A 56,137-nucleotide genomic window follows, 5' to 3' on the forward strand; every position below is an offset into this window, starting at 1 on the left:
GGCATCGCTGGATTGACCGCCGCTGAGTGGGAGATCTGGAAGCCGCAGGACGACGTACTGAGCAGTGACGACAGCGCCAGCATCCTCGCGCTCGCACACCTGACCTGCGATCTGATCGGACGCCTCCGCCGCGACGGCTTCGCCGGCGACCTGTGGCCGCTGGCCGTCGCCGCCTTCGCAACGTCGCTGGACCGTGTCCGCACGGCCGCCGGAGTGCCGGCGGATGTGGCCGATTTCGTCAACCAGGTCGCGACCTACGCCGCCTGGTACGGCCAGCGGCTGCCGGGAGGCGCGGGCGGCCCGTCAACCGGCCCGGATGCGAGCCCCTCCACCTCCACCTCCACCTCCACCTCCGCCTCCGTTTCCGTCTCCGCCTCCGTCTCCGCCTCCGTCTCCGCGTCGCCGACGCCGGGGCAGACACCGTCGGCATCCCAGCCGACCACACCGCCGGCGTCCCGGCCGACCGGGATCTCCGCCGGCGGCACCGGCCGGATCCGGGGCCTGGCGACCGGGCGGTGCGTGGACAGCGACTCTGTGCCGGCGGTGTCGCTCAACGGCACCCCGATGGGCGGGCACGCCTTCGCGTCCGTTTGCGACGCCCGCTCCTCCCAGCAGTGGCGTGAGGGCCCGCTCCTGGACCGGGACGAGCCCGGCGAGCAGAGCTACCGGCTGCTGAACCAGCAGACGGGCTTCTGCCTCGACAGCAACCGCGACGGCGCGATCTATACGCTGCCGTGCCTGAACCCGGACTCGCACCAAGTGTGGCAGCGCGTGCCCGTGACCACGGCGTCGACCAGCGCGGTCGCCTACCATAACCGGGCCTCCGGGCGCTGCCTGAGCCTGGAGCCGACCGGCCCGACGCTGCGCACGCTGCCGTGCCCGACCGACGGCCGCTGGCCGAACACGATGCTGTTCCAGCGGGTACCGTAGATCCACCGACGCTGATCGAATCTCTGACGGATCGCGTTGTGGCAACAGGGTGGGTTCCATCCTCGTAGCACATGACAGGAGGTCCCTGTCCGCGCTTCCGCGGGCAGGGACCTCCGACGACCCCGATCTCGCGAGCTGCGCAACGCCGCCCTGTCCATGCAGCACATCCGGGCCGGCGTGGCCCGCCTCCGCAAAGTCACCGGCAAGGAGTACGTGCTCGCCACTCGCACCATCACAACCGACGGTGTTGACCTGCTGTTCAACGCCGCATCTGAGGTCGCTCCGGAGTGGGCGCGCGGTCGACGGCCAGGTCGGCATCCGGCAGGTCATCGAGACGGCCATCAAGTTCGTGTCGTACGCCGATGACGGCTACGCCCAGCGGGTCACCCTGAAGCCCTAACGGGGCCGCGCAGGTCATCATTGACCTGCGCTTCGGCTTCGGACAACCGGTCTTCGAGGCCAGCAAGCAGCCTCGGCAAGCGCGTCGTCACCTCACTCCGCGAGGCCGGACTTGACGTGATGGGTGAATTCCTCATTCGTCATCTCCGCATGGTGCTCGTCTCTTCGAGCGGCTGCGGCCTCCCGCGGCCGATTGTCACGGCGGCGATCGCCCAGGCGAGCAGGGTGCCCATGGTCAGGCCGGGTGGCAGGTACCAGAACGTCAGGAAGCCGGCGGGCACCGTCAGTGGCAGGGCCGCGATGAGTGCCCAGGCGGCGCCGCGTGGCAGCAGGTCGCGCCGGAGTGCCTGCACCCCGCACCAGACCGTGCCGACGAGCGCTGCCAGCAGGGCTGCGAGGTCATAGATCCAGCCGTACCCGCCGGGGAAGTTGTACTCGATCCCGATGGCGACGGCCGCCACGATGAGCCCGCCTCTGACGAGCCACCGGGGCGATGCCGACGCCGCACGTTGCGTCACCGCCCACGCGAGGGGCACCGTGAGCAGCACCGCGACGAAGAAGGGCCCGCGCCATATCCACACCGGCTCGCCGCCGTCCCGCAGCGGGAGGTTCTCGGCCATCCAGCGGGCAGGGGCCGGAAGGGACGAGGCCGCTCTGCCGCCGCCGACCTCCCACTGCACGGCCATCGCGGCTCCCAGCACCGCGGCGATCAACGGCGCGAGCACCGCCAGGACTCGGGCCCAGCGGCTGACCACGAACGAGCCACGGACAGTGGCAGGACGGGCGGCGGCGATATCGGCGGCGCCTCCGACAGCGGGATGATCCATTGCATCATGATCGCCGCCGCGTCAGGTGATCTCATCGGTGAACCGGCCAAGATATCGAGCATGTACGGGTGGCCGCAGCTCAGGAGCTTGATCAGGAGAGCCGACGGCGGGACTTGAACCCGCAACCTTCCGATTACAAGTCGGGTGCGCTACCAATTGCGCCACGTCGGCCGGCCCCACGATCCTACCGGTCCGCCCAGGGGGCGCGCCTCCGACATACCCGTCACCGGAGCGGGCCGAGTCGGCCGAAGTCGGGCAAATTCCGCCCCCGACCTTGGCAACGGAGCGTAGGCAGCCTACTGTTACCGCAACTCCTGGCTGCATCGCGGCAGCCGGTGAGCTTCTACTCGGATCGTCCGGCACGTTCCTGCCGGTGGAAGGTGGCACTCTGTCATGGCTACGGTCACGTACGCGAAAGCGTCCCGGATCTACCCGGGGACCCCGCGCCCCGCGGTCGACCAGCTGAACCTCGAGATCGGTGACGGCGAGTTCCTCGTGCTCGTCGGGCCGTCGGGTTGTGGGAAGTCGACGTCGCTGCGCATGCTTGCCGGTCTGGAAGACGTCGACGCCGGCGACATTCTGATCAACGACCGCAACGTCACGCACCTGCCGCCGAAGGCGCGGGACATCGCGATGGTGTTCCAGAACTACGCGCTGTACCCGCACATGACGGTGTACGAGAACATGGCGTTCGCCCTGAAGCTGCGCAAGACGCCGAAGCACGACATCGACCGGCGGGTGAAGGAAGCCGCGTCGATGCTGCAGCTGGAGGACTACCTGGGCCGCAAGCCGAAGGCCCTGTCCGGTGGTCAGCGGCAGCGTGTCGCCATGGGCCGCGCCATCGTGCGTGAGCCGCAGGTCTTCCTCATGGACGAGCCGCTGTCGAACCTCGACGCGAAGCTGCGGGTGCAGACCCGTTCGCAGATCGCCACGCTGCAGGCGAAGCTCGGCATCACCACCGTGTACGTCACGCACGACCAGGTCGAGGCCATGACGATGGGTCACCGCGTGGCGGTGCTCCTCGACGGTGTGCTGCAGCAGGTCGACAGCCCGCGCGCGCTGTACGACCGGCCGGCCAACGTGTTCGTCGCCGGCTTCATGGGTTCGCCGGCCATGAACATCAAGACGGTGCCGCTGAGCGACAAGGGTGGCCGCTTCGGTGACGTCACGCTGCCGCTGACCCGCGAGCAGATCGCCGCGGCGCAGGCCGACGGCGGCGGCAACCGGGTGACCGTCGGGTTCCGGCCCGAGGACACGGACCTGGTCGGCCCGAACGACGGTGGCATCCCGATCACCGTTGACCTGGTCGAGGAGCTCGGCTCCGACGCGTACGTGCACGGCACCGTCGCGCTCGACGGCCAGGACGAGCGGTTCGTCGTGCGGGCCGACCCCCGTCGCACGCCGCGCCTCACGGAGATCGTGTACGTCCGTCCGCACGTGAACACGCACCACGCGTTCAACGCCGCGACCGGCCTGCGCATCTGAACTGAGCAGTAAAGAGGGGCCCGGCGGTTCGTCCGCCGGGCCCTTTCTACGCAGCCGCGAAGCGCCACACCTGATACTTGCCCTCGCTGGCGCAAAGAATCAGCGACGCATTCCAGGAACAGCTCAACCCGATCGTCTTCGTCAGCGGCCCGAGCGCGGTCCGCTCCCCCGACGCCGCCGACACGCCGACCAGTGTCAGGTTCGTCGCCGAGGTCGCGCTCAACGTGCCGGTGAAGAACATCAGGCTGCCGGCCGCGACCCGCACGCCGTACGAGGCTTTGTCCTCGTTCTTGAGCAGCGATTTGCCGTCGTACGACAGCAGCACGCTCGCCGGGGAATCCCTGTCGGTGGCCAGGACCTGCCGGCCGACGGGCACGAGCATCGTGCTGCCGGGGGCGGGCGCCTTCCACACCTCGCGTTTGTCGGCGACGGAAATGGCGCGAACCGTGTTGTCCTTGCCGCCGTAACTGCCGTCGATCAGGCACAGGCGGTTGTCCGCGCACGGCGCCATGCCGACGATTTTGACCTCGTCGTTGGCGAAGCTGTAGATCTGGCTGGGTTCCCCGGCGCTGGCGAGATCGTAAGCATTGACGGTGTACTTGGTGCTGCCGCCGGCCACGAACAGTTTGTCGTCATGCGCGAGGTACTGGGCACCGTATTCGCCGACGTTGTTCCAGCTGCGGATCTCCTCGCCGTTGGTGGCGTTGATGAGCCGGATCTTGTCGTCGCCGTCGATGCTGATGAGGTCGTCGCGGGCCTTCATGTCGCGGCTGGTGGGCCCGCCGCTGTAATTGCCGGGGCCGCGCAGGTCGGCGCTGTTGGACTGGGCGTAGATGGCCGAGCCCTTGCCGTTGTCGGGGCGCGTCCACGCATTCTTGCCGGCCCAGGTGACCGCTTCGGTTTTCTTGCCCTCGTACCGGTGGATGGCGAGCACGGGACCGGTCGCGTACAGCACGTCGTAGTCGTCGAGCGTGCCCTGCCAGATGGTCTTGCCGTTCTTCCAGTCCAGGATGAACACGCTGCCGAGCGCTGAACCGGTGCCGGTGACGACGATGCCGCCCTGGTACGCCGCGACGCTCCACTTGCTGTAGTCGCGGTCGATGGTGACTTTCGACCACGCGGTCTTCATGTCGCCGAGGTTGATGCCCTGGACGAAGAACTGTTTGCCGACCCGCCAGCCGATGACGGCGCGGTCGTTGAGCGTGGCGGAGACCGGGTTGTTGACGGTGTCCGGCTCCGCCATGTCGAAGGTCTTCTCGGCCTTGAGCGTGGCGAAGTCGACCTTCGTGTCGCGGTCGCGGAAGAACCAGAAGTAGCCGCCGGCGGCGACGAGGGCGAGCACGACCACGGCGGCAAGGCCGGCGACGAGCAGCCCGCGGCGGGAACCAGGGCGGGGCGGGGGCGGCGGGGTCTGGGCGGGGAACGGCGCGGTGGGCGGGCCGGCGGCGCCGTACTGGCCCGGCGGGATGACCTGGGCCGCCGTCATCGGATACCCGCCGTTGGCCGGGATGCCAGACGTGTGCCCGAACCCGCCGGAGGCCGGCGGACCCCCGAACCCCCCGGACGCCGGCGGCGCACCAGCAACGCCCGACGGCGGCGGGGCACCGAATCCGCCCGACGTCGGCGCGGCGCCGAAACCGGGCGAAACCGGCGCGGAGGGAGATCCAGCAGGCGCGCCGACGAACCCCGTCGGGCTCGCCCCGTAGCCCGTCGCCGAGGTGAGGTCATGCCCGGCCAGCGGCGGCGCGGGTGGCGCCAGTTCGGCCAGCGCCCCTTCGGCGACGGGGAGTTCGGGCTGCTCCAGTACCGTCGGCGGAATCCCCAACTCGGCGTGCAGCTGGCGCGACGCGAGCGGCAGCCGCGACGACCCGCCGACCAGGAACAGCCCGGCGAGCTGGTCGCCGCGCAGCCCCGCCGACGCGATCACGGACCCGGTCTCCCACACGGCCCGGTGGACCAGCGGCCCGATGACCCGGTCGAGCTCCTCGCGGGTGAGGTGGATGGCCTGGTCGGCGCCGGGCACGGTGATCGGCGCGACGGTGGTGCGCGACAGCATCTCCTTCGCCCCGCGTACGTCGTCCCAGAACAGCCGCCGGTCGCGCCGCTGCGTCGTGGTCGCCGGGTTGCGGATCGCCTCCCAGGTCGCGGGCGCGGTGGTCGAGATCAGCTGGCCGAGGTGCTCGACGAGCGCGGCGTCGATGTCCAGGCCGCCGAGGTCCTCGACCCCGCCGGAGCCGATGACGGTGAACCGCCCGTTGTCGTTGCGCACGACCGCGATGTCCAGGGTGCCGCCGCCGAAGTCGAACACCGCCAGGGCGGAGCCGACGGGGACGGGGCGGCGCAGCACATCGGCGAAATAGCGGGCGGCGGCGACGGGTTCGGGGACCAGCATGACCGGCGGCCAGCCCGCGCGGCGGGCGGCCGTGGCCAGCACGTCCCGGCGGCGGTTTCCCCACGCGGCCGGGTAGGTCAGCACGGCGGTGGGGAGGAACCCGACGGCCTCGACCGCGGCCCGCGCGACGGCGGCGAGGATCGCGGCGAGCAGGTCGACGGTCGCGATCTCCCGGTCGCCGAGCAGGACGGTCGGCTCGTCGATGCGGCGCTTCGGGTTGGGCTCGAACCGCGACGGGTCCAGCCCCGCGAGGCGCGCCGCGTCCCGGCCGACGTGCAGCCGCCCGTGCTCGTCCATGAACACCCCGGACGGCATGATCGGCGCGCCGTCGACGAGCAGCGGCCGCGTGCGCCCATCGGGCCAGCGCACCACGGCCACCGTGTTCGACGTGCCGAGATCGACACCGATCGCGAAGCCCTGCTGCGGCTCAGTCACCGGCCCATACTAGGTGCGCCCCCAAACGATCCTTCCGGACGCGCTACAGCAGCGCCTTGAGGCGGCCGAGGGTGGTGCGGACGCAGGCGACGAAGTCCGGCTGGTCGTCGACCCACCGCTCGAACGCCACCTTGAACACCGCCACCCCCGCCTCCGCGGCCAGGCTCGCGTCCGGCTCCGGCACCCCGCGCCCGCGCAGCGCTTCGGCCGCCGCCGAGCTGAGCGCGGCGAGTTTGAGCAGCTCACGCTCCTGCAGGCTCGGGTTCGCGGCAATCGCCGCCGCCCGTTGCTGGGCGAACGGGCGCCGCTGCTCCAGCAGCTCCGCCGCGCGCTCCATCGCCGCGCCCACCACGTCGAGCGGCGGCAGGTCCGCGGGCGCGCCGGTGATCGCGGCGACGACGAGGCCCTGCAGCTCGCCCGAGCCGTCGAACAGCACCTCGCGCTTGTCGGCGAAGTGCCGGAAGAACGTGCGTTCGGTGACGCCGGCGCGCTGGGCGATGTCGGCGACGGTCGTCTGTTCGTAGCCGCGGCTGGTGTACAGCTCCAGCGCGGCGACCACGAGTCGGCCCTTGGCGTCTGGCTCCCAGCGTCCCATGAGCCAAGAGTCTAGTGATGACAGCACCTGACATCACGCGCTACGGTGATGACAGAAGCTGACATCACTGGAAGGAACCACCATGCGCGTCTTCGTCACCGGAGCCTCCGGCTGGATCGGCTCGGCGGTCGTCCCCGAGCTCGTCGCCGCCGGTCACCAGGTCGCGGGTCTCGCCCGCACCGATGCCTCGGCCGCCGCCGTCACCGCAGCCGGCGCCGAGGTGCTCCGGGGCAGCCTGGATGACCTGGGCAGCCTCCGTACCGGCGCCGCCGATGCCGACGCCGTCGTCCACCTGGCGTTCAAGCACGACTTCAGCGACCCCGCCGGGGCCAGCCGGACCGAACGTGCCGCGATCACCACGATGTGTGACGTCCTTGAGGGCAAGTCGTTCCTGTTCGCGTCCGGTGTCGCCCTGCTCACCCCGGGGCGGGTCGCCACCGAGCTCGACGAGCAGCCGATGCGCGGCCCGGACGCGCCCCGCGGCGGCGCCGAGGAGCTGGCGTCGCAGTACACGGGTCGCGGCGTGCGGACGGTCAGCCTCCGCTTTGCTCCGACCGTCCACGGCGCCGGTGACCACGGCTTCGTCGCCGAGCTGGTGCGCATCGCCCGCGAGCGCGGGGTCTCGGGGTTCGTCGGCGACGGCGCCAACCGCTGGCCTGCCGTGCACCGGGCCGATGCCGCCGCGCTGGTACGCCTGGCGCTCGACCACGCACCGGCCGGCTCCGTCGTGCACGCGGTGGCCGAGGAGGGGGTGCCGGCGCGGGAGATCGCCGCCGCCATCGGCCACGGGCTGGGGCTGCCGGTCGCTGCGGCACCCGTGGACGACTTCGGCTGGATCGGCCGCTTCTTCGCGGCCGACATCCCCGCTTCCAGTGCCCTCACGCAGAAAGAGCTGGGCTGGACCCCGACCCATCCGACGCTCCTGGAGGACCTGGCCGCGGGGCATTACTTCCTTTAGCACACCGGCCGGTTCGCCTCGACGGCCCGGATCACCGCTCGGCGCACCTGCTCGAATTCCTGCTGATCGCACGACTGGAACAGCGTGATCTCCTCGCCGGAATGCACCGCCTGCAGCGCCATCCACCGCGGGTTGTTGCGGCTGTCGACGACGTGCGCCAAGCCGAATGCGACGCCGAGCACGATGCCGGCGCAGAGCAGCGCGACCGAGCCGTACACCACCGCGAAGGGCAGCGCCAGCAGCACCTCGATGACGCCGAAGATCGTCGCCAACTTGCGGGCGGGGTGGGCGTCGAGGTGCGCCCGGTGGATCTGGGACAGGTCACGGAACAGGTAGAGACCATCATCGGTCTCAATCCCATGCCTGGTGACGGTGATGTACGGGCTGCGGTAGAAATAGAGCGGCCTTCTACCCTGGCGGGACTTCGCAACTTCGGCATTGATTGCCATCGGACCTCCTTATTGCGTCCATCGTCGGCGCCGGACCGAGGGCACAGCAATTGTTTCGATGTCAAGTTCCGTTGGACCCTGCGCCACGTTTTTCGCGCACTTGACGGCCGGCAAACGTGAACGCGACATATCGTTGCGCGGCCTATCGGGCGTTGGTGAGCTTTGTACGTTCTTCCATCACCTGAACGCTCGCTCAGTTTTCGCTGGTGAGGGGCTTGACAGCCGGCGCGTCGCCCGGTCTTTGGGTTCGGGCGGCGCGTCGGATTCTGTCAAGTTCCGTCAACAGGACTTCGCCGCGCCGCGACCGACTGCCACCGTCGTCCTGCCGCGCCGGCACTACAGCCAGCTGTACCTCATGTCCGGTGGTACGAGGTATCGGTCCAGGCTGCAGCCGTCCCTAGCATCGGGCGGCATGAGATCGAAGAGGGACCCGTCGAGATTGCGCGTCCCGCATGCCGATACCACCGCGACCGACTCGCTCTACACTGGCGCAATGCCGAGATTTGGGACATCACCCTGCGCGGTGCGCTTGGAGTCGGTGTCGAAGAAGTACGGGTCGGGCAAGAACGCGGTGCTGGCTCTCGACGCGGCGTAGCTCCGCGCCGTGTGCGTCGAGCACGTCCGCGCGGGTGCGGGTCAACACGGCGACCCGTTCGGCGAGCTGTTCGGCCGTCGAGTGCGACAGCACCACCAGGCAGATCCGGGCGTGTGCGCGGGCGATCGGCGGGAAGCCCGCGTACGCCAGCGCCGAGAGCAGAAGGATCTGCAGCGGACCCAGGGTGAGGGCGGTCGCCCAGCCGGTCACCGGAACGTCGACGAACAGCCGCGGCCGGCCCTCCAGCCTGAACGCCCACCACAGCGGTGTGGCGATCACGACATTGCCCACACACAGCAGCACAGGCAAGCCGAGCGCCACCCCGGTCACAGCATTCAGCGGCAGCCAGAGCAGAGCGCGGGATGTGCGGACCGTGACCGGATCGGCCCATGCCCGACGCCCCGCAGCGCGTCGAGCGGGGCGCGCCGCCGACGGCACACCGAGCAGCCGGCCGGCGCGGTCACAGTGCCAAGCCGCCCAGCGCCGGGCGAGCCGCGGGACGCACAGCAGCGGCAACGCGAGCACCGCGGCGACCCCGGTGAGCAGCGAACCCAGCAGGTAGACCCCGCCACGCCGCACCTGCACCCACCGTTGACCCGAAGTCGCAGGATGTCGGTTCCCTTTACCCGATGGGAAAGCCCGCCTTGCCGACACGGCGTCCAGTCTGCCCGGTGGCCACCACCCACGCCACTACTCCCAGCCGGCAGGCCCGCCAGCGACGGAACGACGACCATTTTCCAGGCCAAGTGCCGGGAGAGGACACGCGGTGGCGACCGGGCCCCCGTTCCCCCCACTTGGGGGAAGGGTCCATACCGGATCGGCGACGAGACTGGACCGTGGCGGGCTGCCTGTGCCAAGGTGCGTTGTCTTCTCTGCGTTTTGCAGAAAGCTGACGGCAGATGGCGGCGTGGTTCTAGGCTGGCGAGATGGGGAGCGTGGTCATGGCGGACACCGCGGACGCGACGAGGGCGCACGACGTGCGGGATCCGGCGCCGTTTGCCCAGCTCATGCAGCTGGAGCGGGAGGCCGCGCGGATCTTTCTCAACCAGCCGTTGTTCGTCCCGGGGCTGCTGCAGGTGCCCGGCTACGCGAAGGAGATGATCGGCCGCATCGCCGGTCTGGAGCCTGACAGCGCCGAGCTGGCGGAGCGGGTGAAGATCCGGGCCGGCCGGGCCGAGGCGTTCCACCAGCGGCTGCAGGGACCGACGCCACCGCAGATCTGGGCCGCCATCGACGAAGGGGTGATCCGGCGTACGGTCGGCGGCCCCGACGTGATGCGGGAGCAGCTGACGCACCTCGCAGCGGTGGCCAAGTTCGACACCGTGCACCTGGCGGTCATCCCGTTCGACCACGGGGCGCACGCGGGGCTCGGCGGGTCGTTCGAGGTCCACGAGCTGGCCAACGGCGACGCGACGGTGTTCTTCGAGGGGGCGCACGCCGACGACATTGTCGGCGCCGATCCCGAGGTCGCCCGGCGTTACCGGGCGGCGGTGCAGCGCATGGTGGAGTCCGGGGTGGACGCCCGGGCGCTGCTGGAGCAGCTCGCCGGCGCGTTATGACCGGCAGATCGTCGGCGCGTCATCCTTGATCGCGGCGATGAATTCACGGAATGCTTGTCGGCGAAAGCTCAGCATCGGCCCGGCGGGATCCTTCGAGTCGCGCACATGCGTCAGGTCCCCGTCGGCAGCGATCGCTATACAGTTGCCGCCGCTACTTTTGGAGCTCGTCCGCCAGGCGAGCTCACCATGGTTGTCCATAGCCCCTCCCACGAGCAGAGCAACGTCCGCATCGGCTTAGACCGATCTCACAGTACCTGAGTCCCAGGGGTGTCAGGGCACGGAAAACGTTGCCTGGGACGCCTTTGGCACGCGATACGGTAGGATTTGGCGTTTGTGCATCGGCTGTCTGCAATTCGCAGATCGTAGGAGGCGGGCGCAGAGCGTTGGCTAAGACAGATTCGCCCGATCCGTCCGTCCGATCCTCGTGGACGGACGTCGGGCCGGCCGTTGCCCGGGAACTCGTGCGGTCGCGGTTGAAGGCGCTGCGGGAGGCCAGCGAGCTGACCCCCGCGACCGTCGCCGACCACACCGGCTGGTCCATCTCCAAGCTCACCCGTATCGAAAAGGGCGAGGTCACGGTCCAGCCGCTGGAGGTACGGGCACTGCTGCAGTACTACGGCGTCGCCGACGAGGACGAGGTGGCCGCGCTCGCCAGGCTCTCTCAGGCATCGCGGGCCCGCCAGTGGTACAGCAAGCACCACCTGGCCGGCGACTTCCAGCGGTTCGTGGCGTACGAGAGCGAAGCCAGCACCATCAACATCTGGCAGGTGCTGTTCGTGCCGGGGCTGCTGCAGACGGAGGAGTACGCCCGCGCCATCACCGCGCTGTCGATGCGCCGCAGCCCCGACGACAAGGAGGTCCTCGCGCGGGTCAGGCTGCGCATGGACCGGCAGCAGGCGTTCCGGGAGCGGCTCGGCCGGCCAGACCCGCCGCGCATCGTCGCGGTCATCGACGAGTCGGTGCTGCGCCGGCCCGTCGGCGGGCGGGACGCGCAGCGCCGCCAGCTCGACCACCTGCTGGACCTGGCGGCGAACGACGCGGCGTACACGATCGCGGTGACCCCGCTCGACCTGGTGCACCATTCAGGGCTCGGCGGCACGTTCGAGCTGCTGCAGTTCGGCGAGCGGGAGCACGGCGACGTGCTGTTCGTGGAGGCCGCGGCCGGCACGGACTCCCTGACCATGGAGCCGGAGATGACCGCCCTGTTCCGCAACCTGCTCAGCGACCTGCTCACGTACGGCCGCAGCGGCGGCGACGCGCTGGACCTGATCCGGTCCATCCGCGCGTCGCTGCCGAATCCGTAACGGTTACAGCCTCGGTGTCTCGTTCGCCTCGACGGCCCTGATCACGGCCCGCCGGACCTTGCCGAACTCCAGCTGGTCCCGCGTGCTGAACAGGGTGATCTCCTGCCCGCGGTACACCGCGACCAGCGCCATCCAACGCGGGTTGCGCCGGCCGTCGACCAGCAGCGCGGTGCCGAGGCCGACGGCGCTGACCAGCCCGACGCACAGCAGCATCGCCGAGCCGTACACCGCGGCCAGAGGCACCGCGAGCACCAGCTCGATCGCGCCGAAGATCAGCGCCATGGTCCAGGCGGGATAGGCGCGGACCTCGACCCGGGTGATCGGCTGCAGGTCGCGGACGAGATAGCGACCTTGGGCATTTTCGATCCAGCGGTTGGTGACGACGATGCGCGGACCGGGGTAGAGGTAGACGACCCGTCGATCGGCACTTGAGACGTCGGCGTTGAGAGCCATGACGACCTCCTTAACTATTCTCATAGTCGGAGGCCGGACGGCTGTCAGCAACAGCCTGTCTTCCTAAATCTGTCAGATTCCGTCTATCTGCGTTTGGCAGATACGGAGAGTTGTTCTGATTGCCCGTTTTAGTCGGATTGCTGGGGGTGCTTCACCCGCTTTGCGTCTTCTTCCGGCTGCCGCACGGCCCGGCCCGATCGGACCCGGGCCGCGCGGCACACAGTCATCAGGCGGCGCGGCGCCGGTTGACCTCGGCGAGGGTCACCGCGGCCGCCACGGAGGCGTTCAGCGACTCCACGTCCGACACCATCGGGATCCCCACCCGCAGGTCACACGTCTGCCCGACGAGCCGGGACAACCCCCGCCCCTCGGACCCGACCACCACGACCAGCGGCCCGACCGCGGCCTCCAGGTCGTACAGCGACGTCGCCCCGTCGGCGTCCAGCCCGACGACCACGAAACCCTCGTCCTGGCAGGCCTTCAGCGACCGGGTCAGGTTCGTCACCTGGGACACCTTCACCCGGGCCGCGGCACCGGCGCTGGTGCGCCACGCGGTCGCGGTGATCGCCGCCGAGCGCCGCTCGGTCAGGAACACGCCCTGCGCGCCGAACGCCGCCGCCGACCGGATGATCGCGCCGAGGTTGCGCGGGTCGGTGATCCCGTCCAGCGCGATGAGCAGCGGCGCCGTGTGCTCCTTCGCCGCGGCGAGCAGGTCGTCGAACGGCTCGTACGCGTACGGCGGGACCTGCAGGCCGAGGCCCTGGTGCAGCACGCCGCCGGTCATGCGGTCGAGCTCGGCGCGGGTGATCTCCAGGATCGCCACGCCACGCTCGGCGGCCGTGCGGACCGCCTCCTTGACGCGCTCGTCCATGTCGATGCCCAGCGCCACGTACAGCGCCGTCGCCGGCACGTGCGTGCGCAGCGCCTCGACCACGGGGTTGCGGCCGACGAGCAGCTCCGGGCCGTCCTTCGGGGCCACGGCCTTGCGCCCGGGCGAGACACGGGCCGTCGAGCGGGTGCCCGGCGCCGCCTTCTTCGACGTGCCGAACGGGCCCTTGCCCGCGGTGCGCTTCGTGCCCGGCTGGCCGATCTTCGGCGCCCGCCCCTGGGCCGCGGCGGCGCGCAGCTCGTTGGCCTGCTTACGCGCGGTCTTCTGCGGGAGCTCTTCGTCGCCGCTGTACCCCTTGTGCCAGGGACGCTCGTCCGCGGGCAGGGTGCGGCCGCGACCCGCGAGGGACTGCCGGTTCTTGCCACCGGAGCCCTTAACGGCGCCCTTCTTCGACACGGCCCGCTTGCCGCGGCGTTCAGAGTTGCCTGGCATGTTTTCTCAGCTCTCCAACGTCCATCGTGGACCGGCCGGGGTGTCCTCCACCGCGATGCCGGCGTGCTTCAACTGGTCCCGCACCGCGTCGGCGGCGGCCCAGTCCTTGCGGCTTCGGGCCGCGGTGCGCTGCTCCAGTGCGAGCGCCACCAGCGCGTCGACCACCCGCGTGAGGTCACCGGCCTGCGTGGAGGCCCACTGCGGGTCCAGCGGGTCGAGCCCCAGAACATCCAGCATGGCCCGCACCGACGCCAGCGCCGCCGAGACGGCCGCCCGATCGTCGGCCGCGGCGAGGGCGCTGTTCGCGTCGCGTACCACATCGTGCAGGACAGCCAGAGCGCGCGACGTGTTCAGGTCGTCGTCCATCGCCTCCACGAACGCTCCGGGCAGCTCGCCGAGCGTCCCGGCGCCGACCAGCTCCACCGCGCGGGTCACGAAGTTCTCCACCCGCCGGAACGCGGCCGCCGCCTCTTCGATGGCCTCCTGCGAGTAGTCGATCACCGACCGGTAGTGCGGCGCGAGCAGGTAGTAGCGCACCTCGACGGGGCGCAGGCCGGACTGAACCAGCGCCTCCAGGTTGATCACGTTGCCGAGCGACTTGGCCATCTTCGACCCGCCGAGATTCAGCAGCGCGTGATGCACCCAGTACCGCGCGAACGGGTGCCCTGCCGCGTGCGACTGGGCGATCTCGTTCTCGTGGTGCGGGAACTTCAGGTCGAGCCCGCCGCCGTGGATGTCGAACTCGGTGCCGAGATACCGCCAGCACATGGCCGAGCACTCGATGTGCCAGCCCGGCCGGCCCGCCCCCCACGGCGACGGCCAGTTGGCCTCGGCCGGTTCCTCGGGCTTGGTGCCCTTCCACAGCGCGAAGTCCCGCGGGTCCTTCTTCGCCCGCTCGGGCCCGTCCGTGGCCGGCTCCATCTCGTCGGGCCGCTGCCCGGACAGCGCGCCGTACTCCGCGTGCGAGCGCACGTCGAAGTAGACGTCGCCGCTGCCGTCCGTCGCCGGATACGCGTGGCCACGGTCGATGAGCAGCTGGATCAGCTCATGCATCTCCGTCATGTGGCCGGTCGCGCGCGGCTCGTACGTCGGCGGCAGCACCCCTAGCTTCGTATACGTCTCAGACAGCAGGCGCTCGTTGGCATAGGCCACGGCCCAGAACGGCCTGCCCTGCTCGGTGGCCTTGACCAGCACCTTGTCGTCGATGTCGGTGATGTTGCGGATAAAGGTGACGGCGTAGCCGGAGCGCAGGAACCAGCGCCGCAGCACGTCATAATTCACCCCGGAGCGCAGGTGGCCGATGTGCGGCCCGCCCTGCACGGTGAGCCCACACAGGTAGATACCGACCTGCCCGGGCGTCATCGGGACGAAGTCCCGGACCGATCGGGTCGCGGTGTCATACAGGCGTAGGGTCACGGATTCAAGAGTAACGGTCGCACCGCTACGGACTCGCATGCGCATAACCTTGGTCCGTGGCTACGGAGACCGCCCAGACCCTCGATCGCGGCCTGCGCCTGCTGCACGTGGTCGCGGAGACCCCCGGCGGCCTGACCATGACCGAGGCCGCCACCCTCCTCGGTGTCGGCCGCGCCGTGGTGTACCGCTTGGTGGCGACCCTGTCCGAGCACGGCATGATCCGCCGGGACCGCTCCGGCCGCCTCCGCCTCGGCGCGGGCGTGCTGGCCCTGGCCCGGCGCGCCCAGCCCCTGGTGGCGGACGCGGCGCTACCGGCACTGCGCCGGCTCGCCGAGACCGTCGGCGCGACGGCACATCTGACGATCGCCGACGGCGGCGAGGCGTACGCGCTCGCGGTCGTGGAGCCCAGCTGGACGCAGTTCCACGTGGCGTACCGGACCGGATCCCGCCACCCGCTGGAGGTCGGCGCCGCCGGCAAGGCCATCCTGGCCGGCCGCCGCGGCGACTACGGCGTGGTGTCGACGGTCGGCGAGCTGCAGGCGGGGGCGTACGGGGTGGCGGCGGCGGTCGCGGGGGTCGAGGGGTTGGAGGCGAGCGTGGGGGTGGTGGCGCTGGCGGCGCTGGACCCGGCGTCGGTGCCGACCCACGTCACCACGGCCGCGACAACGGTGGCCAACGCGCTGACCTGACCTTCCCGGCTCAGCCTGCTGCCCGCAGATCCGAACGCCACGCCGCGAACCGCGCACGAAGATCGCCCAGCTCCTGGCCGCTCACGCCGTACTCACCGAAATCGTCGGCGTCGAGCCGCGCTGCCTGCCCGATGGCGTCGGCGAACACCCGCCGGTCGAAGCCGGCATCGGCGCGCTCCGCCAGTTGCAGCAACGTCTCTCGGTCGTAGCGCCCAGACTGCAGCGCCGCGTCGACATCAATGAAGTCACGAGCGAACGCACGGCCGTACAACGCGGCCATCTTGTTCGCGACCGCGTCATCCGGGTGCAGCACCGGTCCGACGGCCATCATGATCGGCTCGTTGGCGCGCCAATCAACGCCCAATTCGACCTTCGAGGCGTGCTGCCCGTCGGTCACCATCAGCCGGGCGAACGTGTCGTACTGCAGGTCGACCCGCACATCGAGATTGTCAGCGCGATACGCGTCGAGAACCGCGGACACCGCCGCGCCGAATTCACCCCGCCGGTCCCAGGCCGTGAACAGGTCAACGTCCTCGCTCGGGCGCTGCAGGAAACCGGCCGCCTGGACGGCGTAGCCGCCGGCGAGCGCGAAGCCGTAGCAGGCGGCGACGGACAACCCGACCCGAGCCAGCCGCTCGTGGAATACGTCCACGATCAGGCCACCGCGTCACGCGCCGCGGACAGCTCAGGGAACCTGTCCTCCCACAAGCCGCGGAGCTTCGGTGGCAGCCACAGGCTCGGCCACAGCGCGACCAGCAACGCCCCATCGAGCCAGTTGCGCAAGTCGTCCTTCGCGCCCGCCTCTACCAGCACTGCCCGGTACATCGAAGCGAGACGCGCCGGCCGATCGAGGACATACTCGGCGTTGCCTGACCAGTCGAGGTGATGCGGCAGCACGACGGTGCCGCTGGTCGGGCCATGGAGCTCGGCCAGACTGTCCGCGACGACATACGGCTTGCGGTCCCCGTATGGGACATAGTCGGCCGGTGGACGCACAACCGATGTCTTGCGACGGTTGCTGTTCACCGCGAGCCGAGTCTCGGGCCGGAGCGCCTGACGGATGGTCTCGCGGCTGTACCCGGTGACCCGCTGCAGATCGACCGCCCGCCACCCGGCCGCGTGGAAGGCGCGCAGTCGAGCATCCCGCCTGGCGATGGCGGCGTTCTTGGTCGCCTCGTACTCAGCGACGACTCCACGCAGTTCGTCCTCGGTATGGCCGTCCACACTCACAGTCTAGCGCGTTAGGCCCAGCACGCTTGGCCTCAGTCCACGCCCGTAGCGGCGGAGAGGTCGATACGAGGCGGCTGTGCAGGCAGCACAGACGGACGGACGTCACTCGGGCAACCCGGCCGGCAGCAGCGCCGGCGGGCGGGTCAGCAGGTGGCTGATCCAGGCGAACACCGGCAGGTGTGAACGGTCAGGTCGCCACCGGCGCCGACGGGTGTTGCGCCTTGCGGGTGAACCAGGAGCGGAACCAGCCACCCCGCCCGGCGACGGCCGGGATGGTCGCGGGTGCCGGGTCGGGGGCGACGGCCGGCGGCGTGCGCTCGTACTCCAGGCCGAGTTCGGCGAGTGCCTTGTCGATCGCCCACTCCTGGCCGTTGACCGTGTCGGTGACGAACTGTTGCCAGGTCTCGCGGTCGCTCTTCCAGTCGGCGATGAAGTTGACCATCCGCCGTGGATTGATCATCTTGTGGCAGGCGGCGGCGGCGTCCAGGGAGACGAGCATCTTCGCGGTTTTCGGGTCCGCGTCCCGCGTCGAGAGGTACCGGTGGATCTCGGCGATGAAGCGTCGCCGCCGGGCGAGAAAATCGCTCCAGAACGCGTGGTCGGCGGCGTCCCGGCTGTCGCCTTCCTGGTCGTGCAGCAGCCAGAACAGGCCCTCGCCGAGGCAGTCGCCGAATTCCTCCTGCATCGCCCTTCGCCGGTCCGCGAACGGGTCGTACGTGTGCTGGGCCATCTCCCCGACGACGGCCACCCTGCGCTCGGCAACGGCTTCATAGAGGAACAGCCAGTCCTCGTTGTACACATCCGGAAAGAACGCCTGCATCTTGGACACCGCCACGGCCAGCGCGCCGGCGCCGATGAATGCGCCCTGCTTTCCTCCGGCGCGGCGATAGGCGTGACAGACGACGCTGTTGTCGGGGTAGCCGTGGTTTCCCAGGCCCACCGCGTGCCATTCGTCGCCGAGCAGGCAGACCGCTTCTCTGACGGCTTCGGCGTCGATCGCGATGTCGTCGTCGACGAAGACGATGCGCTCCCAGCCGGCCATCCGGGCCAGTAACAGACCGATGTTGCGCTTGGCGCTGGTGTCGGGAATCGCGTCCGAACGGGTCGCCGACGGCTCGAACCGGGTGCCGGCGAGCGCCTGCGTGGTGCGGAACCTGGGCAGCAGCGAGCGCGACGGATTGTCGATCGCGATGATCTCGACGCCGAACTGCTTCGCCTCGGCCACCGCGTCGGCGGCCCGGGCCGCGTGGCTGCAGATGACCACCAGCACGGTGTGCAGGACGTTCGCGACGGCGAACACCGCGTGCAGCGCGGTTACCTCGCGGGCTGCCGGGACGATGATGGCGTCGACCGGCATGCGGTCCCGCCCGGCCGTCGACGGGTGCCGCAGGAGGTCCGTGTGGGTGTCCTTGTGCAGCGCGGCGGTCTCAGGCCGGGGAGAGCCGGGGGTCTTCACCGGCGTCTCGGCATGCAACGTCATCTGTCCGTGGCTTCTTCTCGGCGTAGGGAACGAACGCTCAACGTCGGGTGACGGCGGCGGTTGCGGGCCGAGCCGAGACCCGACACGGCGAGCGCTGCCTTCCGGCAAGGGGCGAAGCCAGACGGCCGCGCCGGGAGGCAGATTTTTCCAAGATTCACCCGCAGCGTACGCGGCAACCGTGTCGCCGAGGTTTCAATCGGCGAACTCCGCCCACTCGTGCAGGCGGGTTGAGCCGACCGACCAATCCGGCGTCACTGCTTTGCCATCGACCATGCGCGCGCGGGCCAGAATACTGAATGCCTCGCTTCCGGCAAACCTGCGCCGGACATAGGCACCGTTGCGCATGCGGAACCTTGAGTCGGTCAATGTTCGCACAGCGGCATAGGTGCCCCGCCCGTGCGTGCCGCTGCAGATGGTCACGGTGCGTCCGCGATTGTAGGGATTTGGTCCGCGGTAGAAGTGCGCCACGTCCTCGATCAAAGTCTTGTCTTTGCCGTTGACGCGAAGGTCCGGCCGGAACGTCCGCCGGCCGCTGTCGTCCTCCACCACGAACCCGGCGCCCTGCGGGTCGTCGGACGGCAGCGGCACCACCGGCACGTTGATGACCGCCAGAAGGTTGCGCGTCAAGACGTTCCAGTCGACGCCGCCGAGCACGACGAGATGCGCCGTGTAGTCGTCATCCTGAAGCTCCGATGCGAGCCGCAGGTTGACCTGGGTGTATGGATTGACCGCGCGGATGTGTCCGTACAGCTCGAACAGCAGCTGCTGCCTCGCCGAACCGTCACACCACGTGGTGGAACGTCGAGCGGATCGTTAACATCGAACGGCATCATTGAGCGGGGGGTGACGGCTCATGAGGATCGACCTCGCCACGGAGGCGGACCTGCCGGCGCTCGTCGCCGCGATGCCGCAGCAGGAGCTGATCGCCGAACGGCTCGCGCGCCAGGTTCGCGGCGACGGCCAGCTGCTGGTCGTGCGCCACAACGACGGCCGGCCGATCGGGATGGTGTACCTCTGGCGGGAGCCCGCGGACGAACCGGAGCTCCGCGAGCACCTGCCGGAGGTACCGCTGCTCATGCACTTCGAGGTGCTCGAGGAGTACCGCGGCCAGGGCATCGGCACGCGGCTGCTCCGCGACGCCGAGCGGCGGCTGCAGGACGCCGGCCACGACCGGGTGGCGCTCGGCGTCCATCCGGACAACCATGACGCGATCCGGCTCTACCTGCGCAGCGGCTACCGGCCGTGGCCGCACGGGCTCGTCACGACGGACGGCGACAAGTACCGCATCTACGTCAAAGACCTCGGTCGGCGGTAAGGGCCGGTCGTCACGCGTGGCACCATCTACCGGGTGCGGATCACGCTGCTCGGGCCGTTCGAGGTGCGCACGGGCGACGGCGCCGGCGTCGATGTGCCGGGCGCTCGGCTGCGCGGGCTGCTGATCGCGCTCGCTCTGGAGACCGGCCGGGTGGTCCCGAAAGGGACGCTGGTCGACTGGATCTGGGGCGAGCAGCCGCCCGCCGACGCGACGAACGCCCTGCACCGGCTCGTGTCCCGGCTACGCAAGGTGCTGCCCGACGGGGCGGTCGAGGGGCACACCGACGGCTACCGGCTGACGGTGCCGGCCGACGACGTCGACGCGGTGCGGTTCGAGCGGCTGGTCACCGCGAGCCAGGCCCGCGGCGGGGACGACCCGCAGCGGGTGCGGCTGCTGCGCGACGCGCTCGGGCTGTGGCGCGGCGCGGCCATGCAGGACGCGGGCCTGCCCGACAGCGCGGCGAGCAGCGCGGCCGTCACCCGCCTGGAGCAGCTACGGCTGCGGGCGCTGGAGGACCGGTTCGACGCCGAGCCGAGCCGGGCCGAGCTGATCACCGAGCTCACCGATCTGGTGGCGGCGCATCCGGTACGGGAGCGCCTGACCGCGGCGTTGATGCGGGCGTTCGTCGCGGCCGGGCGGGACACCGAGGCGCTGCTCGCCTACGAGCGCACGAAGGAGGCCCTCGCCGACGCGCTCGGCGTCGACCCGTCGCCGGAGCTGTCCGCTCTGCACGTCGCCCTGCTGCGCGGCGAGCTGCGCCGGCGCGAGGAGCGCCGGACCAACCTGCGGGCCGAGCTGACCAGCTTCGTCGGCAAGGACGCCGACGTCACCGCGGTCACCGAACTTGTCGCCGGGCACCGGCTCACCACGCTCATCGGGCCGGGCGGCTCGGGCAAGACCCGGCTGGCCACGGAGACCGCCCGTGCGATGCTCGCCGACCTGCCCGACGGGGCGTGGCTGGTGGAGCTCGCCGCGATCGGGGGCGACGGTGACGTGGCCCAGGCGACGCTCACCGGCCTCGGCCTCCGTGACGCGCTGCACGGCGGGTCGCCGAACGCCGAGCTGACGGATCGGATCATCGCCGCGGTACGCGACCGCGACGCGCTACTGATCCTCGACAACTGCGAGCACGTGATCGAGTCGGCGGCGACGTTCGCGCACCGGGTGCTCGGCGAGTGCCGGCGGATGCGGATCCTCGCCACCAGCCGGGAGCCGCTCGGCATCACCGGCGAGGCGCTGTGGCTGGTCGAGCCGCTGACCCTGCCGGACCGGGACGCCACCCCGGCCGAGACGGCGGCGGCGCCCGCGGTCCGGCTGCTGCGGGACCGGGCCGGCGCGATGCGCAAGGATCTCGGCGCCGACGCGCACACCCTGGCGACGATGGCGCGGGTCTGCCGGGCGCTGGACGGCATGCCGCTGGCGATCGAGTTGGCCGCGGCCAGGCTGCGCACCATGTCCCTGGACCAGCTCGCCACCCGGCTCGACGACCGGTTCCGGCTGCTGACCGGCGGCAGCCGCACCGCGCTGCCGCGGCACCGGACGCTGCGCGCGATGGTCGACTGGAGCTGGGAGCTGCTCAGCGACGCCGAACGCGCGGTGCTGCGCCGGCTGTCGGTGTTCTCCGGCGGGGCGAGCCTGGACGCGGCGGAGCGGGTCTGCGCCGGTGACGCCGTCCACCGGGACGAGGTGCTGGAGCTGCTCACCGCCCTGGCGGACAAGTCGCTGCTGGTCGCCGGCGGGGACGGGGCACCCCGGTACCGGATGATCGGCACCATCAAGGAGTATGCCGGGCACCGCCTCGCCGAGGCCGGTGAGACGGACCTCGCGCGGCGGGCGCACCTGGCCTACTGCACCGACCTGGCCGAGACCGCCGAGCCGCGGCTGCGCCGGGCCGACCAGCTGGCCTGGCTCGCCAGCCTCGAAGCCGAGCACGACAACATCAGCGCCGCCATGCGGGGCGCGCTGGCCGCCGGTGAGGCGCAGGCGGCGATGCGGCTGGCCGCGGCGGCCGGCTGGTACTGGTGGCTCGGCGGGCACAAGACCGAGGGCATCGAGCTGATCATGGCGGCGACGGACCTGCCCGGCGAGGTGACCGACGAGACGCGGGCCAACGTGTACGCGCTCATCGTACTGTTCGAGGGCGCCGGGCGCAGCGACGAGCACGTGGTCGCCGAGTGGATCCACAAGGCGTACGAGTACCGGCGGCGCAGCGGGTCGAGCAGCCCGCTGCTGGAGCTGGTCGAGCCGCTGGAGCGCATGCTGCAGGGGCCGGACGCGCTGCTGCCGGCGTGGGAGCCGCTGCTGGACAGCGCGGATCCGTGGGTCCGCGCGCTGGCCCGCTTCCACCTCGGCAAGATGCGCATCGCGCTCGGCCGCGACGCTGCGGAGGCGGACCGGCACCTGGAGGCGGCGCTGGCGCAGTTCCGGGCGCTCGGCGAACGCTTCGGCATCTCGCTGGCGCTGACTGAGCTGGCCGACCACGTCGCCGCCCGCAGTGGGTTCGCCGCCGCCGGCGAGCTGTTCGAGCAGGCGATCACGGTCGTCACCGAGGTCGGCGCCGTCGAGGACGCGATCCGGATGCGGGCCCGGCAGGCGCAGCTGTACTGGTTGCTCGGCGACGAGCCGGCGAGCGCGGCCGCGATGGCCGACGCGCAGCGCCGCGCGGAGCGCGTCACCTGGCCCGACGCGCTGGTCGAGCTGGCGCTGGTGAAGGCGGAGCTGGCCCGGTGGCGCGGCGACGCGGCCGAGGCCCGCCACCAGCTCGGCGCGGCGACCGCCATCCTGGGCGAGGAGGCGGAGCGGCCGTACATGCTCGCCACGACCCACGACCTGCTCGGCTACCTGGCCGAGGACCTCGCCGCGGCCCGGGCGCACCGCGCGGCGGCCTACGAGGCGGCGACCGGGACCGGTCACGCGCCGCTGGTCGCGCAGGTCCTCGTCGGCGTCGCGGACCTCGCCCTGCGCGCCGGGCAGGACGCCCAGGCGGCCCGGCTGCTCGCGGCGAGCATCGCCGTGCGCGGGATGCGGGACCACGCGTGCCCCGATCCGGCGCGGATCGAGCGGGCGGCGCGCAGCCGCCTCGGCGACGCACGGTTCGCCGAGGCGGCTGCGGAAGGAGCCCGGACGAGCTGGTCCCAGCTGGTCGCGGACACGCTCGCCGGCGGTCAGGCGCGCTTCTTGAAGGTGGACGACGCCCACAGGTAGCCGGCGAGCGCGATGCCGGCGCACCAGGCGACCGCGACGACCGCGTCACCGGCGGACGGGGCGCCGTTGAGCAGGCCGCGGAGCGTCTCGATGATCGGCGTGAACGGCTGGTACTCGGCGAACTGCCGCACGCCGGGGCCCATCTTGTCGGCCGGAACGATCGCGCTGCTGAAGAACGGCAGCATGACCAGCGGCACGGTGGCCAGGCCGGCCGTCTCCGGCGACTTCGCGGCCAGGCCGAGCGCCACGGTGAACCAGCCGGCGGCGACGCCGAGCAGCACCACCAGGCCGGCCACGCCGAGCCAGTCCAGCGGGCCCGCCGACGGGTCGAAGCCCAGCAGGAACGCCACCCCGAGCAGGGCCGCGATGGCGACCAGGTTGGTCAGGACGCTGGCCACGACGGGCCCGGTGAGCACCGCGCCCCGGGACACGTCCATGACCTTGAACCGGTTGATGATGCCCTTGGTCATGTCGGCGTTGACCGAGGTCGCCGTCGCGCCCAGCCCGTAGCAGACGGCCAGCAGCATCAGCCCCGGCGTGGCGTAGTCGATGTAGTCGACCCCGACGCTGAACGCGTCGCCGAAGACGTAGACGAACATCAGCATCAGCACGATCGGCATCAGCACCGCGTTGAACACCGACGTGGGGTTGCGGGCGATGTGCTTGAAGTCGCGGCGCAGCATGACCAGCGACTGGGACCTGGTGCTCATTTGGCGGCCTCCGTGGTGTGGCCCGTCAGGGCGAGGAAAACGTCGTCGAGATCCGGGGTGTGCACGGAGAACCCCTCGGCACTGAGGGAGTGCTCGTCGAGCCGGTCCAGCACGGCCCGCAGCGAGGCCGTCCCGCCGTCGCTGAGCACGCGCAGGGTGAGCGTGTCGTCGTCGCGGGCGGCGGCGGGGAAGACCCGTGCGGCCGCGTCGAGCTCGGCCGCGGTGGTGAAGCGCAGCCGCACGTGGGTGCCGGGCAGCTGCCGCTTGAGCTCGTCGGCGGTGCCCTGGGCGACGATGCGGCCCTGGTCGAGCACGGCGATCCGGTCGGCGAGCTGGTCGGCTTCCTCGAGGTACTGGGTGGTGAGGAAGATGGTCACGCCGCCGGCGACCAGGTCACGCACGATCGACCACATGGTGCGGCGGCTGCGCGGGTCCAGGCCCGTCGTCGGCTCGTCCAGGAAGATGATCCTGGGGCTGCCGACGAGCGTCATCGCCAGGTCGAGCTTGCGGCGCATGCCGCCGGAGTAGGTCGACGCCGGCTTGCCCGCCGACTCGGTGAGGTCGAAGCGCTCCAGCAGCCCGGCGACGGTGCGCCGGCCGTCGCCGGGGGCCGACCGGTGCAGGTCGACCATCAGCTGCAGGTTCTCCTGCCCGGTCAGCAGCTCGTCGACCGCGGCGAACTGGCCGGTGACGCCGATCGCCGCGCGCACCGCCCGGGCCTCGGTGGCCAGGTCGTGGCCGGCGACGCGGATCGTGCCGGCGTCGGCCCGCATGAGCGTGGTGAGGACGTTGACCGTCGTCGTCTTGCCCGCCCCGTTCGGGCCGAGCAGCGAGAACACCGTCCCCGCCGGGACGTCCAGGTCGATGCCGTCGAGCACCACCTTGTCCTTGAAGGCCTTCCGCAGGCCCGTGACCTCGATCGCTGTGCTTGTCATGGGCACGACGATCGAGGCCCCGGCTGTCACGACCCTGTCACGGCCCTGACACGGCCGCTGACACGGTTACGGGTGGGTCATCGACAGCAGGTCGAGGGCCTCGTCGAGCTGCGCCTCCGTCAGGGTGCCCCGGTCGAGGTGGCCCCGGGACACGACCACCTCCCGGATGGTCCGGCCGCTGGCCAGGGCCTCCTTGGCGATGGCGGCGGCCTCGTCGTAGCCGAGGTACCGGTTCAGCGGCGTGACGATCGACGGGGAGCCCGCCGCGTACGACAGCAGCACCTCCTCGTTGGCCGCCAGCCCGTCCACGCAGCGCGCGGCGAACAGCCGGGACACGTTGGCGAGCAGCCGGATCGACTCCAGCAGGTTGCGGGCGATCACCGGCAGCATCACGTTGAGCTCGAAGTCGCCCTGCGAGCCGGCGAACGCGACCGCCGCGTCGTTGCCGATGACCTGGGCGACGACCTGCCGCACCGCCTCGGGCACCACCGGGTTGACCTTCCCCGGCATGATCGACGAGCCCGGCTGCAGGTCCGGCAGGCGCAGCTCGCGCAGCCCGGCCCGCGGCCCGGAACCCATCCACCGGATGTCGTTGGCGATCTTGTACAGGCCGACCGCGATCGTGCGCAGCTGCCCGGACGCCTCCACGAGCGCGTCGCGGGCGCCCTGGGCCTCGAAGTGGTTGCGCGCCTCGGTGAGCGGCAGCCCGGTGGTCGAGGCCAGTTCGGCGATCACCGCGGCGGAGAACGACGGCGGGGTGTTGATGCCGGTGCCGACCGCGGTCCCGCCCAGCGGCAGCTCGCACACCCGGGGCAGCACGGACGCGACGCGGTCGACGCCGTAGCGGACCTGCGCGGCGTAGCCGGAGAACTCCTGCCCGAGCGTCACCGGGGTCGCGTCCATGAGGTGCGTCCGGCCGGCCTTGACCACGGTCGCGAACTCCTCGGACTTCGACGACAGCGCCGCGGCCAGGGCCTCCAGCGCGGGGATCAGCTCGAACGTCAGCGCGGTCGCGGCCGCGATGTGGATCGAGGTGGGGAACACGTCGTTGGACGACTGCGACGCGTTCACGTGGTCGTTCGGGTGTACGGCCCGTCCCAGCAACCGCGACGCGAGGGTGGCGAGGACCTCGTTGACGTTCATGTTGGACGAGGTGCCGGACCCCGTCTGGAACACGTCGATGGGGAACTGCGCGTCGTGCAGCCCGCTGATCACGTCGTCGGCGGCGGCCGCGATCGCGGTGGCCACGTCGGCGCTCAGCACGCCCAGCGACGCGTTCACCGTCGCCGCGGCGGCCTTGATCTGCGCCAGCGCCTTGATGTGCGCCGGCTCGAGGCGGCCACCGGAGATCGGGAAGTTCTCCACCGCCCGCTGCGTCTGCGCCCGCCACAACGCGTCGGCCGGGACGCGGACCTCACCCATCGTGTCGTGCTCCACGCGGAATTCCATACGTTCTACAGTGCCCCGCGCGGGCCTTCGTCAACGAGAAAGTGCGCTCAGATCACAGACGCCGAGCTCCTCGAACAGCATGACCGCCTGTTCGTACCGGCCGAGGCCGGCCAGGGCGCGGGCCTGCTCGTACCGGTCGCCGATCCGGATCGTCTTGGCCAGCGCCTCCTCGTTGAGCTGCCGGGCCTCCTCGTGCATGCCGAGCTCGCGCAGCGTGATCGCCAGGTCGTTGGCGGTGAGGCACTGCCCTGAGACGTCGGCGACCTGCTCCATGAGCGAGCGCGCGGCCCGCTGGCAGGCCACGGCGTCGGCGAGCCGGCCCTGCAGGCGGTGGGCGGTGCCGAGCTTGCTCAGCGTCTCCGCGGAGCCGTACTGGTTGACCGAGTGCTGCTTGAGCACCAGCGCCCGGCGCAGCATCGCCGTCGCCACGGTGAGGTGCCCCAGGTGCAGGTGCACCAGGCCGATCTCGCCGAGCATGATCCCGAACGCGCGCAGGCCGCCCATCCGCCGGGCGACGGCCAGCCCCCGCCGGTTCGCGCTCAGCGCCTGCTGGTAGTTGCCGGCCTGGGTGTGCACGAGCCCGATCGTGCTGTTGATTTTGAACTGCAGGCTCGCCGGCGCCTCGTCCATCTCCAGGGCGGCGGCGGCTTCGGCGGCGGCGATCGCGTCGGCGTACCGGCCGAGCTTGCTGTGCAGCATCGCGGTGTTCGTCAGGGCGGTGCCGACCAGCCGCGGGATGCCCTCCCGTTCGGCGATCCTGGTGACCAGCCGCAGCGTCGACAGCGCCTCCGCCATGCGCCCCATCCGGAAGTACACCGCGGCCAGGTAGTTGCGCGACTCCGCCTCCAGCTCGGGGCTGGGCAGCGTCTTCGCCGCGGCGATGGCGCGCTCGTACAGGTCGAGCTGGGTCTCGCCGTAGCCGAACCCGAACAGGAACGGCGACACCGCCCGAGTCATCAGGCAGATCTGCAGGTGCCGGCCGAGGTCGGAGGCGAGCCGGGCGGCGCCGAGCACGTTGGGCAGCTCCCGCTCCAGCCAGCGCCGGGCCTCCGCGACCCCGCCGAACTCCCGGGCGGTCGCCGGCGGCACGTCCAGCCGCAGCACCGCCCGCGTGTCGGCCAGCTCCAGGAACCTGTTCGCGCCGGCCACGCTGTGCAGGTAGTGATCGAGCAGCCGGTCGACGGCCGCGTCGCCGTCGACCGCGAGCTGCGCCGCGTAGTCTCGCAGCAGGTCGTGCAGCCGGTACCGGCCGGCCGCCGGCGCCTCGACCAGGTGCACGTCGACCAGCTCTTCCAGCAGGTCCTCGGCCTCGGCGACGGGCAGCTGCGCCATCGCGGCCGCCGCGGCCGGCTCGAAGTCCCCCGCCGGGTGCAGGCCGAGCAGCCCGAAGAACCGTTGCAGGTGTACCGGCAGCTGCTGGTACGACAGCGCGAACGCCGCGGCGAGGGTCCGCCCGTCGACGGCCAGCTCCGGCAGCCGCCGGTCCGCGCCGCGCAGCCGCCGGGCCAGGTCCGCGACCGTCCAGCTGGGCCGGTGCTGCAGCCGGGCACCGGCCAGGCGCACCGCCAGCGGCAGCCGCCCGCACAGCTCCACGACCTCCGTCGTGCAGGCCCGGTCGACGAGGGCCCGCGCGCCCACGGTGCGCTCCAGCAGCTCGATGCCCTCCTCCAGCGGCAGCACGTCCAGCGACACGGGCTGCACGCCGTCGAGCCCGCCGAGCCGCCGCCGGCTGGTGATGATCACGCCGGTGTGCGCGGTGCCCGGCAGCAGCGGCAGCACCTGCGCGGAGTCCAGGGCGTTGTCGAGCAGCACGAAGACCCGCCGGTCGGCCAGCTCGGTGCGCCACAGCACCGCGCGGTCGTCCAGCACCGCCGGTACGCGCTCCGCCGGTACCCCCAACTGCCGCAACAGTGCGCCGAGCGCCTCGCCCGGGTCCAGCGGCGCACGGTCGCTGTGCCCGCGCAGGTCCAGGTACAGCTGCCCGTCGGGGAACTGCGGCGACACCGCGTGCGCGGCCCGCACCGCCAGGGTGGTCTTGCCGGTGCCGGCCATCCCGTCGATGGCGAGCACGGCGTGCCGCTCGTCGCTGAGCGCCGCGACGATCCGGCCGAACGCGTCGGCCCGGCCGGCGAAGTCGGCGATGTCGCGGGGCAGGCAGCGGGCGGCGCGGCGCGGCTCGTCGCGCGCCTCGACCGGCCCGAGCAGCAGCGCCACGTCGCCGTTGAGGATCCGCCGGTGCAGCTCCACCAGCTCGGCGCCCGGCTCGATGCCCAGCTCCTCGGCCAGCATGGTCCGGCCGCGGCGGAACACGGCGAGCGCGTCGGCGCGCCTGCCGGTGCGGGCGAGCGCGGTCATCAGGTGGCCGCGGAACTGCTCGTGGTGCGGGTACCGCTCGACCAGGTCGGCGACCTCGGCCAGGATCTCCTCGGCGGCGCCGAGCTTGAGCTCCAGGTCGAGGCAGAGCGACATCGCCGCGGTCCACTGCTCCTCGAGGTGCGCCGCGGACGCCCGGACCGCGTCGGAGTCGACGTCCGCAAGGGGCCGGCCGCGCCACAGCGCGAGCGCGGCCCGCAGCGCGTCCCGCGCGACGGCGAGGTCCCCGTCGGCCGCGGCGGCCCGCCCCCGCTCGACCCGCGCGGCGAACACGGCGGCGTCCAGCTCGTCGGTGCCGACCTTCAGCCGGTACCCGGACGGCTCGGTGATGACGAGCTCCTCGGGCAGCCCGACCCGGCGCAGCAGCTGCCGGAGCCGGGAGACGCAGCTGTGCACCTGCGCCCGCGCGGTCGTCGGCGGGTTGGTGTCCCAGAGCGCCGCGATGACCTGCTGGACCGGCACCAGCTGCCCTTCGCGCAGCAGCAGCAGGGCCAGAAGGATGCGTTCCCGCGGCGCCGCAACCGTGATCTCGGTAACCGGTGTGCGGATCTGCACCGGCCCCAAGATCGAAAACCTGGTCGAATTGCGCATAACCACCCTCTGTGCGGCGCCTGCCTCCCCTCGAAGCTGCACGCGGTAATGCCCGATGGTAGTCAAATGAGAGCGACGAAAGAGCAGCGCCGTGGAGTCTTTTTCATGCAACGCCATGCGCATGCCGGAATGCGTCCAGGTCTTGCAGGGGCTTACTCAACACCCGACCGCGAGCTACTCGGGTCCCGCCCTGCACCGGTCTGGACGAACGGGGATATTTCGGCTATGCGGGGCGCAACCATTTGGTGAGGGGTCGCGCCCAATGACGTGTGCGGCCCCCATTTGCTGTTTCGGCGCCCGGCCGGGGGCGGCACCGCGCCAGCCTTCGCGCACTGCCCTGACCCGCGGCGCGGCTCACTGCCGGCCGACGGTCAGAACGGGCTTCGTCACCTCGGCGGGAGAGGGTGACCACTGGCGGGTGAAATATCCGCGACACGGGCTTATCGGGCGATCCACCGCAGTATCCTCCTGCGCCGTTACCGTGGGCGGGTGGCACGACGAGGAGCGGTCCGCAACTTCGAGACGGCGCTTGGCGCGATCGGTGTGCTGGCGCTCATCATCACGGGCATCCTGGTCACCGGGTGGAACCCGATTCCGAAGGTGTCCGGGGACGTCACCGACTGGTGGGAGAAGGTCGCGTCCAGCAGCGGGAAGCTGTCGGAGCCGCAGACGCTGTGGACGGACCGGGTCGGGGGGCAGCCGTCGGCGGCGGTGATCGCCGGGGACGCGGTCGTCGTGCAGATGCGCGGGACGATCGAGGCGCGGGGGCTGCGCAGCGGTACTGAGCTGTGGACCAAGGAGGCCGACTGGGCCGCGGTCGCCGGCGACGAGGCGAACGTGGTCATGATCGTCGGGCGGCGCGGGAAAGGGCTCGAGGCGCTCAATCCGAGCTCGGGCACGGTGAAGTGGAAGGACGGCGCCGCGGTCGGGGCATGGACGTACCGGGACTCCGTGCTGGTGCTGAGCTGTGACGGCCTGACGGACTGCGCGCTCACGGCGCGGGCGCCGAAGGACGGGGCGCAGATCTGGAAGCTGGCGCTGCCCGGGATCGGCAGGGTGCTGGCCGGGGCCAACAACGACCTGCTCGGCACGCGCCTGCTGTCGGGCACGTACGACGACGCGGTCGAGGCGATGCCCGGGGGCATCCCGGCGATGCTGGGGTTCCCGATCGACCAGCGCGTACAGGTGGTGGACACGCTGACCGGGAAGCGGCTGCGTACCGAGGAGCCGACGACGAGCAGCCGGATCGTGGTGGTCGGCGGGCGGGTGCTGGTCTCGACCGCGGCGCCGAAGGACGGCAACTGCCGCTTCAGCCTGGAGGCGCGCGACCCCGCCACCGGCAAGGCGGTGTGGCGCAAGGACGGCTACGACCTGCGCACCTCGTCGGGGGCGGGCTGCGAGCAGCGCCGGGACCCGGCCGGCGCGGACACGGTGATCGCGGCGACGCGGGGCGACAACCGGGAGGTGTTCCTGTCGCCGCGGGACGGGCGCGAGCTGTTCGTGGGCGCGCCCGGTGACACGCTCGTCGCGGCCGACAGCCAGTACGGGCTGATCCGCGGCGCCGACAAGAAGACGCTGCAGGTGATCAACCTGACCACCGGCAAGACCGCGTGGACGCAGCAGATCGGGGAGAAGGCCGACGTGGCGATCACCCGCTACGCGGTGCTGGTCAACGACACGGGGGCGGGGACGTTGAAGGCGTACAAGCCGGACAGCGGCAGCCTGCGCCTGGACGCGAAGACCACGTCCGACGTGCTCGGCGTCGGCCCCGACGGGCTGATGATCTCCCGCGGCCGCAATCTCGGGTTCCTGCCGTTCAGCTAGAACGCGACTTGGATCACCACGGCGGGCCGGCCCGCGCTAGCGGTGCTCCATGACCAGCGTGAAGGACGTGCCGGGGGCCAGCGCCTCGTACACGTGCGGCACGTCGCCAGGGAACGAGCAGTAGTCGTGCACGTCCAGGTCGACGGTGGCGTCGGCCGGGCCGACCCGGAGCCGGCCACTCATCAGGATCACGTGCTCGACGGTGCCGGGCAGGTGCGCGTCGGCCTTGCGCGGGCCGCCCATGCCGATCCGCATCAGGTAGATGTCGCGGCGGGCGCCCGGCGGGCAGGTGGCCAGCAGCGTGCCGGCGAAGTCGGCCTGTTCGGCCTGGACCGACGAGCCCTCGCCGGCCCGGATCACCCGCGGGGCGGGCGGCTCGGGCGGCTCGACCAGCCGGCTGAACGGCACGTTGAGCGCCACCGCCAGGGCCCACAGCGTCTCGATGTTGGGGTTGCCCGAGCCGGACTCCAGCTGGTGGAGGGTCGACTTGGCGATGCCGGCCCGCTTGGCGACCTCGCTCAAAGACAGCTGCGCGCGGTCCCGCTCGCGGCGCAGTGCGGCGGCGATGAACTCCAGCGGCGCGCCCATCGGACTCCCGTTCGGTGTAGCAAACGATGCATTCGGCTTGACGAACACGTGGTACTGCGTCCAGCATAACGAACCATGCGTTCGATGCTCCGAACAGATCCCATGGTGCGTGACGTGGGGGCACTGTGCGCGGCCGCGGTGGTGGTCGGGCTGTCGTTCGGCGCCATCGCCACCGCCGCGGGCCTGCCGCTCAGCCAGATCGTGGTGATGTCCGCGTTCGTGTACGCCGGTGGCGCCCAGTTCCTCGCCGTCGGCCTGGTCTCCGCGGGCGGGACGGCGCTGGCGATCATCCTCGCCGGCCTGTTGCTCAACGCCCGGCACCTGCCGTTCGGGCTGGCGGTCGGCAACGAGACCCTCGGCGGGTCCCGCTGGCGGCGGGTGGTCGGCAGCCACATCCTGACCGACGAGTCGGTGGCGTTCGCGCTGGCGCAGGACGACCCGGCCCGGCGCCGCCGCGCGTACTGGCTCACCGGCACCGCGCTGTTCGTCACGTGGAACATCTCGTCCACCGTCGGCGCGATCGTCGGCAGTACCCTCGGCGACCCCAACCGCTACGGCATCGACGCGGCCTTCCCGGCGGCGCTGCTGGCGCTGACCCTGCCGTCGCTGAAGGACAAGATCGCCGTGCGGGTCGCGGTCACCGGGGCGGCCGTCGCGCTGGTCGCCACGCCGTTCCTGCCGGCCGGGCTGCCGGTGCTGCTGGCCCTGCTCGGGCTCGCGTTCGCCCTTCCCGTGCCGTCCTCGCGCACCCGTACCACCGCTGCCTCTGGAGAAGAATCGTGAGCTGGATCGCGATCGTCGCGCTGGCCGCCGGCACCTACGCGCTGCGCTTCGCCGGACCGGCCCTGCGCAGCAGGATCACCGTCTCCGAGGCCGTCAAGCGCTACCTGACCCTCGCCGCCGTGGCGCTGCTCGCCGCGCTCATCGGCACCGCCGCGCTGCTGGACGGCACCGAGTTCGTCGGCGTCGCGCGCCCCGCCGGTGTCGCCGTCGGCGCCGTCCTCGCCTGGCGGAAACTGCCGTTCGTCGTCGTGGTGGTCGCCGCCGCGGTCACCGCCGCCCTGCTCAGGCTGGCCGGAATCCAGTAACTACAGTCGAGGGCATGCCAGAGTTCGCGTTCTCGCCGCTGCTGCCGATCGGACCCGACACCACCGAATACCGGCTGGTCACCAGCGACGGGATCGGCCGCGACGGGCGGTTCCTCACCGTCACCCCGGAGGCGCTGACCCGTCTCACCGACGAGGCGATGCACGACATCGCGCACTTCCTGCGCCCCGCCCACCTCGCCCAGCTCCGCTCGATCATCGACGACCCCCTGGCCTCGCCCAACGACCGGTTCGTCGCGCTCGACCTGCTGCGCAACGCCAACATCGCGGCCGGCGGCGTGCTGCCCATGTGCCAGGACACCGGCACCGCGATCGTCATGGGCAAGCGCGGCCGGTTCGTCCTCACCGACGGCAACGACGAAGAGGCCATCGCCCGCGGCGTCTACGACGCCTACACCCGTCTCAACCTGCGCTACTCGCAGCTCGCCCCGCTCACCATGTGGGACGAGAAGAACACCGGGTCCAACCTGCCCGCCCAGATCGAGCTGTACGCCGAAGGCGACAACGCGTACAAGTTCCTGTTCATGGCCAAGGGCGGCGGCTCGGCCAACAAGAGCTACCTCTACCAGGAGACGAAGGCCCTGCTCAATCCGACGCGGATGATGCAGTTCCTGGAGGAGAAGCTGCGGCTGATCGGCACCGCCGCGTGCCCGCCGTATCACTTGGCGGTCGTCATCGGCGGTACGTCCGGCGAACATGCCCTCAAGACGGCGAAGCTGGCCTCCGCGAAGTACCTCGACACGCTGCCGACGGCGGGCTCGCCCACCGGCCACGGGTTCCGCGACCTGGAGCTGGAGGCCGAGGTGCTGCAGCTGACCCGCGAGTTCGGCATCGGCGCGCAGTTCGGCGGCCGGTACTTCTGCCACGACGTGCGCGTCGTGCGCCTCCCGCGCCACGGCGCCTCCTGCCCCGTCGCGATCGCCGTCTCCTGCTCCGCCGACCGCCAGGCCGTCGGGAAGATCACCGAGTCCGGGATCTGGCTGGAGCAGCTGGAGCGCGACCCGGCCCGCTTCCTGCCCGACGTCACCGACGAGCACCTCGACGACGACGTGGTCGCCGTCGACCTGACCCGCCCCATGGCCGAGATCCGCGCCCAGCTCGCGACGCTGCCGGTCAAGACCCGCCTGTCGCTGACCGGCCCGCTGGTCGTGGCCCGCGACATCGCCCACGCCAAGATCGCCGAGCGCCTGGACGCGGGCGAGCCGATGCCCGCGTACCTGCGCGACCACGCCGTCTACTACGCCGGCCCGGCGAAGACCCCGTCCGGCTACGCGTCCGGCTCGTTCGGCCCGACGACCGCCGGCCGCATGGACGCGTACGTCGCGAAGTTCCAGGCCGCGGGCGGCTCCCTGGTGATGCTCGCCAAGGGCAACCGGTCCAAGCAGGTCACCGAGGCCTGCCAGCAGTTCGGCGGCTTCTACCTCGGCTCGATCGGCGGCCCTGCCGCCCGGCTCGCCCAGGACTGCATCAAGCACGTCGAGGTCATCGAGTACCCCGAGCTGGGCATGGAAGCGGTCTGGAAGATCGACGTGGTGGACTTCCCGGCCTTCATCGTGGTCGACGACAAGGGCAACGACTTCTTCGCCGAGGTGACCAAGCCCACGCTGACCCTGCAGATCGGCCGGTAGCAGCCACAGGTTGGCGGCGACCCGAATGACCTCTTCGAGGTCGCCGCCGGAGAGGTTGGCGACACGGCACGCGACAGCTGGAGTCGCAGATCATACCGGCAGGTCACGGCCGCTCGCGGGCGATCTTGTCCGGTTGATCGAAGTCGCGACGTGGTCGTCCAGATGGCCAGGACGCGACTTGGATCACCACGGCGGCCCGGCCGGGCGAAACGGTGGCTGGGGCTGATTGGCCCGCTGAGGGCCGCCCCACGGAGGGGAGTCGCTCGCCGCACCCGCACGGCGGGAACCACACCACCCACCCGGTGAACGTTCGTGGTCACAGTCCTAGCCGGCGAGCCGGGCGGCGGCGGTCACGAGGGGGAGGGTGCGGTGTGGGATCTGCTCGGCCAGGGCGATGATCGTCGAGGAGCGTTCGATGCCGTCGAACCCCATCACCCGGTCGATCACCCGCTGCAGGTCCGAGTTCGACCGGGCCACGATGCGGCACATCAGGTCGCCCGAGCCGGTGATGGTGTGGGCCTCGAGGACCTCAGGGATCTCGGCCAGGTGGGCGGCGACCGGGTCGTGGCCGAAGCGCTGGCGGATCTCCAGGGTGACGAAGGCCGTGACGCCGTAGCCCAGGGCCGCCGGGTCGATGTCGGGGCCGTAGCCGCGGATCACGCCGCGCTCGGTGAGGCGGTCGAGCCGGGCCTGGACCGTGCCGCGGGCGACGTGCAGCCGGCGGGAGCACTCCAGCACCCCGATGCGGGGTTCGGCGGCCAGCAGGCCGATCAGCCGCGCGTCCAGCGCGTCGATCGGGTTAGGCATTTTGTCCACCCGTACCCCCGGAGTCTCCGACAACATGAGCAACTTGACCATGCAGAATAGCGTTCCTTGCCCAGCTGATGGTGCGGAGCCAGGCTTGGGCGTATGACCCGCGCTATCGAGGACATCAACGAGCTCATCGGTGCTGTCGAGCGTGACGTGTCGCATGACCCGTTCCCGCTGACCGGGCTCGATCACGTCAGGTTCTACGTCGGCAACGCCAAGCAGGCCGCGCACTACTATTCGACGGCGTTCGGGATGACCCTGGTCGCGTACCGGGGGCCCGAGCAGGGGTACCGCGACCATGCGGAGTACGTGCTGAAGTCCGGCTCGGCGGTGTTCGTGCTGGCCGGCGGCGTGCACCGGCAGGCGGCCGCGACGCAGCACTACGAGCGGCACGGCGACGGCATCGCCGACATCGCGCTGGAGGTCCCGGACGTCGACACCGCCTATGCGCACGCGCTGCGGCAGGGCGCGACGGGCCTGGAGGCCCCGCACGACGAGGAGGACGAGCACGGCACCGTCCGGGTCGCGGCGATCGCGGCGTACGGCGAGACCCGCCACACCCTGATCGACCGGTCGCGTTACAGCGGCCCGTGGCGGCCGGGGTTCGTGGCGAGGCAGCCGATCGTGACGCCGCCGGCGAGGCGGTTCTTCCAGGCCGTGGACCACGTGGTCGGCAACGTCGAGCTGGGCCGCATGGACGAGTGGGTCGAGTTCTACAACCGGGTCATGGGCTTCACCAACATGGCCGAGTTCGTCGGCGACGACATCGCCACCGAGTACTCCGCGCTGATGAGCAAGGTCGTGGCCAGCGGCACCCGCAAGGTGAAGTTCCCGCTCAACGAGCCCGCCGTGTCGCGCAAGAAGTCACAGATCGACGAGTACCTGGAGTTCTACGGCGGGCCGGGCGCCCAGCACATCGCGCTGGCCACCGGCGACATCCTGCGTACCGTCGACGTGATGCGGGCCGCCGGGGTGGAGTTCCTGGCCACGCCCGACTCGTACTACGACGACCCCGAGCTGCGGGCGCGCATCGGCCGGGTCCGGGTGCCGATCGAGGATCTGAAGGCCCGCGGCATCCTGGTCGACCGGGACGAGGACGGCTACCTGCTGCAGATCTTCACCAAGCCCGTGCAGGACCGCCCGACGGTGTTCTTCGAGCTGATCGAGCGGCACGGGTCACTGGGCTTCGGCAAGGGCAACTTCAAGGCGCTGTTCGAGGCAATCGAGCGGGAACAGGAACGTCGCGGGAACCTGTAACACTATCGGGGTGAGCTACCCGCAACCGCCGCAGCACAACCCATATGCACAGGGTCCACCTCCTGGTTACCCGCAGGGCGCCTACGGCGTGCCGGCGCAGGCCTACTACGGCCCTGCGCCGGTGCCGCTGGCGCCGACCGGCCAGCCGCTCGCCGGGTTCGGCGCGCGGCTCGGCGCGTACCTGATCGACGCCATCGTGTTCGTCGCACTGTCGATGCTGGTGATCGTCCCGGCGATCATCGCGATGATCGCCTGGATCGGCACGCAGGCCTCCCAGCTGGAGACCGACCCGGTCACCGGCGAGCTGCTCGGCGAGCCCGACCCGGCGCTGTTCGTCGGCCCGATCATTCTCGGCTACGTCGCGATCTTCGCGGTGATGTTCGGCCTGAGCTACGTGTACTACGTCGAGCTGTTCCCGAGCCGCCGCGGTGTCACACTGGGCAAGCGGGCGCTCGGCCTGATGCTCATCCGGCTCGACGACCCGTCGGCGCCGATCACCCGGGGCGTGGCCGCGAAGCGGTGGCTGATGCAGTACGTCGTCGCGATGTTCGTCCCGTTCTTCTCCTGGATCGACGGGCTGTGGCAGCTGTGGGACAAGCCGTTCCAGCAGTGCCTGCACGACAAGGTCGCACAGACGGTTGTGGTAAAGGTCAACAGGTGACAGCTCCAGGTTGGTACAAGGACCCCGTCGACCAGACCGTCCAGCGGTACTGGGACGGTGAGGGCTGGCTCGGTGACCCCATCCCCGCGGATGCGGTCCCACCGGCGGGGCCACCAGCCGTCGCCCCGCCGCCGCCGCCACCACCGACGCCCACGCCCGCGCCGCAGATGGGCGCGGTCATCCTGCCGCCGGGCACGCCCGTGCCACCCGGCGGCTTCCCACCGGGCCAGCTGCCGCCCGGCGCCGTCGTGCTGCCACCCGGCACGCCGCTGCCGCCGGGCGTGCAGCCGCAGGGCACGCTGCCGCCGGGCGGGTATCCGTCCGGCGCCGTCCAGGTGCTCCTGCCGCCGCAGTCCGCCGCGGTCATGCAGGGCGCGGCGGCGATGCCGCACGGCCGACAGGTCGCCGGGCTCGGTGCGCGGCTGCTCGCCCGGCTCGTCGACATCGCCGTGCTGCTGCTGATCAACACTGCGGTCACCGGCTGGTTCGTCTACCAGTACCTGCGCGAGTCGTGGCCGGTCTACCGCGAGATGTACCAGCGGATCCTGGCCAACGAGTCGACCGGCGACATCGTGCAGTCCGAGCGCTCCGGCACGCTGCAGGTGGTGATCCTGATCCTCATCGCGGCCCTCTGGTTCGCCTACGAGGTGCCCGCGATCGCCAACAACGGCCAGACCTTCGGCAAGCGGCTGCTGAAGATCAAGGTCATGCGCATGGAGAGCGAGGACCGCATCGGCTACGGCCGCGCCATCCGCCGGTGGAACCCATTGGGCCTGTCGGTGCTGCTGTGGACCTGCGGCGTCGGGTTCGTGCTGCAGTTCCTCGACAGCCTCTCCCCGGTGATCGACTGGCCGCTGCACCGCGCCTTCCACGACCGTTCGGCCGGCACCGTCGTGGTGCGGGACGTCCAGCCGCCATCACAGCCCACCGGAGATTCGTCATGACCCGCCTCACCCGCCCAGACCTCGACGCCCTGCCCGCCTACGTCGCCGGCCGCACCGTGCCCGGAGCGATCAAGCTGGCCAGCAACGAGGTCCCCTATGGCCCGCTGCCCGGTGTCGTCGAGGCGGTCACCGCGTCGATCGCCGGCGCCCACCGGTACCCGGACCCGGGCGCCACCGCGCTGCGCGCCGCGCTCAGCGAGCGCCTCGGCGTCGACGCGGACCGCATCGCCACCGGCTGCGGGTCGGTCGCCCTCACCGAGCACCTCTTCCGGGTCACCTGCCTGCCCGGCGACGAGGCCGTCTACGCCTGGCGGTCCTTCGAGGCGTACCCGATCATCGCCGCCACGACCGCCGCCACCAGCGTCCGGGTGCCCAACACCGCCTCGCACGCGCACGACCTGCCGGCCATGGCCGCCGCGATCACCGACCAGACCCGGCTCGTCGTCGTCTGCAACCCGAACAACCCGACCGGCACCGCCTGCCGCCGCGCGGAGCTCGACGCGTTCCTGGACGCCGTGCCGCCGACGGTGCTCGTGGCCCTCGACGAGGCGTACCGCGAGTTCGTCACCGACCCCGACGTGCCCGACGGCCTCGAGGTGTACGGCGACCGGCCCAACGTCGTCGTCCTGCGCACGCTGTCCAAGGCGTGGGGCCTCGCCGGCCTGCGGATCGGGTACCTGGTCGGCTCGCCGGAGGTCGCCGCCGCCGTCCGCAAGGTCGTCACGCCGTTCTCGACCTCGGCGACGGCGCAGGCCGCGGCGCTCGCCGCGCTGCAGGCCTCCGATGAGATGCAGCGCCGGGTCGACCTGATCACCGCCGAGCGCGAACGGGTCGTCGACGCCGTCCGCAAGGTGTACCCCGACGTGCCCGACACGCAGTCGAACTTCTTCTGGCTGCCCCTGGGCGACGCCGCGCTGGACTTCGCCGCGAAGTGCGAGGAGTCGGGCGTGATCGTGCGGGCCTTCGCGGGCGACGGGGTGAGGGTGACGATCAGCTCGCCGGGCGAGAACGACGCCTTCCTCGACTGCCTCTGAGGCTGCCCTCATCGCGTCCGTGCCCGGGCGCGGGGTGACCGGGTGCGGGGTGCCCGGGTGCGGAATGTACCGATCGGGGTGCGGTGGGTAGGGGATTGGTGACCGCAAGGCACATCGATTGAAGGAGCGGCCATGCCAACCGCCAGAGAGATCATGACCGCGGGTGTCACCTGCGCGCAGGAGAACGAGACGCTGATGGACGCGGCCCGGAAGATGGCTGAGCTGGATGTGGGGTCGCTGCCGATCTGTGGCAGCGACAACCAGCTGAAGGGGATGCTGACCGACCGGGACATCGTGGTGAAGGTGCTCGCCGCCGGCAACGACCCGACCAGTGTGACCGTCGCCCAGCTCGCGCAGGGCAAGCCGGTCACCATCGGGGCCGATGACGACTCGACGGAGATCCTGGCCACGATGGCGAAGCACAAGGTACGGCGGCTGCCGGTCATCGACGGGCACGACCTCGTCGGGATCGTGGCCCTCGCCGACGTCGCCAGGGCGCTGCCGGACCGGCCCGTCGGGGACCTGCTCGACACCCTGTCCGAACGATGACCACGCCGGGAGCGCCGAGATTCACGGCAGCTTGTCGAGCAACGCCTTCATCTCGGTGATCTCGGCGGTCTGACCGGTCACGACGGCGCCGGCGAGCTGTTTCACCGCGGGGCTGGAGCCCTGGGCCTGCGCCGTCGTGGCCGTCTCGACCGCACCAGCAGCACCGCCCCGAGCGCGGCCAGGCGCCTCACCCGATACCGACCAGCACGACGGTGTTCATGCTGAAGTAGTACTTGTCGTCGATCTCCGACGCGTTCGTGGTGTGCAGGCGCTCGATCACCAGGTAGCCGCCGTGCACGTACAGCTCGCTGTAGACGAACCGGTCCTCCGGACGGATCCGCAGCTCGGTGCTCGACGTGACCGCACCGGTGACCATGTTGAGGACCAGGAGCTGGTAGTCCTTGTTGATCAGGTACACGTTGCGCTGGTCGGCGCCGATCAGCGTGCCGGACACCTCCGACATCCACAGGCGCTGGCCGGTGGTGCGCGAGAAGGCCCAGATGTAGCCGCCGACGACCTGCTCGGCCAGGGTGTCGCCGACCACGACGACCTTGTCCTTGTCGGGGACCGGCTCGGGCTTGACGATGTGGTCGGCGCCGAGCGACCAGTACGTCGGGGTGATGCTGCCGAGGCCCGACGCCGCGTCGGCGAAGCTGACCACGTCACCGGTCGGGGCGGCCTTGAACAGCATGCACCCGGAGCGGCCGAGCTGGCAGGAGGTCGGCTCCAGGTACCAGTTGGTGACGTTGTCCGGGCCGATCGACGCGCCCGGCGGGCGCCAGGTGGTGAGCAGGGTGCCGGTGCCGGCGTCGTACACCTCGAGCGTGGCGGGCTTCGCGCAGGTGTCCTTCACGAAGTACGCGTCGAGGCTGGTCCAGTCCACGGAGTGGCAGCCGGGCGTGGCGGCGAACGAGTGCGTCCAGCGGATCTTGCCGTCGGTGGGGTCGATGGCCTGCACGACGTCCTTGCCGGTGGCGATCACGATCTGCTGGTGGTCCAGGGAGGAGGTGGTGACGAAGAGGTCCTCGGGCGCGTACATGGTCTTGGCGCCGGTGCGGCGGCCCTTGAACGTCTCACCGTCGGCGGGGTCGATGCGCACCTGCCAGACGATGTCACCCTTCTCCGCATCGAGGGCGACGATCTCGCCGTCGGACCACTTGGTGATCACGACGGAGAGGCCGACGCCGCTGGCCGGTTTCTCGACCGCGACGATGGAGACGACCTCCGCGGGCCAGCGCCGGTACGCCCAGTGCGGCGTCATCTCCCGCTGCGCGGTCACGGGCGTGTCGGCGAAGACGCGCCGCTGCTCGGTGTAGACGCGCAGCCGGCCCTCGACGATCAGCGGGGCGGAGGGCAGCTCCGCGTACTGGATCGACTTGATCGGCTCGGGTGACGGCACCGGCTTGTTGGCGCGGCTGACGGTCTCGGCGGGCTTCAGGGTCCGGTACGCGGTGACGCCCATCGCGGCGATGACCAAGATCGCCAACAGCGCGGTGAGGACCCGGCGCAGCGACCGGGGCCAGTTTCGTGGGCGCACGCTGAATCGCCGCCCCGCACGACCGGTCCCCATAACCACCTCCGCCGGGCACCATACCCGGCGATCGTCGCATTCTGCTCACGGTGACCGTCGATCGCAGGGCTTCTCACACCCGCGTCACCACCGTGCCCCTCACCTCACCGAAGCCAATCATGGTGCCATCGGCCGGGCCACCTGCACACCGCGCGGCAGCCGAAATCGTGACCGTGTCGCCATCCTCCAGAAAGCTACGGGTCGAGCCGTCGTCGAGGCGGACGGGGTGTGCGCCGTTCCAGGTCCGTTCGATGAACGACCCGGTCTCCTCGGGCGTGGCGCCGGAGATGGTGCCGGAGGCGTACAGGTCGCCGGTGCGCGCCCACGCGCCGTTCGCGGTGAGATGGGCGAGTTGCTGCGCCGGTGTCCAGTAGATGCCGGCATACGGCGGGCGCGACACGAGCGTGCCGTTCCAGAAAACCTCGAAGCGGATGTCGTACGAGTAGCGCTCCGCCTCCCGCAGGTAGTCCAGCACCGGCGGGTCCTGGACGGGCGCGGCCGCCCGGGCCGGCTCGAGCGCGTCGAGGGACACCACCCACGGCGAGACCGAGGTGGCGAACGACTTGCCCAGGAACGGGCCGAGCGGCTGGTACTCCCAGGCCTGGATGTCGCGGGCGGACCAGTCGTTGACCAGGACGGCGCCGTACACGTGCGCGCGGAAGTCGTCGACGCCGACCGGGCCGGTCGAGGGCGCGCCGACGACGAAGCCGAGCTCCGCCTCGATGTCCAGGCGCCGGGACGGGCCGAAGCTGGGCCGCTCCTCGTCGGGCGCCTTGCGCTGCCCGTGCGGGCGCGGCACGTCGGTGCCCGAGACCACGACGGTGCCGGCGCGGCCGTGGTACCCGATGGGCAGCGACTTCCAGTTGGGCAGCAGCGACGGCGAGTCGGGGCGGAACAGCCGGCTCAGGTTCTTCGCGTGCTCCTCGGAGGAGTAGAAGTCGACGTAGTCGGCGACCTCGAACGGCAGCGCGAGCGCGGTGCCGGCCACGGGGTGCAGCATCGCCTCGACCGCGGCCCGGTGCGGCGCGCCGGCCGTGCCAGTGGACAGGCCGGTGAACAGGTCGGTGAGCTGCTCGCGGACCCGGGTCCAGGTGGGCCGGCCGGTGGCGAGGAACCGGTTGAGGGTGCCCGCGCGGGTGAACGCGCCGCCGGCGTCGAGCAGGCCGGCCTCCTCGGCGGCGCCCAGGTTGAGGATCAGCTCGCCGGCGCGGACGCCGACCCAGCCGTCCCGGGTCGCGCACAGCGGCAGGTTGTGCAGCCCGAACGGATCATCGGCGGCGGGCTCGGTCCACTCGGTCATGACGTCACCTCCGCTGCGCTCCGGCGCCGCCCTGACCGCGAAACTGCGCCCATGATGCCCGGCCCTCCGCTGCGCTCCGGTCCGGTCATGCGGGAACCTTACGGGGCAGCAGGCCGAGGTTGGTCAGGTCGGTGACCGGCTCCTCGACGCTGCAACTGCCGAAGCCGACCCACAGCGGCCGCGGCTGGTCGAGCCGGTCGCGGATCGCGACGGTGAGCGGCAGCGCGTCGGAGCCGGCGAGGATGCCGGCGAGGTCGGCGGGCTCGGCGCCGCCCGCCGCGGCGAGGGTCGCGGCGAGCACGTTGAGGAACCCGTGGTGGACCAGGCCGGTGTCGGGGTCGGTGTGCCGGACCGCGTGGTGCAGCCCGGCGGTCAGCTTGAACGGCAGCTCGCGGTCGCGGCAGGCGCAGATCACCGCGGCGAGCTCGACCGGGGTCGGGAACAGCTCGGCGGCGAGTCCCCCGGTGCGGAACTTCGCCGCCGCCGGCAGCCCCTCGGCGCGCAGCCGCGCCAGCTGGTCGAGGGCGCGCATCAGACCCCAGGCGAGCGGCACCTCGAAGTACCAGACCCAAGGCTTTTCGCTGTTCTTGCGCAGCAGGCCGGCGAGCTGCTCGATGCCGGGCGCCGGGTCCTCGCCGCGCTTGGCGACGGGCGACTCGACCTGCCGGACGGTGAGGTGGCCGGGGGCGGTCTCGAGGGCCCGCTCGACCGCGCCCGGCTCGCCGACGACCCCGACATCGACGGCGGCGCCGATCTCGGGCAGGTCGGCGGCGGGGACCAGCAGCGGGCCGATCATCGCCGCCCACGGGCCGTCGCGGTGGCGGAGGTGGGCCGGGACGGCGTCGGGCAGCGGCATGCTCCCCGGCGGGAAGACGGCGGCGTCGTCTACCAGGGTGGTCAGCAGAGGCGGAACTGCGTTTGACACGGCTTCCGAATCTAATGGACGCTGTAAGAGGCGGACAACTTTGTCCGCTATCCGGACGACTTCTTTCTTCCGGGAGGCAGCGGATGCCGTACTACCGTCGCGTGGGCGAGGTTCCACCGAAGCGACACACCCAGTTTCGCCAGCCGGACGGCTCGCTGTTCGCGGAAGAGCTGATGGGGCAGGAGGGTTTTTCGAGCGACTCGTCCCTGCTGTACCACAAGCATCGACCGACAGCGATCCTATCCGCGACCGCGGTCACCCCGTTCGCGACCACCCGCATGCCGAACCTGCCGCTCAAGCCGCGCCACTTCCAGACCCACAAGCTCGGCGGCGGCCCCACCGACGCCGTGCTCGGCCGGCAGCACCTGCTGGCCAACGACGACGTGCGGCTGTCCTACGCGCTCGCCACGACGCCGTCGCCGCTGTACCGCAACGCGATCGGCGACGAGTGCGTGTACGTCGAGGCCGGCGGGCTGCGGCTGGAGTCCGCGTTCGGCGCGCTCGAGCTGCACGCGGGCGACTACGCGATCATCCCCACGTCGGTCATCCACCGCCTGGTGCCCACCTCGGACGAGGTGCGGGTCCTGGTGATCGAGGCGTCCGGGCACATCGGGCCGCCGCACCGGTACCTGTCCAAGCGCGGGCAGTTCCTGGAGCACTCCCCGTACTGCGAGCGCGACCTGCGCGGGCCCGGCGAGCCGCTGCTGGAAGAGGGCGCCGAGGTGCCGGTGCTGGTCCAGCACCGCCGCGGCTGGACCGAACACGTCTACGCCACCCACCCGTTCGACGTCGTCGGCTGGGACGGCTGCCTCTATCCGTGGGCGTTCTCGATCCACGACTTCGAGCCGATCACCGGCCGGCTGCACCAGCCGCCGCCGGTCCACCAGACCTTCGAGGGGCCGAACTTCGTCATCTGCTCGTTCGTGCCCCGCAAGGTCGACTACCACCCGCTGGCGATCCCGGTGCCGTACAACCACCACAACGTCGACTCCGACGAGGTGCTGTTCTACACCGGCGGCAACTACGAGGCCCGGCGCGGCTCCGGCATCATCCAGGGGTCGATCTCGCTGCACCCGAGCGGCTTCACCCACGGCCCCCAGCCCGGCGCCGTCGAGCGCGCCCTGGGCGTGGAGGCGTTCGACGAGCTGGCGGTCATGGTCGACACGTTCCGCCCGCTCGACCTGTGCGAGCCCGCACTGTCGGTCGAGGACACCGCGTACGCGTGGACCTGGGCGCGCACCGTCTAGCAGGTCCAGCGCACCCAGGTGCTGTCGAAGGCGGAAAAGCCGTACATCTGCCGGCCGTCGTCGCGTACGCCCTTGAAATACACCTTGTGGCCGTCGAAGGACTGCGCGACCGGTACCAGGATGCCGTTGATCCACACCACCCCGTGCTGGTCGGCGGTGTCCGAGAGGCCGAAGATCCGCCCGTACATGTCGACGACACCGGCGCCGTCGATGCCCTTGACGGCGTCGGCCCGGCCGGTGCGGATGTTCCACCGCACGCCGGTGCCGACCGCCCAGTCGCCGGTCAGGTCGCCGACCGCGACCTTCTCACCGTGGTGGCCGGCGGGCAGGGGCAGGGGCTCGCCGGTGCCGTCGGGATGCCACAGGAACGGCGTGATCACGTCACCCCGGATCACGTCGCCGACGACGGTGCCGTCCCAGGCGATCCCGGACGCCCGCGAGGACGCCCCGTCCGGGGTGTCCAGCACCCGCGGCCGCCCGGGCCGGCCACCGGGCCACACGACCACCTTGAACCTGGAGGGCTGCTTCGTCGCCACCGTCCCGAGCAGGTCGCCGGCGTCGTTGATGTCGGTCAGCGAGACGTCCGTTGCACCGTCGGGCAGGACGAGGCGGGTGAACCGCCGGTCGCGGTACACCCAGGCCCGATCGTTCGCCCCGTTGACCCCGGCGAAGTCACCGGCCCGGTTCACGTTGGTCAGCCGGAAGTCGCTCGGCACGCCCTTGATGCGCTCCACGCGACCGTCCGTGTAGCGCACCGCCTCGACCGGCTGCGTGCCCGGCGCGTCGAGGTGCACCGCGACCCGCCACGACCTGTCAAGCTCCACCCAGGGGTGGCGGCTCACGTACGGCGCGGTGTCCTTGCTCATCGAGCACTCGCCCAGCGGCGGCGCGACGGTCGACGTCGGCAGCGGCACCGGCGTGCGCTCGGCGGGCATCGACTGCGGCCGGCCGGTCACGGCGCTGACCGCGACGGTCGTCGCCAGCACGGCCGCGGCGGTCAGGCCGGCGACCGCGGCGTGCCGCATCCTGCGCCGGCGCCGACCCACCCGGATCGCCTGCCGCAGGTCGACGCGGGGCGGGCGCACGCCGGCGTCCCGCAGCGGGCTCAACAGGTCCTCGTGCATCACGCCCCACCCCCGGCCGGCGCCAGCACGCCGAGCTTCTTGCGCAGTTTGGCCAGCCCGTCGGAGGTCTGGCTCTTCACCGTCCCCGGGGAGCAGTCGAGCAGCTCGGCGACCTCGTCCACCGGCAGATCACACAGGAACCGCAGCACCAGCACCGCCTGCTGCTTCGGCGGCAGCGCCCGCAGGGCGGCCCGGATCACCATCCGCTCGTCGGCCGGCTGCCCGGCGGCGGCCGCGCGGTCCGGCAGCGCCTCGGTCAGCAGGACCCGTGACCAGCGGCCGCGGCGCTCGGTGAGGAACGTGTTGACCACGCTGCGGCGCACGTACGCGTCGAGGTTGTCCACTTGGCGCACGTGCCGCCACCGCGTGTACAGCGTGGTCACCGCCGCCTGGACGATGTCGTCGGCGCGGTCAGCGTCGCCGCACAGCATCACCGCCAGCCGGTGCAGCTGCGGCAGTCGTGGCTGGAAGTACTCCACGTACTGCCGTTCGAGTTCGTCGCGCACATCGCCTCCCGCCGCATTGACGCGCGCTGCCCCTGCGGCGGTTGGGTGGTGTTTCCTAGTGCTCGATCACCTTCGTCGCGGTCACCCGGCAGACCACCCGGGTGACGCCCGGCACCGCCTCGACGAACGGTTTGCCGTCGTACAGGCGGCTGAGCTCGTCGATCAGCTCCGGGCCGCCCTCCTCGACCAGTTTGACGGTGCCGCGGACCTCGACGTAGCGGTACGGGTTCGCCGGGTCGTACACGCAGATCGACACCCGCGGGTCGCGCTCCATGTTGCGGGTCTTGCGCCGCCCCCGGATGGTCGAGAAGACGACGTCGCCGCCGTCGTGCTTGGCCCAGATCACGCTGGACTGCGGCGCGCCGTCCGGGTTGATCGTGCTGAGCACCAGGAACGCCCGGCGGTCGAGCAGGTCACGCAGCATCTCGTTCAAGGCATTTACCCTTTCGGTACCGGATAGATCAACGCAACGGCGGTGGCCGCGAGGCCCTCGCCCCGGCCCGTGAAGCCGAGCCCGTCGGTGGTGGTGCCCGACAACCGGACGATGGCGCCGATCGCCTTGCGCAGCGTCTCCTCCGCCTGGGCGCGGCGCCGGCCGACCTTCGGCGCGACCCCGATCACCTGCACGGAGACGTTCCCGATCTCATACCCCGCGTCACGGACCAGCCGCGCGGCCTCACGCAGCAGGGTCACCCCCGACGCGCCGGCCCACTCCGGCCGGCTGGTGCCGAAGTTCGCCCCGAGATCACCCAGACCGGCCGCGGACAGCAGCGCGTCGCAGATCGCGTGCGCCACGACGTCGCCGTCGGAGTGCCCGGCGAGCCCGTCGACGCCTTCCCACTTGAGCCCCGCGACCCAGCACTCCCGCCCTTTTTCGAACGCGTGCACGTCGGTCCCGTTGCCGATCAACATCATCGCTGCATCACTTCCGGAGGGTACGACGATCGGTGCACGATCGTGAACTTCTAGTTGCCGAGCCATCATCGGACTCGGCATCCTGGCGATCCGGGCCTAGGCTGGGTCAGGTGCGCAACGACCTGACGACCCCGAAAGCCCCACGGCAGTGGTGGCGCACCGGAGCCGCCTTGCGCTTCGGACTGCTTGCCCTGCTGGTCGCGACGCTGTCCGTGGTGATGCTGATCATTCACCCGGACAAATCGTCGCTCACCCATGCCGTGGGCCCCGACCATCCGTTCGGCCCGGCGATCGCCGTCTTCGGCTCCGCCCTGTTGACCACCGCCCTGGTCCCCCGGACCCTGCTCGCCGGCGTCGGCGGCGTCCTCTTCGGCTTCGCTGGCGGCGTCCTCTACATCCTCGCCGGGGTCACCCTCGGCGCCCTGCTCGCCTACACGATCGGGCACTTCCTGGGCCGCGACTTCATGGCCCGCCACCTCAGCGGCCGCTTCCTCGCCGTCGAGCAGGCCGTCGCCAACCGCGGCATCGTGGCCGTCATCATATCCCGCATGATCCCATTCGTGCCGTTCTGCGTGGCCAACTACGCCTTCGGCACCACCCGGGTCCGCCGGGCCACCTTCGTCCTCGGCACCATGCTCGGCGCCCTGCCCGCCACGATCGCGTACGCCGCCCTCGGCTCGGCCACCGCCCGCGGCGACACCCTCGGCATGTCCCTGGCCGGCGCGATGATCGCGACCCTGGGCGTCGGCGGCTCGATCGGCACGTACCTCGTGTGGCGCCGCCGCCCGCGCAAGCAGCACGTCGCGCCGGTGTCGGCCGCTCCCGCCTGACACTGCATGTATTTCTTGTACGTCGTTCGCGTCGGCCCCGTGGTGCTCCCCGCCACGGGGCCACCTCGTGTGGTGGGCCCGTTCCGGCTCGGAACCACCCGGCGTGGCGGTCCGCGCTTCGAGATCAGCTGGCGAAGCGGACCTGGCGGGCGAACGCCTCGATCCTTGCCAGGTCGCTCGGGCGCAGGCCGCGGCGCGGGTTTGGCTTGATCAGCAGCCCGCGACCGCCAGCGGTCAGCGCGGCGGACTCCGGTCCGGGATCCGGCACGGCGGTGTCGTCCGTCCACACCAGCCGGCGCCGGTCGGCGAGGACCCCACGGGCCGCGGCCAGCTTCAGCGGGTCGGTGTCGTCCACCCGGTCCAGGTCGGCCGCGGTCAGGGCACGGCCGAACGGTGGCAGGTCGAACAGGTGCTCCAGCGCATCGGCGTCCGGGCACCAGGTCGTACACCAGCGGACCTCGACGAGACCGGCAAGCGCCAGGTGGCGGATCCGGGTGATCAGCAGAGGTGCCCAGCGGATCGGCCAGTCGACGCCGGCGGAGTGGGCGGTGCCGCGGCACAACGACGGTCCCCACAGCGGGCGGCGGACGTTGAGGACGCCGTCGACGTCGAGGAGCCAGACGGGCGGGCGGCGCACGGTCAGAAGAGCAGCTCGGCGACGGCCAGGTCGAACGGGCGGGTGATCTTCATCGCGGCCTCGGAGCCGGGGACGGTGTGCACCGGGATGCCGAGCTTCTCGGCCATGCCGGCGTCGTCGGTGTGTTCGTCGACGGCGGCGGCGTGGGCGCTGGTCAGCACATCGCGGCGGAAGCCCTGGGGGGTCTGGACGGCGCGGAGGACGGAGCGGTCGACGGTGCCGACGACGACGCCGGAATTGTCCACCTGCTTGATGGTGTCGACCACGGCCAGAACGGGTATGACGGCGCCGTGCCCCCCTCGCACCGCGTCCGCGACCGTCTCCACCAGCTCAGGTGGGGTCAGTGCACGCGCCGCGTCATGGACCAGCACGATGCCGAACTCTTCGGGGACGGCGGCCAGCGCGGCAGCCACCGACGCCTGCCTGCTCGCCCCGCCCGCGACCACCAGCAGCCGGACCGCAGGGGAGGAGAGCGGCCGCAGCATCGCGGCGACGTCGTCGACAGCGTCCGCGGGCGCGGCGACCACGATGCAGCCGACGCTGGGCGCGGCAGCCACCCGGCGAACAGCGTGCATGAGCAGCGGCTCCCCTCGCAGGAGCCGCAGTGCCTTCGGAGCACCGGGGCCGAGTCGGACCCCCATGCCCGCAGCAGGCACGAGGACCGCGACGTCACCACGCACACTGGGGTGCGCCGTCACGTCGCGGTCCTCGGTCTAAGGGATAGCCGGGCTGAAATGTCAGGCCTCGGTCAGCACCTTGTCCAGCAGCGTCTCGGCCTCATCCTTGGTGCTCTTCTCGGCGAGCGCCACCTCACCGACCAGGATGTCCCGAGCCTTGGCCAGCATGCGCTTCTCGCCGGCCGACAAACCACGCTCCCGGTCACGGCGCCACAGGTCACGCACGACCTCTGCGACCTTGAGCGGATTGCCGGAGGCCAACTTCTCCAGATTCGCCTTGTAACGCCTCGACCAGTTGGTCGGCTCCTCGGTGTGCGGAGCGCGGAGGACGTCGAAGACCTTCGTCAGGCCTTCCTCGCCAACCACCTCGCGCACGCCGACGATCTCGGCGTTTTCGGCGGGCACCCGCACCGTCAGGTCACCCTGAGCGACCCTGAGGACGAGATACTGCTTCTCCTCGCCCCTGACGACCCGAGTCTCGATTGCCTCGATGAGTGCGGCCCCGTGGTGGGGGTAGACAACGGTCTCGCCGACACTGAAAACCATAGGTTCGAAACCCCTTTCGCTGTGTCTAGGGTAACACGGTCACGCGCCGTCGTCCCACCCAAGAGAGCAGCATTCGCGCAGGTCAGAACACATGTGAGTCCCCTTTCTCCCGCTTGACATGAATCGTGGAACCTGCTGCGTAACGGATCAACAACCCAGGGCACACGCAAATGTGCAGGCTGTAGGACATTTCCGATTGATTACCGCGAGTGCCTACGGAACCGACAGCGGGCCTCCACAACGCCACGCTGTGTGACGTAACCAGCGGCGGAGCGTGGGAAAATCTTCACGCATCTCGATGGCTGGCCCCACTGGCGCGCAGCAGCCGGGTGAGGGAAAGTTAAGGCAGGTGCGAGGAGAACAGCGATGGGCACGCTGCGCGGCGACAACGGTGGTGGTGACCGACCACAAGACGGTGGTGGCCTGCCCGACCTGCCCCCTGAGTGGGGCACGATCATCATTCCCGACGATCCCGGCGCACTCGACGATGAAGGCACGTCGATCCGTCGACAATTCCGCCGTGCCGCAATCCGCCGTCGCTGGCGCCGCCGGCTGCATCTGAAGCCGGAGCCGCTCGGCCGGACCACCGACGATTCTCCCGGCCTCGCCGTGCCACTGCTCATCATGTCGATCGCCGTCATCGCGACGCTGGTGAGTCTGTTCGCGGTGGCCTGGCCGCGGCGTAACCCCTACGGCACGCCGCAGCTCACCCCGCCGTCCCCCGCCGCCGTGGTCAGCCTCACCGGGCTCACCCTGGTCGACTCCGAAGGCTCGACGGTACGGATCCGCGACCTCACCCCCGCGGTGATCCTGCTCATCGACGGCTGCAGCTGCGAGCAGCTCATCACCGGCACCGTGAACGCCGTCGCGGCCAGCAAGGCCCCGTCCGCGCAGGTGCTGGTGGTCGCCACGCGGCCCCCGACGCTGCCCGAGGCGCTCAACGTCAAGGTGAAGGTCGGCGCGTTCGCGGATCCGAACGGCTCGGTCCGCGCGGCGGTGCCGTTCCTCGCGCCCAGCCGCACCACCGCGGCCATCCTGGTCGGCGCGGACGGCCGGGTGCTGCGGTCGGTCAGCTCCGTGACCAGCGCCGCCGCGTTCGACAGCGAGCTGGGCAACCTCGCGGTGACCCCCTCGTCAACCGCGTAGCAGCGTCCCGTACAGCGTCAGGCCAGGACCGAACGCGAGCACCACCGTGTGCTTCGGCGGGCCTGACGGGCGGCGGCGCAGCGCGTCGAGGATCAGCAGGACCGTCGGCGACGAGCAGTTGCCGTGCTCGGCGAGGGTGCCACGCGACTCGGCCAGCGCCGATTCCGGCAGCGCCAGCTGGTCGCGGACCACGTCGAGGATGCGCGGCCCGCCCGGGTGCACGGCCCAGCCGTCCACGTCGGCCAATGTCAGCCCGTGCCGCCCCAGAAGGTCACCCACCAGGTCCGCGACGTAGATCGACAGCACGTCGGGCACCTTCGGCGACAGCCCCATCCGGAACCCGAGGTCTGTGACGTCCCAGGTCATGTGGTCCGCGGTCGCCGTGTCCGTGACCGCGGCGATGTCCGTGACCTGCTGGCCTGAACCGTGCGGCACCAGTACCACTGCCGCCGCCGCATCCGAGAAGAGCGCATGCGCCACGATCTGCTGCGGATCCTCACTCGGCGGCTGCACGTGCAGGCTGGTCAGCTCGAGGCACAGCAGCACCGCCGGGCGTCCGCGGGCCGACACGAAGTCCGTCGCGGCGCCCAGCCCGGGCAGCGCGGCGTAGCAGCCCATGTGCCCGATGAACAGCCGCTGCGTGGTCGGCGCCATGCCCAGGTCGCGGGCGAGCAGGATGTCGAGGCCGGGGGTGGCGTACCCGGTGCAGGAACACACCACGAACAGCCCGATCTCGTCCGGTCGCAGGCCGGCCGCGTCGAGTGCGCCGCTGACCGCGTCCTTGCCCAGCGGCAGCGCCTCGGTCAGGTAGCGGCCCATGCGCTTCGCAGTCGACCAGCCCGACGCGTCCTCGACGAGCGGGTTCACCGCCCCGTGCCGGCTGACCACGCCCGAGTTGCTGAAGATCCGCTTGGCCAGCCCCCTCCGGGAACCGTTGTAGTGCCGCTCGAAAAAGCCCGACCACACCTCGTCCTGGCGCATCGGGCCCGGGAATGTCACACCCATGCCCGCGATCGCGGCACCTGTCACTGGGTCCCCTTTCTGCCGCGCCCCTGGTAGAGGATCGCGGTGGTGAACGTCGGCACGATCGGCACAGCGTTACGGCGGGTCACCAGCCAGCGGGCGAGCGCGGGCAGCGTCGGTCGGACGCCCCGCACGTCTAGCGGCACGCCGTTGCGCGCGCATTCGACCCGCAGGTCCTGCGGATCGACGAACAGGGCGGGGTCGTGGATGCCGCGCACCGCCGGCAGGACCGCCTCGGCGAGCCGAACCGCGACCAGCCGCGACACGGCGGTGTCCGCCAGGGTGTCCAGCACCAGCCACCCCCCGGGTCGCAGAATGCGGCACGCCTCGGCGACCACGGCCGGCCAGTCGGGCACATGCTCCAGCAGTTCACCCGCGCTCACCACGTCAGCGGTGCCGTCAGCGAACGGCAACCTGCACGCATCCGCCCGGACGGGCGCGACGCCGTGCGCGGCGGCCTGCTCCAGCCCGGACGTCATCAGGTCGACGCCGACGTGCCGGTACCCCTTGCCGGCGACGTGCGGAGCGAGCAGCCCGCCGCCGCAGCCCAGGTCGACCAGCACGGCGCCGTCGCGCGACGCGGGCGGGATGAGCCGGGCCCGGGCGCGGGCCAGCCAGTACAGCATGGACAGTGGCGATCCGGGACGCCACCACTCGCCGGCCAGGTCGTCATACTGAACTGGGTCGTTACGCGCCCGGCGCGTCGATCGCATGGATCGAGACTGACACGGAACCCTTCCGACAGCCACACTTGCCGGATGTCCGTTGCGAGCGCGATCGTCCGCGCCAGTCACCCGGAGCCGGCGGTCGCGGTCACCGCCGTGGCGGCGCTGCTGTCGTTCGGACTCGGAAGATCCTGGCCAGGTGTGCTGGCCGCGGCGGCTACGGTACTGGCGAGCCAGCTCTCGATCGGTTGGGTCAACGACGCGCTGGACGCTTCGCGGGACGCGGCGGTGGGGCGTACCGACAAACCCGTCGCGACCGGGGTGATCTCCCGGCGGCTCGTTTTCACCCTCGGCATCGCCGCCGCCGTCGCGATGGTGCCGCTCGGTTTCCTGTCGGGGGCCGGCGCCGGGCTCGTCGCGCTGCTGGCGCTGGTCTCGGCGCTGCTCTACGACTGGCCGCTGAAGTCCACGCCGGTGTCGGTGCTGCCGTACGCGGTCTCGTTCGCCTGCCTGCCCGCGTTCGTGGTCATCGGTGCCGGGCTGGATCCGCCGCTGTGGCTGCTCGCGGCCGGTGCCCTGCTCGGCGCGGGCGCGCACTTCGTCAACGCGCTGCCCGACCTCGACGACGACGTCCGCACCGGCGTGCGGGGACTGCCGCACCTCCTCGGCCGGAGCGGCTCGCTCGGCGCCGCCGCCGTGCTGCTGCTCGGCGCCACCGCCGCCCTGGCGTTCGGGCCGCCGGGGCCACCCGCGCCGCTGTTCTGGCCGACCCTGGCGGTGGCCCTGGTCGTGCTCGCTTTCGGGGTGTACGCCATGCGCCGCAACCCCAGCTCACGCGTCCCCTTCCTGTCGGTGATCGCCGTCACGCTGATCGATGTGGTATTTCTGCTGGTCAGCGGCTTGAACCTGGGTTGACCGGCGTGGTGTCAGGGTGCGCGTCATCGGCCGATCAACGGCATCTAGGCTGTACTTCGGCCGCCCGATCCCAGATGGAGGACCCAAGGTGACGCGTACGATTCCGGCTGCCCGCCGCCGCACGATGCTGGGCGCCGCGCTGCTGGCTTCCGCCGCGCTCGGCGTCGGCCTGCTCTCCGGGTGCAGCGCCGGCCAGATCACCCAGACCGACACCCAGGTCGCCGCGGTGCCGGGCATCGGCGCGCAGAGCGCCGACGGGCAGATCGTGCTGCGCGAGGGTGTCGTGGCGTATGCGGACGCGTACAAGGCCGGCAGCACGGTGCCGATCGAGGTGCGGCTGTTCAACAACGCCAAGCAGTCGGTGAAGCTGACGGGCGTCACGGCTGGGTCCGCCGGCACCGTGGTGCTGGTGGGTGGGCCTTCCGCCGCGGCCGCCCCTTCTTCTCCGCCTTCTTCGGCTCCGGCCTCCGCCTCTGGCTCTGCGTCTGCGTCTGCATCTGCGTCGAAGTCGCCCTCGGCGCCGCCGGCCCCGGCCCCCGTCGGCTCGTCCAAGATCGGCGTGGAGATCCCGGTCGGCGGGTTCGTGTCGCTGAGCCAGAGCACCAAGACCTACCTCGCGGTGGAGAAGCTCACCGGCGAGGAGCTGCGGGCCGGTATGGCGCTGCCGAACGTGACGTTCACGTTCACGTATGCCGACGGCAGCACCACCACGATCACCGTGCCCGAGCTGCCGATGACCGTGCCGCTGAGCCCGCTGCCGAAGCCGAGCCCGGTCGTGGGGCACGAGGGCGAGTAGTTTTGTCATACCCGTGGGCTAGCTTTCGGGTGTGACGAAGTCGAGGGGCGCGACCTACCAGTGCGACGTGTGTGGGCACCGGCCGGCCAAGTGGATGGGGCGGTGCCCCGAGTGCGGTGAGTGGGGCTCGGTCATCGAGGCCGCCGCCCCCGCCACCGGGCTCGGCCCGACCGCCCTGCGCGCCGTGCCGAGCCGGGCCCCGCTGGAGCCGGCCCGCCCGATCGCCGAGATCAGCGCCGCTCCGGCCCAGGCCCGCCCGACCGGCGTGGCCGAGTTCGACCGGGTCCTCGGCGGCGGCATCGTCCCCGGCGGGGTCGTGCTGCTCGCGGGTGAGCCCGGCGTCGGCAAGTCCACCCTCCTGCTCGACGTCGCGCAGCAGTGGGCCAAGCACAGCGACACGCCGTCCCTCGTGGTCAGCGGCGAGGAGTCGGTCAGTCAGGTCCGCCTGCGCGCCGAGCGCATCGGCGCCCTGCACGAGCGGCTCTATCTGGCCGCCGAGAGCGACCTGTCCGCCGTCCTCGGCCACCTTGACGCGGTCAAGCCGGGGCTGCTCATCCTCGACTCGGTGCAGACCATCTCCGCTCCCGGCACCGACGGCGTCGCGGGCGGCGTCACCCAGGTCCGCGCCGTCACCGCCGCCCTGGTCGCCATCGCCAAGGAGCGCGGCCTCGCCACCGTCCTCGTCGGCCACGTCACCAAGGACGGCAACGTCGCCGGCCCCCGCGTCCTTGAGCACCTCGTCGACGTGGTGCTCAACTTCGAGGGCGACAAGCACTCCTCGCTGCGCATGGTCCGCGGCCTGAAGAACCGCTTCGGCGCCGCCGACGAGGTGGGCTGCTTCGAGATGCACGAGGGCGGCATCACCAGCCTCCCCGACCCGAGCGGTCTGTTCCTCACCCGCTATGCCGACGCCGTCTCCGGCACCTGCGTCTCGGTCGCCATGGAGGGCCGCCGCGCCCTCGTCGTCGAGGTGCAGGCTCTGATCGGTGCCCAGACCCCCGGTTCCCCCCGCCGCACCGTCAGCGGCCTCGACTCGGCCCGCCTAGCCATGATCATCGCCGTGCTGCAGCAGCGGGCCCAGATCCAGCTCCACGACCGCGAGGTCTATGCCGCCACCGTCGGCGGCCTGCGCGTCACCGAACCCGCCGTCGACCTGGCCCTGGCGCTGGCCGCCGCCTCGGCCGCCCACGACCTGCCGATGCCCCCGGACCTCGTGGTCGTGGGCGAGGTCGGCCTGACCGGCGAGGTCCGCCGCGTCGGCGCCGTGCCCCGCCGGCTCGCCGAGGCTGCTCGGCTGGGGTTCCGGTTCGCCCTGGTCCCGCCGGGCTGCGGCCCCGCCGCGACGGGCGTGACGCCGCCGGGGATGCGGGTGCTGGAGGTGGGCGACGTGAGGACAGCGCTGCATTACGCGGTGAAGGCCTCCGCCGAGGCCGACCCGCGCTGACGCTTCCAGCCTGGCACCGCGGTGGGCGGCGGCCTGGGCCGTGAGGGGTGCGCGGGCCGGCGGACCTGCGCGGGCCGGCGGCCGCGCCGACCGGCCCGGCCCCGGCGCCTGGCTCGGGCGGATCGGGATTGCGCCGTGCCCGAGCTTGGCGTTTGCCTGAGCCGGGCGGGTTTGGGCGCCTGGCCCGCCCCCGCCTGGCCCGCCCCGCGTCCGGCCCGCCCCGCGTCCACCCCACGTTCACCCCGCGCCTGGCCCGCGCCTGGCCCGCGCCTGGCCCGCGCCTGGCCCACGCCTGGCCCACGCCTGGCCCAGCCCGCGCCTGGCCCGCCCCGCGCCCGGCCCGCGATCACCCCGCGCCCAGCCCGCGCCCAGCCCG

The 56,137-nt window shown here is 71.4% G+C and carries 53 protein-coding genes, 1 tRNA gene and 2 pseudogenes; 23 read left to right on the top strand and 33 right to left on the bottom strand.

The window, feature by feature from the left end:
• Positions 1-930: pseudogene (locus tag AB0H83_RS41445) on the top strand (hypothetical protein); the annotation flags it as partial.
• Positions 931-1,469: 539 nt separating this feature from the next.
• Here the strand turns inward: AB0H83_RS41445 and AB0H83_RS41450 are convergent.
• Both AB0H83_RS41450 and AB0H83_RS41455 read right to left on the bottom strand, forming a co-directional pair.
• Positions 1,470-2,156 carry a hypothetical protein gene (locus AB0H83_RS41450; protein WP_360105746.1) on the bottom strand — a complete coding sequence of 229 codons (687 nt, stop codon included), beginning with the start codon at positions 2,154-2,156 and terminating at the stop codon, positions 1,470-1,472.
• Positions 2,157-2,254: 98 nt separating this feature from the next.
• Positions 2,255-2,327, bottom strand: a tRNA-Thr gene (locus AB0H83_RS41455).
• Positions 2,328-2,549: 222 nt separating this feature from the next.
• Here AB0H83_RS41455 and ugpC point away from each other — a divergent pair.
• Positions 2,550-3,641: a sn-glycerol-3-phosphate ABC transporter ATP-binding protein UgpC gene (gene ugpC / locus AB0H83_RS41460; protein WP_360105749.1), complete on the top strand. Its 1,092-nt coding sequence runs from the start codon at positions 2,550-2,552 to the stop codon at positions 3,639-3,641.
• A gap of 46 nt (positions 3,642-3,687) precedes the next feature.
• On the opposite strand, the gene AB0H83_RS41465 is transcribed toward ugpC, so the two are convergent.
• Positions 3,688-6,468, bottom strand: a complete 2,781-nt coding sequence (locus AB0H83_RS41465; protein WP_360105752.1) for an Hsp70 family protein — start codon at positions 6,466-6,468, stop codon at positions 3,688-3,690.
• Between the two features lie 43 nt (positions 6,469-6,511).
• Positions 6,512-7,063, bottom strand: a complete 552-nt coding sequence (locus AB0H83_RS41470) for a helix-turn-helix domain-containing protein (protein WP_360105755.1) — start codon at positions 7,061-7,063, stop codon at positions 6,512-6,514.
• An 82-nt stretch (positions 7,064-7,145) separates the two neighbouring features.
• Here AB0H83_RS41470 and AB0H83_RS41475 point away from each other — a divergent pair, with 82 nt between their 5' ends.
• Positions 7,146-8,021, top strand: coding sequence for an SDR family oxidoreductase (locus AB0H83_RS41475; RefSeq protein WP_360105758.1), 876 nt, complete (start codon positions 7,146-7,148; stop codon positions 8,019-8,021).
• Here AB0H83_RS41475 and AB0H83_RS41480 read toward each other — a convergent pair.
• Together AB0H83_RS41480 and AB0H83_RS41485 are read right to left on the bottom strand one after the other, a co-directional pair.
• Positions 8,018-8,470, bottom strand: a complete 453-nt coding sequence (locus tag AB0H83_RS41480; protein WP_360105761.1) for a DUF6232 family protein — start codon at positions 8,468-8,470, stop codon at positions 8,018-8,020. The two genes, AB0H83_RS41475 and AB0H83_RS41480, sit on opposite strands and share 4 nt — an antisense overlap.
• A 511-nt stretch (positions 8,471-8,981) precedes the next feature.
• Positions 8,982-9,650 (bottom strand): hypothetical protein, encoded by a 669-nt coding sequence (locus tag AB0H83_RS41485; protein WP_360105763.1) that lies wholly within the window; start codon positions 9,648-9,650, stop codon positions 8,982-8,984.
• Between the two features lie 341 nt (positions 9,651-9,991).
• On the opposite strand from AB0H83_RS41485, the gene AB0H83_RS41490 reads away from it, so the two are divergent.
• The gene (locus AB0H83_RS41490; protein ID WP_360105766.1) at positions 9,992-10,624 is read left to right on the top strand and encodes a DUF5753 domain-containing protein; all 633 of its coding nucleotides are present in this window, start codon (positions 9,992-9,994) and stop codon (positions 10,622-10,624) included.
• Here the strand turns inward: AB0H83_RS41490 and AB0H83_RS41495 are convergent.
• Positions 10,619-10,822 (bottom strand): DUF397 domain-containing protein, encoded by a 204-nt coding sequence (locus AB0H83_RS41495; RefSeq protein ID WP_360105769.1) that lies wholly within the window; start codon positions 10,820-10,822, stop codon positions 10,619-10,621. The two genes, AB0H83_RS41490 and AB0H83_RS41495, sit on opposite strands and share 6 nt — an antisense overlap.
• 263 nt (positions 10,823-11,085) lie before the next feature.
• Between AB0H83_RS41495 and AB0H83_RS41500 the strand changes: the two genes are divergently transcribed.
• Entirely contained in the window at positions 11,086-11,928 is an 843-nt protein-coding gene (locus AB0H83_RS41500) for a helix-turn-helix transcriptional regulator (RefSeq protein WP_360105771.1), read from the top strand.
• Between the two features lie 3 nt (positions 11,929-11,931).
• Here the strand turns inward: AB0H83_RS41500 and AB0H83_RS41505 are convergent, their stop codons facing one another.
• The 3 genes from AB0H83_RS41505 to cysS form a co-directional block, all read right to left on the bottom strand.
• On the bottom strand, positions 11,932-12,381 hold the full coding sequence (locus AB0H83_RS41505; RefSeq protein WP_360105774.1) for a DUF6232 family protein: 450 nt from the start codon (positions 12,379-12,381) through the stop codon (positions 11,932-11,934).
• 226 nt (positions 12,382-12,607) lie between these two features.
• Positions 12,608-13,702, bottom strand: coding sequence for a 23S rRNA (guanosine(2251)-2'-O)-methyltransferase RlmB (gene rlmB, locus AB0H83_RS41510; RefSeq protein WP_360105777.1), 1,095 nt, complete (start codon positions 13,700-13,702; stop codon positions 12,608-12,610).
• A 6-nt stretch (positions 13,703-13,708) separates the two neighbouring features.
• Positions 13,709-15,118: a cysteine--tRNA ligase gene (gene cysS, locus AB0H83_RS41515; protein ID WP_360105780.1), complete on the bottom strand. Its 1,410-nt coding sequence runs from the start codon at positions 15,116-15,118 to the stop codon at positions 13,709-13,711.
• Positions 15,119-15,174: 56 nt separating this feature from the next.
• Here cysS and AB0H83_RS41520 point away from each other — a divergent pair, with 56 nt between their 5' ends.
• Positions 15,175-15,807: a helix-turn-helix domain-containing protein gene (locus tag AB0H83_RS41520; protein WP_360105783.1), complete on the top strand. Its 633-nt coding sequence runs from the start codon at positions 15,175-15,177 to the stop codon at positions 15,805-15,807.
• Between the two features lie 10 nt (positions 15,808-15,817).
• Here the strand turns inward: AB0H83_RS41520 and AB0H83_RS41525 are convergent, their stop codons facing one another.
• The 4 genes from AB0H83_RS41525 to AB0H83_RS41540 form a co-directional block, all read right to left on the bottom strand.
• Positions 15,818-16,459, bottom strand: a complete 642-nt coding sequence (locus AB0H83_RS41525) for a nucleotidyl transferase AbiEii/AbiGii toxin family protein (RefSeq protein WP_360105785.1) — start codon at positions 16,457-16,459, stop codon at positions 15,818-15,820.
• Positions 16,460-16,461: 2 nt separating this feature from the next.
• Positions 16,462-17,031, bottom strand: a complete 570-nt coding sequence (locus AB0H83_RS41530; protein ID WP_360105787.1) for a hypothetical protein — start codon at positions 17,029-17,031, stop codon at positions 16,462-16,464.
• 193 nt (positions 17,032-17,224) lie between these two features.
• The gene (locus tag AB0H83_RS41535) at positions 17,225-18,517 is read right to left on the bottom strand and encodes a hypothetical protein (protein ID WP_360105789.1); all 1,293 of its coding nucleotides are present in this window, start codon (positions 18,515-18,517) and stop codon (positions 17,225-17,227) included.
• 192 nt (positions 18,518-18,709) lie between these two features.
• On the bottom strand, positions 18,710-19,171 hold the full coding sequence (locus tag AB0H83_RS41540; RefSeq protein WP_360105792.1) for a hypothetical protein: 462 nt from the start codon (positions 19,169-19,171) through the stop codon (positions 18,710-18,712).
• A gap of 199 nt (positions 19,172-19,370) precedes the next feature.
• On the opposite strand from AB0H83_RS41540, the gene AB0H83_RS41545 reads away from it, so the two are divergent.
• The gene (locus tag AB0H83_RS41545; RefSeq protein WP_360105794.1) at positions 19,371-19,832 is read left to right on the top strand and encodes a GNAT family N-acetyltransferase; all 462 of its coding nucleotides are present in this window, start codon (positions 19,371-19,373) and stop codon (positions 19,830-19,832) included.
• A 33-nt stretch (positions 19,833-19,865) separates the two neighbouring features.
• Entirely contained in the window at positions 19,866-23,036 is a 3,171-nt protein-coding gene (locus tag AB0H83_RS41550; RefSeq protein WP_360105797.1) for a BTAD domain-containing putative transcriptional regulator, read from the top strand.
• Here the strand turns inward: AB0H83_RS41550 and AB0H83_RS41555 are convergent.
• From AB0H83_RS41555 to AB0H83_RS41570, 4 genes are all read right to left on the bottom strand, one after another.
• Entirely contained in the window at positions 22,997-23,746 is a 750-nt protein-coding gene (locus tag AB0H83_RS41555) for an ABC transporter permease (protein ID WP_360105800.1), read from the bottom strand. The genes AB0H83_RS41550 and AB0H83_RS41555 overlap by 40 nt on opposite strands.
• Positions 23,743-24,681: an ATP-binding cassette domain-containing protein gene (locus AB0H83_RS41560; RefSeq protein ID WP_360105803.1), complete on the bottom strand. Its 939-nt coding sequence runs from the start codon at positions 24,679-24,681 to the stop codon at positions 23,743-23,745. The genes AB0H83_RS41555 and AB0H83_RS41560 overlap by 4 nt, the downstream gene beginning before the upstream one ends.
• A 66-nt stretch (positions 24,682-24,747) precedes the next feature.
• Positions 24,748-26,130 (bottom strand): class II fumarate hydratase, encoded by a 1,383-nt coding sequence (locus AB0H83_RS41565; RefSeq protein WP_360105806.1) that lies wholly within the window; start codon positions 26,128-26,130, stop codon positions 24,748-24,750.
• Positions 26,131-26,160: 30 nt separating this feature from the next.
• Positions 26,161-29,058 (bottom strand): BTAD domain-containing putative transcriptional regulator, encoded by a 2,898-nt coding sequence (locus AB0H83_RS41570; RefSeq protein ID WP_360105809.1) that lies wholly within the window; start codon positions 29,056-29,058, stop codon positions 26,161-26,163.
• A 525-nt stretch (positions 29,059-29,583) separates the two neighbouring features.
• Here AB0H83_RS41570 and AB0H83_RS41575 point away from each other — a divergent pair.
• Positions 29,584-30,918, top strand: a complete 1,335-nt coding sequence (locus tag AB0H83_RS41575; RefSeq protein WP_360105812.1) for a PQQ-binding-like beta-propeller repeat protein — start codon at positions 29,584-29,586, stop codon at positions 30,916-30,918.
• A gap of 36 nt (positions 30,919-30,954) precedes the next feature.
• On the opposite strand, the gene AB0H83_RS41580 is transcribed toward AB0H83_RS41575, so the two are convergent.
• Positions 30,955-31,506 carry a helix-turn-helix domain-containing protein gene (locus AB0H83_RS41580; RefSeq protein ID WP_360105815.1) on the bottom strand — a complete coding sequence of 184 codons (552 nt, stop codon included), beginning with the start codon at positions 31,504-31,506 and terminating at the stop codon, positions 30,955-30,957.
• An 84-nt stretch (positions 31,507-31,590) separates the two neighbouring features.
• Here AB0H83_RS41580 and AB0H83_RS41585 point away from each other — a divergent pair, with 84 nt between their 5' ends.
• Genes AB0H83_RS41585 through AB0H83_RS41595 form a run of 3 tightly spaced genes read left to right on the top strand, consistent with a single transcriptional unit; the run spans position 31,591 to position 34,240 of the window.
• Complete coding sequence (locus AB0H83_RS41585; protein ID WP_360105819.1) at positions 31,591-32,289, top strand: AzlC family ABC transporter permease; 699 nt, start codon at positions 31,591-31,593, stop codon at positions 32,287-32,289.
• Positions 32,286-32,594 carry an AzlD domain-containing protein gene (locus AB0H83_RS41590; RefSeq protein WP_360105822.1) on the top strand — a complete coding sequence of 103 codons (309 nt, stop codon included), beginning with the start codon at positions 32,286-32,288 and terminating at the stop codon, positions 32,592-32,594. Before AB0H83_RS41585 ends, AB0H83_RS41590 begins: the two co-directional genes overlap by 4 nt.
• 14 nt (positions 32,595-32,608) lie before the next feature.
• Positions 32,609-34,240: a fumarate hydratase gene (locus tag AB0H83_RS41595; RefSeq protein WP_360105825.1), complete on the top strand. Its 1,632-nt coding sequence runs from the start codon at positions 32,609-32,611 to the stop codon at positions 34,238-34,240.
• Positions 34,241-34,564: 324 nt separating this feature from the next.
• Here AB0H83_RS41595 and AB0H83_RS41600 read toward each other — a convergent pair whose 3' ends face one another.
• On the bottom strand, positions 34,565-35,047 hold the full coding sequence (locus tag AB0H83_RS41600) for an Lrp/AsnC family transcriptional regulator (RefSeq protein ID WP_360105827.1): 483 nt from the start codon (positions 35,045-35,047) through the stop codon (positions 34,565-34,567).
• Between the two features lie 102 nt (positions 35,048-35,149).
• On the opposite strand from AB0H83_RS41600, the gene hppD reads away from it, so the two are divergent.
• The 5 genes from hppD to AB0H83_RS41625 all read left to right on the top strand — a co-directional run bounded on the left by hppD (position 35,150) and on the right by AB0H83_RS41625 (position 39,495).
• A complete protein-coding gene (gene hppD, locus AB0H83_RS41605) occupies positions 35,150-36,307 on the top strand; it encodes a 4-hydroxyphenylpyruvate dioxygenase (protein WP_360105829.1) in 1,158 nt (385 codons plus the stop codon).
• A gap of 10 nt (positions 36,308-36,317) precedes the next feature.
• Complete coding sequence (locus AB0H83_RS41610; RefSeq protein ID WP_360105832.1) at positions 36,318-36,968, top strand: RDD family protein; 651 nt, start codon at positions 36,318-36,320, stop codon at positions 36,966-36,968.
• The gene (locus AB0H83_RS41615; protein WP_360105835.1) at positions 36,965-37,912 is read left to right on the top strand and encodes an RDD family protein; all 948 of its coding nucleotides are present in this window, start codon (positions 36,965-36,967) and stop codon (positions 37,910-37,912) included. Before AB0H83_RS41610 ends, AB0H83_RS41615 begins: the two co-directional genes overlap by 4 nt.
• The gene (gene hisC / locus AB0H83_RS41620; protein WP_360105838.1) at positions 37,909-38,946 is read left to right on the top strand and encodes a histidinol-phosphate transaminase; all 1,038 of its coding nucleotides are present in this window, start codon (positions 37,909-37,911) and stop codon (positions 38,944-38,946) included. Before AB0H83_RS41615 ends, hisC begins: the two co-directional genes overlap by 4 nt.
• Before the next feature lie 132 nt (positions 38,947-39,078).
• The gene (locus tag AB0H83_RS41625) at positions 39,079-39,495 is read left to right on the top strand and encodes a CBS domain-containing protein (RefSeq protein WP_360105841.1); all 417 of its coding nucleotides are present in this window, start codon (positions 39,079-39,081) and stop codon (positions 39,493-39,495) included.
• 21 nt (positions 39,496-39,516) lie between these two features.
• Here AB0H83_RS41625 and AB0H83_RS41630 read toward each other — a convergent pair.
• From AB0H83_RS41630 to AB0H83_RS41645, 4 genes and pseudogenes are all read right to left on the bottom strand, one after another.
• Positions 39,517-39,639, bottom strand: a pseudogene (locus AB0H83_RS41630) (hypothetical protein); the annotation flags it as partial.
• Between the two features lie 43 nt (positions 39,640-39,682).
• Positions 39,683-41,032 carry a PQQ-binding-like beta-propeller repeat protein gene (locus tag AB0H83_RS41635; RefSeq protein WP_360105844.1) on the bottom strand — a complete coding sequence of 450 codons (1,350 nt, stop codon included), beginning with the start codon at positions 41,030-41,032 and terminating at the stop codon, positions 39,683-39,685.
• A gap of 106 nt (positions 41,033-41,138) precedes the next feature.
• Positions 41,139-42,365, bottom strand: coding sequence for a fumarylacetoacetase (gene fahA, locus AB0H83_RS41640; protein WP_360105847.1), 1,227 nt, complete (start codon positions 42,363-42,365; stop codon positions 41,139-41,141).
• Between the two features lie 85 nt (positions 42,366-42,450).
• Positions 42,451-43,290, bottom strand: a complete 840-nt coding sequence (locus AB0H83_RS41645; protein ID WP_360105850.1) for a hypothetical protein — start codon at positions 43,288-43,290, stop codon at positions 42,451-42,453.
• Between the two features lie 83 nt (positions 43,291-43,373).
• On the opposite strand from AB0H83_RS41645, the gene AB0H83_RS41650 reads away from it, so the two are divergent.
• Positions 43,374-44,537 (top strand): homogentisate 1,2-dioxygenase, encoded by a 1,164-nt coding sequence (locus AB0H83_RS41650; protein ID WP_360105852.1) that lies wholly within the window; start codon positions 43,374-43,376, stop codon positions 44,535-44,537.
• On the opposite strand, the gene AB0H83_RS41655 is transcribed toward AB0H83_RS41650, so the two are convergent.
• Genes AB0H83_RS41655 through ispF form a run of 4 tightly spaced genes read right to left on the bottom strand, consistent with a single transcriptional unit; the run spans position 44,534 to position 47,082 of the window.
• Positions 44,534-45,661 (bottom strand): hypothetical protein, encoded by a 1,128-nt coding sequence (locus AB0H83_RS41655; protein ID WP_360105855.1) that lies wholly within the window; start codon positions 45,659-45,661, stop codon positions 44,534-44,536. The genes AB0H83_RS41650 and AB0H83_RS41655 overlap by 4 nt on opposite strands.
• The gene (locus AB0H83_RS41660) at positions 45,661-46,167 is read right to left on the bottom strand and encodes a SigE family RNA polymerase sigma factor (RefSeq protein ID WP_360105858.1); all 507 of its coding nucleotides are present in this window, start codon (positions 46,165-46,167) and stop codon (positions 45,661-45,663) included. Before AB0H83_RS41660 ends, AB0H83_RS41655 begins: the two co-directional genes overlap by 1 nt.
• 55 nt (positions 46,168-46,222) lie before the next feature.
• The gene (locus AB0H83_RS41665) at positions 46,223-46,591 is read right to left on the bottom strand and encodes a PPOX class F420-dependent oxidoreductase (RefSeq protein WP_360105908.1); all 369 of its coding nucleotides are present in this window, start codon (positions 46,589-46,591) and stop codon (positions 46,223-46,225) included.
• 14 nt (positions 46,592-46,605) lie between these two features.
• Entirely contained in the window at positions 46,606-47,082 is a 477-nt protein-coding gene (ispF, locus tag AB0H83_RS41670; RefSeq protein WP_360105861.1) for a 2-C-methyl-D-erythritol 2,4-cyclodiphosphate synthase, read from the bottom strand.
• A 110-nt stretch (positions 47,083-47,192) separates the two neighbouring features.
• Here ispF and AB0H83_RS41675 point away from each other — a divergent pair, with 110 nt between their 5' ends.
• The gene (locus AB0H83_RS41675; protein ID WP_360105864.1) at positions 47,193-47,912 is read left to right on the top strand and encodes a TVP38/TMEM64 family protein; all 720 of its coding nucleotides are present in this window, start codon (positions 47,193-47,195) and stop codon (positions 47,910-47,912) included.
• A gap of 124 nt (positions 47,913-48,036) precedes the next feature.
• On the opposite strand, the gene AB0H83_RS41680 is transcribed toward AB0H83_RS41675, so the two are convergent.
• The 3 genes from AB0H83_RS41680 to AB0H83_RS41690 are packed head-to-tail and all read right to left on the bottom strand — an operon-like array spanning position 48,037 to position 49,772.
• The gene (locus AB0H83_RS41680; protein WP_360105867.1) at positions 48,037-48,549 is read right to left on the bottom strand and encodes a hypothetical protein; all 513 of its coding nucleotides are present in this window, start codon (positions 48,547-48,549) and stop codon (positions 48,037-48,039) included.
• Positions 48,550-48,551: 2 nt separating this feature from the next.
• A complete protein-coding gene (gene ispD, locus AB0H83_RS41685) occupies positions 48,552-49,247 on the bottom strand; it encodes a 2-C-methyl-D-erythritol 4-phosphate cytidylyltransferase (RefSeq protein WP_360105869.1) in 696 nt (231 codons plus the stop codon).
• A gap of 39 nt (positions 49,248-49,286) precedes the next feature.
• Positions 49,287-49,772, bottom strand: a complete 486-nt coding sequence (locus AB0H83_RS41690; RefSeq protein ID WP_033363204.1) for a CarD family transcriptional regulator — start codon at positions 49,770-49,772, stop codon at positions 49,287-49,289.
• Between the two features lie 366 nt (positions 49,773-50,138).
• Here AB0H83_RS41690 and AB0H83_RS41695 point away from each other — a divergent pair, with 366 nt between their 5' ends.
• Positions 50,139-50,918, top strand: a complete 780-nt coding sequence (locus tag AB0H83_RS41695; RefSeq protein ID WP_360105873.1) for a hypothetical protein — start codon at positions 50,139-50,141, stop codon at positions 50,916-50,918.
• Here AB0H83_RS41695 and AB0H83_RS41700 read toward each other — a convergent pair.
• Positions 50,907-51,923: a type III polyketide synthase gene (locus AB0H83_RS41700; protein ID WP_360105876.1), complete on the bottom strand. Its 1,017-nt coding sequence runs from the start codon at positions 51,921-51,923 to the stop codon at positions 50,907-50,909. The two genes, AB0H83_RS41695 and AB0H83_RS41700, sit on opposite strands and share 12 nt — an antisense overlap.
• Before the next feature lie 20 nt (positions 51,924-51,943).
• The gene (locus AB0H83_RS41705; RefSeq protein ID WP_360105879.1) at positions 51,944-52,654 is read right to left on the bottom strand and encodes a methyltransferase domain-containing protein; all 711 of its coding nucleotides are present in this window, start codon (positions 52,652-52,654) and stop codon (positions 51,944-51,946) included.
• Positions 52,655-52,699: 45 nt separating this feature from the next.
• On the opposite strand from AB0H83_RS41705, the gene AB0H83_RS41710 reads away from it, so the two are divergent.
• The 3 genes from AB0H83_RS41710 (at position 52,700) to radA (ending at position 55,761) form a co-directional block, all read left to right on the top strand.
• Positions 52,700-53,521 carry a UbiA family prenyltransferase gene (locus AB0H83_RS41710; protein WP_360105882.1) on the top strand — a complete coding sequence of 274 codons (822 nt, stop codon included), beginning with the start codon at positions 52,700-52,702 and terminating at the stop codon, positions 53,519-53,521.
• Between the two features lie 88 nt (positions 53,522-53,609).
• The gene (locus AB0H83_RS41715; RefSeq protein WP_360105885.1) at positions 53,610-54,317 is read left to right on the top strand and encodes a hypothetical protein; all 708 of its coding nucleotides are present in this window, start codon (positions 53,610-53,612) and stop codon (positions 54,315-54,317) included.
• A 31-nt stretch (positions 54,318-54,348) separates the two neighbouring features.
• Positions 54,349-55,761, top strand: coding sequence for a DNA repair protein RadA (radA, locus tag AB0H83_RS41720; RefSeq protein WP_360105888.1), 1,413 nt, complete (start codon positions 54,349-54,351; stop codon positions 55,759-55,761).
• The last annotated feature ends 376 nt before the right edge of the window (positions 55,762-56,137 follow it).

It is taken from the genome of Dactylosporangium sp. NPDC050688, from assembly GCF_040654515.1.
In the GTDB taxonomy this organism is placed as follows: Bacteria; Actinomycetota; Actinomycetes; order Mycobacteriales; family Micromonosporaceae; genus Dactylosporangium.

Coding starts and splice junctions, on each gene's coding strand:
- AB0H83_RS41505 (WP_360105774.1), bottom strand. CDS start 12,381: ATGGCTCTCAACGCCGACGTCTCAAGTGCCGATCGACGGGTCGTCTAC.
- ugpC (WP_360105749.1), top strand. CDS start 2,550: ATGGCTACGGTCACGTACGCGAAAGCGTCCCGGATCTACCCGGGGACC.
- AB0H83_RS41490 (WP_360105766.1), top strand. CDS start 9,992: ATGGGGAGCGTGGTCATGGCGGACACCGCGGACGCGACGAGGGCGCAC.
- AB0H83_RS41600 (WP_360105827.1), bottom strand. CDS start 35,047: ATGCCTAACCCGATCGACGCGCTGGACGCGCGGCTGATCGGCCTGCTG.
- AB0H83_RS41565 (WP_360105806.1), bottom strand. CDS start 26,130: ATGGAATTCCGCGTGGAGCACGACACGATGGGTGAGGTCCGCGTCCCG.
- hppD (WP_360105829.1), top strand. CDS start 35,150: ATGACCCGCGCTATCGAGGACATCAACGAGCTCATCGGTGCTGTCGAG.
- AB0H83_RS41470 (WP_360105755.1), bottom strand. CDS start 7,063: ATGGGACGCTGGGAGCCAGACGCCAAGGGCCGACTCGTGGTCGCCGCG.
- AB0H83_RS41480 (WP_360105761.1), bottom strand. CDS start 8,470: ATGGCAATCAATGCCGAAGTTGCGAAGTCCCGCCAGGGTAGAAGGCCG.
- AB0H83_RS41535 (WP_360105789.1), bottom strand. CDS start 18,517: ATGACGTTGCATGCCGAGACGCCGGTGAAGACCCCCGGCTCTCCCCGG.
- fahA (WP_360105847.1), bottom strand. CDS start 42,365: ATGACCGAGTGGACCGAGCCCGCCGCCGATGATCCGTTCGGGCTGCAC.
- AB0H83_RS41655 (WP_360105855.1), bottom strand. CDS start 45,661: ATGCACGAGGACCTGTTGAGCCCGCTGCGGGACGCCGGCGTGCGCCCG.
- AB0H83_RS41545 (WP_360105794.1), top strand. CDS start 19,371: ATGAGGATCGACCTCGCCACGGAGGCGGACCTGCCGGCGCTCGTCGCC.
- AB0H83_RS41650 (WP_360105852.1), top strand. CDS start 43,374: ATGCCGTACTACCGTCGCGTGGGCGAGGTTCCACCGAAGCGACACACC.
- AB0H83_RS41555 (WP_360105800.1), bottom strand. CDS start 23,746: ATGAGCACCAGGTCCCAGTCGCTGGTCATGCTGCGCCGCGACTTCAAG.
- AB0H83_RS41710 (WP_360105882.1), top strand. CDS start 52,700: ATGTCCGTTGCGAGCGCGATCGTCCGCGCCAGTCACCCGGAGCCGGCG.
- AB0H83_RS41705 (WP_360105879.1), bottom strand. CDS start 52,654: ATGCGATCGACGCGCCGGGCGCGTAACGACCCAGTTCAGTATGACGAC.
- AB0H83_RS41475 (WP_360105758.1), top strand. CDS start 7,146: ATGCGCGTCTTCGTCACCGGAGCCTCCGGCTGGATCGGCTCGGCGGTC.
- AB0H83_RS41450 (WP_360105746.1), bottom strand. CDS start 2,156: ATGGATCATCCCGCTGTCGGAGGCGCCGCCGATATCGCCGCCGCCCGT.
- ispF (WP_360105861.1), bottom strand. CDS start 47,082: ATGATGTTGATCGGCAACGGGACCGACGTGCACGCGTTCGAAAAAGGG.
- AB0H83_RS41690 (WP_033363204.1), bottom strand. CDS start 49,772: ATGGTTTTCAGTGTCGGCGAGACCGTTGTCTACCCCCACCACGGGGCC.
- hisC (WP_360105838.1), top strand. CDS start 37,909: ATGACCCGCCTCACCCGCCCAGACCTCGACGCCCTGCCCGCCTACGTC.
- AB0H83_RS41495 (WP_360105769.1), bottom strand. CDS start 10,822: ATGGACAACCATGGTGAGCTCGCCTGGCGGACGAGCTCCAAAAGTAGC.
- AB0H83_RS41585 (WP_360105819.1), top strand. CDS start 31,591: ATGCTCCGAACAGATCCCATGGTGCGTGACGTGGGGGCACTGTGCGCG.
- AB0H83_RS41560 (WP_360105803.1), bottom strand. CDS start 24,681: ATGACAAGCACAGCGATCGAGGTCACGGGCCTGCGGAAGGCCTTCAAG.
- AB0H83_RS41595 (WP_360105825.1), top strand. CDS start 32,609: ATGCCAGAGTTCGCGTTCTCGCCGCTGCTGCCGATCGGACCCGACACC.
- AB0H83_RS41695 (WP_360105873.1), top strand. CDS start 50,139: ATGGGCACGCTGCGCGGCGACAACGGTGGTGGTGACCGACCACAAGAC.
- AB0H83_RS41580 (WP_360105815.1), bottom strand. CDS start 31,506: ATGGGCGCGCCGCTGGAGTTCATCGCCGCCGCACTGCGCCGCGAGCGG.
- AB0H83_RS41700 (WP_360105876.1), bottom strand. CDS start 51,923: ATGGGTGTGACATTCCCGGGCCCGATGCGCCAGGACGAGGTGTGGTCG.
- AB0H83_RS41625 (WP_360105841.1), top strand. CDS start 39,079: ATGCCAACCGCCAGAGAGATCATGACCGCGGGTGTCACCTGCGCGCAG.
- AB0H83_RS41665 (WP_360105908.1), bottom strand. CDS start 46,591: ATGCTGCGTGACCTGCTCGACCGCCGGGCGTTCCTGGTGCTCAGCACG.
- rlmB (WP_360105777.1), bottom strand. CDS start 13,702: ATGCCAGGCAACTCTGAACGCCGCGGCAAGCGGGCCGTGTCGAAGAAG.